Origin of the sequence: Martelella limonii, assembly GCF_013344475.1 — a bacterium.
GTDB lineage: Bacteria > Pseudomonadota > Alphaproteobacteria > Rhizobiales > Rhizobiaceae > Martelella > Martelella limonii.
Genome location: NZ_JABUOU010000004.1, coordinates 428,677 through 473,133, shown reverse-complemented (window position 1 = coordinate 473,133; position 44,457 = coordinate 428,677). Strand labels below are relative to the sequence as shown.

Here is a 44,457-nt window from a genome sequence, read left to right as displayed (position 1 = left end):
CCCATTCCGAACACGGCCGTGAAATACCCCAGCGCCAATGGTACTTTGTCTTAAGACACGGGAGAGTAGGTCGCTGCCAGGTCTGCCAAATGCAACACAATCTTCTCAAATCATGCATCAGCGGCGACTGCCGATCAAAAGCCGCCATCAAGGCGGCTTTCTTCGTTCAGCCATAAAACGTCGCTCAAAGCATAACGCGGGGTGGAGCAGCCCCCGTCGGACCGCAGAAGGCGAAGCCTTCGAGGACCGACAAAATACAAAACACCGGGCGACCCAATGGACAATCCGTCCAACGCAGGTCCCCCCGGTCGCTCAGACATAACGCGGGGTGGAGCAGCCCGGTAGCTCGTCAGGCTCATAACCTGAAGGCCGCAGGTTCAAATCCTGCCCCCGCAACCAAATCTACAAATATAGCCCTCTGACAAAGTCAGGGGGCTTTTTTGCGTCTTGGCCGCATGTTCACATTTGGATAGTCGCCACCGAACACCTTCAATCACACAGGAATTGGCACCCGACAGCCCAGGCGCGGGCGGGCCTGCTGGAGGAAAAGCTCTGACACCTAGGTTCCTCGGGCATAGCTTCAGCATGTCCTGCTGTCTGGCTAGATGGATTGCAGGTGGATCAAAAGAGCGTGGTTCTGGACCTTGTCCAAGTAACGCAGAACCTGCCTAGACACTTTTAGACCGATGGTCTAATTGGAGGCGGTAGGCAACAGGACTTCGGAATGGACAATCGGATTGAAGCGCGCCATCGCCTCGCGAAGCTGCCGCAGGCACAGCGCACGGCCTGGCTCGATATCGCAGAGGAAGAATTTCGGGCCCGTGGGTTTGAAGCTGCCTCCCTGAACCGTATTCTGGTGCGCGCCAAGATCAGCAAGGGGCAAGCCTACTACTATTTCGCCGACAAGGCGGAGCTCTACAGGGCGGTTATCGCGCGTGCATTCGACGCGTTATCAGGACTGTTCGCTTTCGAACCGAGCGAAGCTGGAACTGCGGCTGCCTATTGGCAGCAGATCGCCAGTCTCTTTGAGAATGTGAGCGCCGTTCTCGGCCAGAATGATCGCCTGGCGGACCTAGGTCGCGGAATCTACCGCGAAGCGAAGGCCCAAGCCGCGATTGCCGATCTGATCGATCGCCTCCATGACCGGCTCGCCGGGCTGATTGAAAGGGGTCAGAGGCTCGGCGCAGTTCGCTCCGATTTGCCGCTCGACCTTTTGACCGGCATGGCCTTTGCAGCGCTGCGCGAAGCCGACCGATGGTTTGCCCTCAACGCAGCAGACCTCGATCATCAGGTCAGGCTTGGTCTCAACCAGCGGATCGTTACCCTCTTTGCCGCAATGCTCGCGCCCTGTCCGGCAATGCCTTCCGGCTCATCACAATAGGGAGTTGTCTCATGTCTGGTTCCCGCCAGCTCGTCGCCGTGCTTCTGGTTGCTTCCGCGCTGAACCTGGCGCTGATGGTGCCTGGAGGCTTCGTTGAAACCCGCGACTTCAGCGCATATTCCGCGATCGTTCTGGCGGCATTCAACGTGTTCCTGACCGTTCTTGGTCTCGGAGGCCTGGTGCTTGGCTATATCGTGGCGAAGTCCGGCAAGGGGTTTCGCTGGGCGGGTGTTGCAGGCATCGCCTTCGTTGCCGTTTATCTCCTTGATCTCGGACGCATCTTTCCCGTCACGCCCAATCCCATGTCTTCGCTGCTTGCGACGCTGGAGTGGATCGGTACGGTGCTGGGCGCAGCCCTGACGGTGGCATCGTTTACGCTCGGCAGCACGGCGCAGGCGGCTGGCGGCGACAAGGCAATGCTCTCCAAGCCGGTGGTCTGGGGCCTTTTCATCGTGGCACTGATCATCGTCGCCTTTGCGACCAGATCGGCGATGGGCGTTTAGCGCGTGGCGACGCGCTCGGATGTCGAGTGAGCGGCCGGACATGACATTTTCGCCATGAACTTGCATTTCCGGATGCAGCTTCCCAGCTAAGTCATCTCTCCCGCGGTCAAGGCCGCGATGCCCGGTCGCCCGAAAGGCTGACCGGGCTTTTTTGACGCTGTTTCAAGAATCGCGGCTCGGCTGACAGCAATCGCCGGGTGTAGTCCTGGGCAGGCGTATCAAGAAGCTGGGGTATCCGGCCTTCCTCGACGATCCGGCCCTGCTGCATCACGATCGCCCGGTCGCAGATCTCGTCGACCACGGCGATGTTGTGAGTGATCAGCAGAACCGAGATCCCGTATTCGGCGCGCATCTTCAGGATCAGATCGAGGATCTGTGCCTGGACCGTGACGTCGAGCGCGGAGGTCGGCTCGTCGGCAACGAGCAGTTTCGGCCGCGTGATCAGCGCACGTGCGATGGCGATGCGCTGGCGCTGGCCACCGGAAAACTCGTGCGGATATCGCTGGGCATGGTCGGCAGAAAGGCCCACGTCCTCCAGCATCGCTGCGACCCTTTCGCGCTTGTCCAGGCATCCCGGTTCGAGGTGCAGCGGTTCGGCAACGATCTTTCCGATGGTCTGGCGCGGATCAAGCGAGCCGTAATGGTCCTGAAATACCATCTGGAATTCGCGCCGCATCTTGCGCAGCGCCCGCCCGGCAAGGATATCCTTGCCCTGGAACCGTACGGTTCCCGATGTCGGCCGGTCGAGCGCCATGACCAGGCGGGCAAGGGTGGATTTCCCGGAGCCGCTTTCGCCAACCACGCCCAGAATCTCGCCGGCAGCGATCGTCAGCGAGACATCGGAAAGTGCCGTCCTTTCGCCGTAGTGGCGGGTAAGTGCGATGGTCTCCAGCAGAGGCGTCATTGCCCGGCCTCCAGAAAGGCACGGGTGCGGCGCGGCAGGGCGGCAAGAAGCGTGCGGGTATAGGGATGCTCGGGCGCCCGCAACACGGTTCCGGTCGCGCCTTCTTCCATCTTGCGCCCGTCACGCATCACCATCACGCGGTCCGTCATGCGTGCGATCACGCCGATATCATGGGAAATCAGCAGCAGGCTGATGCCAAGCTCCGCGACCAGTTCATCGAGAATATCGAGGATTTCGGCCTGCACGGTCACGTCGAGCGCGGTGGTCGGTTCATCGGCGATCAAAAGGTCGGGTTTCAGTGCGAGCGCGATCGCGATGCCGACGCGCTGGCGTTCACCGCCGGAGAGTTCATGCGGATAGGCGTCGATCCGCGCCGACGCGTTTCTGATCTTCACCATATCCATCAGCCGAAGCGCTTCGGCCCGGCCCGCCGCGCGCGTGATCTCGTGATGAAGGTGGAGCGCCTCGGCGATCTGGCTTCCTGCCGTCATGGCGGGGTTCAGTGCTGTCATCGGCTCCTGGAAGATCATGCCGATCTCGTCGCCGCGCATGCGGGTGAGCTGTCGCTCCGAGGCTTTCAGCAGGTTCTCACCTTCAAACAGAACCTCACCCCCGGCGCGCGCATTGCGCGGCAGAAGGCCGATGATCGACAGGGCAAGCACCGACTTCCCCGAACCGCTTTCCCCGACAATGCCGCATTTCTCGCCCTTGCCGACGGCCAGATCGATGCCGTGGAGCACCATGCGGTCATCGCGGCGACGGGTCTCGAAGCGGACGGTAAGGTTGCGGATATCGAGCATCAGCCTTCCCTCCGTGGATCGGTGAGCGCTTGCAGCCCGTCGCCCAGAAGGTTGAGGCCGAGAACGGAGGTGGCGATCGCAAGCCCGGGTGCGAGAACGAGATGCGGGGCTGCGGCAAGATAGGTCTGCGCATCCGCGAGCATCCGGCCCCAGCTCGGCGTTGGCGGTGACACGCCAAGCCCCAGGAAGGACAGGCCCGCTTCCGTCAGAATGGCAAGCCCGGTCTGGATCGCGAGCTGCACGATGATCTGGCCGGCGATATTGGGCAGAACATGCTCAATGGTGATCCGGACCCCGCCTTTGCCGGCCATGCGGGCCGCGAGGATATAGTCGCGCGCCCAGATCTGCAGGGCAGCACTACGGGTAATGCGGGCAAAGACCGGCACCATGAACAGCGCAATGGCGACAATCGTTGTTGCCGGACCGCCGCCGAGCACGGCTGCCAAGAGCAGGGCGGACAGAACCGGCGGGAAGGCGAAGACCACGTCGTTGATGCGCATGATCGCCGCTTCCGCAATTCCCCTTCGCGCGGCGGCCGTGGCGCCGAGCAGGGCGCCTGCGGCCGCGCCGATCGCCACGGCGGAAAATGCGATCGAGAGCGATGTCCATGCGCCCGCCATGATCATCGAAAACTCGTCGCGTCCGAGCTGGTCGGCGCCTAACAACCCGCCCGGCCCCGGCGGCTTCAGGCGCGACGGAATGTTGATTGCCGCAGGATCCATCGGCGTCCAGAACCGGCTGATGATGGCAGCGGCGACCAGCGTGAACGTGATCAGCGCACCCAGAACAAGCGGCAACCGTCTCATGGGCGTGCCCGCAGGCGCGGATCGATCACCGCATAAAGCGCGTCGACCGCGAAGTTCAGACCCATGACGATGACGGCGAACAGCAGCGCGACATTCTGGATCACGATCAGGTCGCGCTGCGACAGAGCCTGATAGGCAAGCGTTCCGAGCCCCGGCAGCGCGAACACATTCTCCACGAGCACAGTGCCCGCGATCAGCACCGAGACCTGCATGCCGAGCATGGTGACGACAGGAATCAGCGCATTGGGAACCACATGCCGCCAGAGCGCGCGCCGCCGCGTGGCGCCCTTGGCGCGGGCGGTGCGGACGAAATCTTCAGACGCAATCTCGATCACGGCGGCGCGCGTCACCCTTGTCAGCACGGCCGCCTGAGGAATGGCAAGCGCGATTGCCGGCAGCGTCAGGGCATTGAGGGAGGAAAGGATGCCGGCTGTCCGCCAGCCGGAAAATCCTCCGGCCGGAAACCAGCCGAATTTCAGCGCCACGCAGAGGATCAGCAACAGGCCGATCCAGAAGCCCGGCACGGCGATGCCGACCTGCGAAAATACGGTCGCTGCGATATCGGCTGGCCCGTTGGGGCGCGATCCGGCGATCACGCCGAGCGGCAGCGCGATCGCAAGGGAGAGTGCCACGGCATAGAGGGCAAGCGGCAGCGTCACCGCCAGCCGCTCGCCGATGAGCGTCGAGACAGGGGTCGAATAGGTATAGGAAAGGCCGAGATCGCCGTGGAGAAGGCCGGATAGCCAGCCGGCGTAGCGCTGCAGGAAGGGCTGATCGAGACCGAGCTGATGGCGAAGTGCCTCAAGCGTGTCGGGGGCAGCCGACGTGCCGAGCATGATTTCCGCAGGGTCGCCTGGCACCGCCGCCATCACCGCGAAGATGATGAACGATACCGCGAGCAGGCTTGCCACCATAAAGACGAGGTTGCCGGCAATGCGCCGCATCGCCGGCCGTTTTGCCAACACGGTCTACTTGCTCCAGTGCACGCCGGTCATGTCGTTGGAGGGCACGGGTTCGTTCACCCACAGCCCTTCGACATCGGCATTCCAGATCCCGATCTTCGGCCAGGCGTAGAGGAACAGGGCCGGAACGTCTTCAGCGAGAATTTCCTGGGCCTTGCGATAGCCGGCGATCCGGTCCTCTTCGCTCGTCGCATCGGCGATCGCGGTCATGGCCGCATCGAAATCCGGATTGTCATAATTGAAGTAGTAGGGATGGCGGGCATAGATGCCGATATCGAGCGGCTCGGCATGGCCGATAATGGTCATGTCGTAATTGGTGTCCTTGAACACATCCTGCAGCCATTTCGCCGGGAATTCCGAGGATTCGATGGTCGCTGTCACGCCGATCTGGGCGAAATAGGCCTGCATGATTTCCGCAGCGCGCTCGGCATAGCCGCGGTTGGGCACCTTCATGGTGAAGGCGAGGCCGTCGTTGAAACCTGCTTCCGCCAGCAGGGCCTTTGCCTTTTCGGGGGCATAGGGCAGGACGTCGGTAAGATCCTCATAGCCGGCGTCGGACGGCGAGAAATGACTGCCGATCGGCGTGCCGAGGCCGGAATTGGTGGCATCGATGATCGCCTGCCGGTCGATCGCCATCATCAGCGCCTGTCGCACGCGGCGATCGTCAAACGGGGCGCGGGCATTGTTCATGCCGGCGACCACTTCCATGCCCGTGGTGCCTGGCACAACCGCGAATTTGTCATTGGCCTCGAAGCTTGCCACGAGTTCGGGCGCCGCAAATTCCGGAATGGCATCGACGCCCCCGGAGGAAAGCGCTGCAGCCTGCGCCTGGGCGTCGGCGATGAAACGGAAGGTCACCTTCTCAAGCGCCGGCGCATCACCCCAATAATCCGGGTTGCGATCGAGCGTCACCTGATTGCCTTTCTTCCATTCGGAAAAGACGAAGGGGCCGGTTCCGACCGGATCGGTCGCATTGGTGGGCTCGCTGTCGGGTTCCACCATCACGGCGGCGGGAAAGCCCAGCCAGTAGAGCAGGTCGTAAGAGGGGCGTGAAAGTTTCAGGACCAGCGTCCGGTCGTCGGTCGCTTCCACGGTCTGGATCGCGCTGTAGAGCGCCTTTTGCGGGTTCACGCTGTCGTCGGCTATGATCCGGTCGATCGCAAACTTTGCGGTCCCGGCATTGAAAGGCTTGCCGTTGTGGAACGTCACGCCGTCGCGCAGCTTGAAAGTGTATGTGAGGCCATCTCCTGAAACGTCCCAGGATGTCGCAAGCTGCGGTGCGATATCGCCATTTTCCCCGACCGTGACCAGACCCTCGAACACGTTCTTCCAGACAACCTGGCCGATGGCGACCGGCGCGGCTGCGGTCGGATCGAGACCGGTCGGTTCGATTGCCATGCCGATCACGATATCGTTGCGCTCCTGGGCGAGCGCTGGGGCGAGTGCTGGTGCAAGCGCCGGGGCGGTGACGGCGCCGGCAGCGAGTGCTGCGGCGGCAAGGATGTTGGAAAGTCGGCTCATGCGCTCCTCCGGGCGTTTCAGAGATTGCGGCATGTATAGGGCGTTGGAACCGCTCGTGTAAACAATATACCGGGAATCATATTGAAGCGTAACGAAAATCGTTACGCGCGAGCTTTCGGCATATCTGCCGTTTCAGTCTTGTCCGAAAAGATCGCGGGTAAAGACCTTGTCGGAGACATCTGCGATCTCGGCCGCGGGTCTGTTGGCGACGATGACGTCTGGCAAACGCTTGAACGTCTCGATATCCTTGATCACCCGCGCGGCGAAGAAGGTGTCGTCGGCCAGTGCGGGCTCATAAACGATCACCTCTATGCCCTTCGCCCTGATCCGCTTCATGATCCCCTGGATCGACGACTGCCGGAAATTGTCAGAGCCTTCCTTCATCACCAGCCTGTATATGCCGACGGTCTTCGGCCCGAGGGCCAGAATGCGTTCGGCGATGAAATCCTTGCGGGTGGTGTTGGCGTCGACGATGGCGTTGATCAGATTCTGGGGCACGTTGGAGTAATTGGCGAGCAACTGCTTGGTGTCTTTCGGCAGGCAATATCCGCCATAGCCGAAAGAAGGGTTGTTATAGTGATTGCCGATCCGGGGATCGAGACCGACCCCCTCGATGATCTGGCGGGTGTCCATGCCGTGCGCCATCGCATAGGAATCGAGTTCGTTGAAATAGGCGACCCGCATGGCGAGATAGGTGTTGGCAAACAGCTTGATCGCCTCCGCCTCCGAGGGGTCGGTGAAAAGGATCGGAATATCCTTTTTCCTTGCGCCTTCGACGAGCAGGCCGGCGAATGTCTCCGCTCTCTCTGACCGTTCGCCGACAATGATCCGGGATGGGTAGAGGTTGTCGTGAAGCGCCTTGCCCTCGCGCAGGAACTCCGGCGAGAACATCACCTGGTCCGTCTGCAATTCGCGGCGGACACGCTCGATGAAGCCGACCGGAACGGTGGACTTCACCACGATGGTTGCAGCCGGATTGAGCGCCATGACCGAGGTGATGACGGCTTCGACGGAAGAAGTGTCGAAGAAATTGGTTTTCTCGTCGTAATTCGTCGGCGTCGCCACGATCACGAAATCGGCGCCCCGATACGCTTCCTCCGGATTGGTCGTCGCCGAGAGCGCCAGCTTCTCTTCCCGGAGGTAGCGGGCGATATCGGGGTCGATGATCGGGCTAATGCCCGCATTCAACTGGGCCACGCGTTCCGCGCTGATATCGATCGCCTGAACCTCATGGTTCTGGGCGAACAGAACGGCGTTGGACAATCCTACATAGCCGATACCGGCAACGGCGATTTTCATGGTCACACTCAGGGGCTTGGGCGGTGTCGGATGGAGCACCGGGCCTGTCTAGGCCAAAGCGCGGCTTGAGAAATTGCCATCCAGAAAGGCTTGATAGGAGTCGGCAATTCCCTGTTCGAGACTGATCTTAGGCTGCCATCCCATGGCGCGCAGCTTGTCCGCGCTCATCAGCTTGCGCGGCGTGCCGTCAGGCTTGGAAAGATCGTGCACGATATCGCCCTCGAAGCCAACGGTCTTGCAGACGAGCTTGGTGAGGTCGAGGATCGAGATATCGGAGCCCGAGCCGACATTGACGTGCTCGTCGCCCGAATAGGTCTTCAGCAGGAAAACCAGCGCGTCGGCACAGTCATCGGCGTGGAGGAATTCGCGCATCGGCGTCCCCGTGCCCCAGACCACGACCTCGCCTGCACCGCTCATCTTTGCCTCATGGGCCTTGCGGATCAGTGCGGGCATGACATGGCTGGAGTTCAGGTCGTAATTGTCGCCCGGCCCATAAAGATTGGTCGGCATGGCAGAGATGTAATCGCGGCCATGCTGCCTGCGATAGGCCTGGGCAAGCTTGATGCCGGCAATCTTGGCGATCGCATACCATTCATTGGTCGGCTCCAACGGCCCGGTCAGAAGCGCGTCTTCCCGGATCGGCTGGTCGGCGAATTTCGGATAGATGCAGGATGAGCCGAGAAACAGGAAGCGGTTGACATCATTGCGGTGCGCGGCCTCGAAGATATTGGCCTCGATCATCAGGTTGTCATAGAGGAAGTCGGCCGGATAGGTATCGTTGGCAAGGATGCCGCCAACCTTTGCCGCCGCCATCACAATGGCATCGGGCTTTTCCGCGCTCAGGAAGTCCTCGACTTCCGCCTGCCGCTTCAGATCGACGCGATCGCGGCCGGCGGTGATGACGTCGCAGTCTTCATTGGCAAGTCTGCGAACGACTGCGGCGCCGACCATGCCGCGATGGCCGGCAACCCAGATTTTCTTTCCAGCGATATCGAACGACATCTGTTCTCTTTCTTGCAAGGCTGCTCAGCCTTCGAGGCTGACAGGCAGGTCGAGACCATGGGCTTTCAGAAGCGCGTGACGCCGTGCGGACTTGTGGTCTTCGACCACCATTTCGCGGCACATCTCGCGCGCCGTGATCTCCGGCACCCATCCGAGCTTGTCCTTTGCCTTGGATGGATCGCCGAGCAGCGTGTCGACTTCTGCGGGACGGAAATAGCGCGGATCGATCCGGACGATGACGTCGCCCGGCTTGACGTGCGGCGCAAGATCGCCGTGAACGGCCTCGACTGTGCCGACCTCATCGACGCCGGAGCCGGAAAACGCGATCTTGATGCCGAGATCTTCCGCCGCCCAGGTGATGAATTCGCGCACCGAATACTGCTTGCCGGTCGCGATCACGTAATCTTCGGCGCTGTCCTGCTGCAGCATCATCCATTGCATGCGGACATAGTCCTTGGCGTGGCCCCAGTCGCGCAGTGAATCGATATTGCCCATATAGATGCAGCGTTCGAGGCCGAGCGCGATATTGGCAAGGCCGCGCGTCACCTTGCGGGTCACGAAGGTCTCGCCGCGCCGCGGGCTCTCATGGTTGAACAGGATGCCGTTGCAGGCATACATGCCATAGGCTTCGCGGTAGTTGACCGTGATCCAGTAGGCGTAAAGCTTGGCTGCGGCATAGGGCGAGCGCGGATAGAATGGCGTTGTTTCGCGCTGCGGCGTTTCCTGAACCAGACCATAGAGCTCGGATGTCGATGCCTGATAGAAACGGGTCTTTTCCTCAAGGCCCAGGAACCGGATCGCCTCGAGCAGGCGCAGCGTGCCGATGGCGTCGACATCGGCGGTGTATTCGGGCGCTTCGAAGGACACAGCAACATGGGACTGCGCGCCGAGATTATAAACCTCGTCCGGCTCGATATCGCGAATGATGCGGGTCAGGTTCGACGTATCGGACAGGTCGCCGTAATGCAGCTTCAACTGCGCGTTCGAAACATGCGGATCCTCGTAGAGGTGGTCGATCCGCTGGGTGTTGAAAAGCGAGGCGCGGCGCTTGATGCCATGCACCTCATAGCCCTGTTCCAGGAGAAATTCCGTAAGGTAAGAGCCGTCCTGACCGGTAATGCCGGTAATCAAAGCCTTTTTGGTCAAACTATCTCTCTTTAACGCAGTGTCCGTAAGGACATGAACGGTATTGGTGTAATGCAATGCGCCGGCCGGATGGCTTTGGCGTAATCTCATCTCGATTTTAAAAAAGAATTGCAACAATTGATATGGTGATGCCGCAAGATAACGGTCGGCGTTCGCGGAAGCAACGATTTCATCGATTTTTGCCGCCGATCTTGCGGCTGTTTTCGTTTTCCGGAGTCAGTCAGTGCGGTATTTGGAAGCTGCACCAGATGGGAGACCGCAATATGGACTACACGACCAGACTCGACCCAGACATTCTTGCCTTCGTGGACGCGACCAACGCGTTCTATCCGGCTGATCTGAGGCCCGATGACTGGGGCCGTCAGCGCCAGATCTATGACAGGATGTGCGCAGAGTATCATGCCGGGCGGCCGCCTGGGCTGAAGGTGGAAGACCGGACCATTGCCGGCGTCAGAGTGCGCCTTTACGGCGCGGAAAGCGATGTCGTCGTTCTTTATGCCCATGGTGGTGGCTTCGTGCTCGGCGGGCTTGAAAGTCATGATGACGTCTGTGCCGAGCTTGCGGTGGCAGCCGGCGTGCAGCTTGTGGCTGTCGACTATCGGCTGGTGCCCGAGCACGCCCATCCGGCGGCCTACGACGACGTTATGGCTGTGGCGCGCGCGCTTTCGGAAGATCACGCGCTGGTGCTGAGCGGCGACAGCGCGGGCGGATCGCTGTGTGCCTCGGTTGCCGGAACCTGGCAGGGTGCCCGGCCGCTCGCCGGCCAGGTTCTGATCTACCCCTCGCTCGGCTATTTTCCGGAAGGCGGGAGCTATGAAACCCATGCCAATGCACCGCTTCTCACCCGTGACGAGGTCAAGACCTACGGTCTGCTGAGAGGCGGCGCGATGGATGATCCAAGGGCAATGCCAAGTGCGGGCGATCTCACCCGGCTGCCACCGACAGTGCTGTTTGCGGCCGAGTGCGATCCGATGCACGACGACTGCCTTCGGTATCAGGCAGCTGCAGAGGGTGCCGATGTCACGGTTCACACGCATGAAGGGCTCGTCCATGGCTGGCTGCGCGCGCGCCACCGCAGCAAGCGAGCAGGAGCGGCCTTCGCGGAGATTGCCGATGCCCTCTCAGATCTCTGCCGGCAGGCGCGATGAGATTTTGACCGGACGCCGGCGTTTGCATCACGGTTTCGAGCGGTGCAGCTCAGCGGAAGTCAAAGGCCGATAGGCCGGAAACCATTTCGTCAAGGCCGAGGGGTCTGGTCACCGGCGGTTCGGCGCGGGCGAGACAGCCTGTCCTTTCGCAAAGCCGGCAGACGGGCCCGATCAGCGTCGTCGGCGCCTCCGGCTTTGCATAGACGGTGGCTGCCGCTTCGGCAAAAGGCAGGCCGAGAAGGAGCGCGGTGCGGTGCGGGCGTTCTCCATAAAGCGGCTCTGGTCCCTCGATCGTGCGCGCGATCGCCAGGTATTGTGCGCCGTCCGGCATCTCCACGCGCTGGGTGAGGAGCCGTCCGGCCTGAGCGAAGGCATCATAGACATCAAGGCGCGGGCACTCGCCGCGAAACCCGCCGGTGCGCCTGAGGATATTGCCCGCGACATCGATTTCGATGGCAAAGAAGGACGGGCCGGCCTGATCCGGCCGGCGCAGGCTGACGAGCCGGGCTGCGGCCTGTGCGAACGAAACGCCGAACCGTCCCGCAATCAGCGAGACGTCGTATTTCTCCCGCCGCGCCGCCTCGAAAAATGCGCCGTAAGGCATCATCAACGCATGGGCGGCATAGCGGGCGAGCTCGAAACGGGCGATCCGCCTGGCCTCGTCTCCGGTCAGCGAGAGCGCATCGATCGCCTCTGCGATCTCCGTCTGGAAAGCCAGCAGGGCAACCTCGATCGCGATCTCGCGCTGGCGGTCATGCGGTGAAAACCGGGCAGAGATGAAAAGCCGCATGGTGTGGCGGTCGAACCGCCTGCCGAGATTGACCATGACATGCGGCGGCAGCACCCGCACGGCGATGCCGTGACGGTCGCGAAGCCAATCGCGCAAAGACGCATAAAGCGCGTCCCCGGGGGCAAGCTCGCCATGAAGCGCTTCGGCGGCGCGGTCGAGCGCATCGAAATACCAGGGTCGGCGCAAAAGCGCCTCGCGCACCTCGTCATGCGGAAGCCGCCGTCCGGACAGATGCGTCTGGCGACCTTCCTCGGCCAGAAGGGCGGTGAGGTCGGAAAGGCGAGCGGCCTGTTCCTGATAGGCGCGGTAGAGCTTGGTAACGGCGAGCGCCGCATTGGGAGCCGCCTCGGCCACCTCCAGAAGTTCCTGGTCCCCCGGAAGTTCGCCGGAAAGCAGCGGATCGGCGAAGACCGCCTTCAGCTGAGCGACCGTGTCGCCGCTCGAGCCCTGCAGCGAGGCAATGTCGATGTCGTAGACGGCGGCGAGCTTCATCAGCAGTTGCACCGTGAGCGGGCGCTGGTTGCGTTCGATCAGGTTCAGATAGGAGGGCGAGATCGAAAGCGCCTCGGCCATGCCTGTCTGGGTCAGTTCAAGCTCGCGGCGCAGCCGGCGCAAACGCGGTCCCGCAAAGATCTTTGAATCGGCCATGGCTTTCCATTTCGTGTTTTACAAAATTTACAAATTTACATGGGTTCTTTGTAAAGAGTGCGACAGTATAACTCGTTTCTGAGGCGTTTGTACATGTTTTAATTGGATAAAGGAGAGGGAGTTCAGTAAATATTTGACAGACGCAACGCGATAATCCGTTGGAAATTACATATGCGTCGGGAGTGAGGAGAAAGCTATGTCGGAATTTTACAATCTCGTTCAGGGCGCACCCGAAGGCCGGTTCGATGGCATCGAACGGCCCTACAGCGCTGCCGATGTCACCCGCCTGCGCGGCTCGATGCAGATCCGCGCGACGCTGGCGGAAGAGGGGGCGAAGAGGCTCTGGACCCTGATCCACAGCGAGGACTTCGTGAACGCGCTCGGCGCCCAGTCCGGCAATCAGGCGATGCAGATGGTGCGCGCCGGGCTGAAGGCGATCTATCTGTCCGGCTGGCAGGTGGCCGCCGACGCCAATACCGCATCCGCGATGTATCCCGACCAGTCGCTCTATCCCGCCAATGCCGGGCCGGAGCTCGTCAAGCGCATCAACAAGACGCTGCAGCGCGCCGACCAGATCGAGGTTTCGGAAGGCGAGGGGCTTTCGGTCGAGACCTGGTTTGCCCCGATCGTCGCCGATGCAGAGGCAGGCTTCGGCGGCCCGCTCAACGCCTTCGAGATCATGAAGGCCTATATCGAGGCGGGTGCCGCGGGCGTCCACTTCGAAGATCAGCTCGCCTCCGAAAAGAAATGCGGCCATCTCGGCGGCAAGGTCCTGATCCCGACGGCGGCCCATATCCGCAACCTGACCGCAGCGCGTCTCGCCGCAGACGTCATGGGCACGCCGACGCTGGTGATCGCCCGCACCGATGCCGAGGCCGCCAAGCTTCTGACATCCGATATCGACGAGCGCGACCAGCCCTTCGTCGATTACGATGCCGGGCGTACGCCGGAGGGTTTTTATCATGTCCGCAACGGGCTGGAGGCCTGCATTGCCCGCGCGGTCGCCTATGCGCCCTATTGCGATCTTATCTGGTGCGAGACGTCCAAGCCGGATCTGGAACAGGCGCGCCGGTTTGCGGAAGGCGTGCACAAGGAGCACCCCGGCAAGCTGCTGGCCTATAACTGCTCGCCGTCCTTCAACTGGAAGAAAAACCTGGACGATGCCGATATCGCCCGCTTCCAGCGCGAACTCGGGGCCATGGGCTACAAGTTCCAGTTCATCACGCTCGCGGGCTTCCATCAGCTCAATTACGGCATGTTCGAACTCGCCCGCGGCTACAAGGAGCGCCAGATGGCGGCCTATAGCGAATTGCAGCAGGCCGAATTTGCAGCCGAGCGCAATGGCTACACGGCGACCCGCCACCAGCGCGAAGTGGGCACCGGCTATTTCGATGCCGTGTCGATGGCGATCACCGGCGGAACCGGCTCGACGACCGCGATGGGCGGCTCGACCGAAACCGCGCAATTTGAAGCAGCCGAATAGAAAGGGAGGAAATGCGATGACACCGAAGCTCAATGTCAAGGAACGCGCAGAAGCGCAGACCGGCGAAATGACGGCCGATCAGCAGGCGGCGATCCGCATGGTCGCCAATGATCTTCACCGGCTGAACCAGGCCGTGATGCGGGCGGTCGATGCCGGCGTCTCGGTCGAGATCATCCGCTCCGCCCGCCATCATGGCGGCGGCCGCTGGGGCGATCTTCTGGTCCCGATCATCATCGCCGGCGCGCCGGCAATGGCGGAGGCCGGCGAACGCGCGCTCTGACCAGCGCGCCCGGCATTGCCGGAACCGCTCACATTTTTTTTAAAGCCCGCCCGCCTTATTTCGCGCGTGCGGGCTTTTTTCTGACTCAGTTCTGCGCCAAGGAAGCCTTATGAAACTGATCAGAACCATCAGCGCATCAGCCCTTATCGGCATGGGCGCGGCCACAGGGGCTGCGGCCCATCCGCATGTCTTCGTCGATGCCCGCCTGGAAGTGGTCGCGGATGATGACGGCAATGTCACCGCGCTGCAGAATGTCTGGCGCTTCGACGAGTTCTTCTCGTCCTCGGTGATCATGGATTACGACACCAACATGGACAACCAGCTTGCCGGTGACGAACTGACGGAAATCGGCGAGACCGTGCGCCAGTCGCTTGCCGAATATGGCTATTATACCCAGATCACCGACAATGGCGAAGACGTGCCGCTGGCCGAGCCCGATGTCATTCATGCCGATATGGTGGATGGCCAGCTGCTGCTGATTTTCTCGGCAAAGCCCTCAAAGCCCGTCAAGCTCGACGGGCATCTGACCTTCGGCATCTACGACGCCAGCATGTACACCGCGATCGACTTTCAGCGCGACGAGGATCTGGTGATGATCGGCTCCGCCTTCGATCGTTGCAAGCATACGGTCGTCCGTCCTGATCCGGACCAGATCATCTCCGAGAACAACGACGCTCTGACGGCTGCCTTCTTCAATGATCCGACCGATATGAGCAAGCTTTTTGCAACCCGCCTGGACCTCACATGCACCGAATGATCCGGCCGCTTGCGCTGCTTCTGCTGCTGGCGCTTCTGGCTTTCCTGGCCTTTGGCCTGAACGATAAATCCTTCTCCGCCTCTCCCCTCGGCATCGGCTCTTCCGAGCCGTCCTTTTCCTCATCCTTCGGTCCGCTGCAATCGCTGCTGATGACGATCAATCAGTACCAGCAGGAATTCTACCGCGCGCTGACGGCCGCGCTGAAGGCGATGAAGGACGATCCGGTGAAGGTGCTGGGCCTTGTGGGCCTCTCCTTCGCCTACGGCGTGTTTCATGCCGCAGGCCCCGGCCACGGCAAGGCGGTGATCTCCTCCTACATGATCGCGAACGAAACCGAGCTGAAGCGCGGCATCGCGATCTCGTTCGTGGCCTCGCTGGCGCAGGGCGTGACGGCGGTGGTGCTGGTGGGGGCTGCCTATCTGTTCCTGCGCGGCACGTCCGTCTCGATGCGGGATGCGACGCTGTTCATGGAGCGGGCGAGTTTCCTGCTGATTGCCGGCTTCGGCTTATGGCTGCTCTACACCAAGACCCGCGCGATCTTCCGTGGCAACGGCCATCATCATGTTCACGGGCACGGCGATGCCCATGATCTTGGTCACGCTCATGGGCACGGCCATAGCCATGAGCATGGTCACGATCACGGACATCATCATCACGCCGCGCATGACCACGCGCATGACCACCGGCATGAACATCAACACCATGACGACCACCATGTGCACGGTCCCGATTGCGGTTGCGGTCATGTGCATATGCCGGAGCCGAAGGATCTGGGCGGCAAGGAGTTCGACTGGAAGGGCGCGGGTTCGGCCGTGCTGGCAATCGGCATGCGGCCCTGCTCCGGCGCGCTGATCGTGCTCACCTTCGCGCTTTTGAACGGCCTGATCCTCGGCGGCATCGCCTCGGTCTTCGCTATGGCGATCGGAACGGCGATCACCGTCTCGGTGCTTGCCATCATCGCGGTTTCGGCCAAAGGGCTTGCCGTCAGGCTCGCCGGGCGCGGCTCCAAGCGGGCGACACGGATCGGCTATGGGATCGAGATCGGCGGCGCGCTTCTGGTCACGCTTCTGGGGCTCACCCTGTTTGCGGCTTCGATGACGGGCTGATCCGATCAGATGCCGGCGCCCTGGTTCTGGTAATGCGCCATGCCTTCCAGGAATTCCGCAACGAAGGGCGTTGCGGGCGTGCGCAGCAATTCTTCCGCCGTGCCGAACTGTTCGATATGGCCCTCCGACATCACCGCGATCCGGTCGGCGATCTCGAAGGCTTCCTCCTGATCATGCGTCACCAGAATGGCGGAAATGCCGACGCGCTTCTGCAGGTCGCGGAGCGCACCCCGCAGCCCCTTGCGGATCTTGGTGTCGAGCGCGCTGAAGGGCTCGTCGAGCAGCAGAAGCCGCGGCTCGATTGCCAGTGCCCGGGCAAGCGCCACGCGCTGGCGCTGGCCGCCTGAGAGCTGCGACGGGTAGCGCTCGGAAAGATGGCCGATCTCCGCCATTTCCAAAAGGTCCCGCACCCGCTTGCCGATCTCCTCGCGTGACGGCCGCGTGGCGCGCGGGCGCACCTTCAGCCCGAAGGCGGTGTTTTCGGCAACCGTCTTGTGCTCGAACAGTGCGTAGCTCTGGAACACCATGCCGAAGCGGCGAAGCCGCGCCTCAAGCCCGGTAATGTCCTCGCCCTCCATCAGGAGCCGGCCTTCCTCGGCAAATTGCAGGCCCGCGATGATCCGCAGAAGCGTGGTCTTGCCGGAGCCGGAGGGGCCGAGAAGGGCCACGAACTCGCCCGGACGGATATCGAGATTGACGCCGTCGAGCACGCGGGTCCGGTCATAGGATTTGGAGATGTTTTCGACTGTGAGGGCCATGTCCGGTCTTTCTCAGTGCGCGTTCGGGTGGCGCGATTCAATCACCGACCTCAGGATCAGCGTGATCACGGCAATCACCGTCAAAATGGTGGCGGCAGCAAAGGCGCCGGCGACGTTGTAATCATCATAGAGCAGTTGCACCTGCAGCGGCAGCGTCATGGTCTCGCCGCGAATATTGCCGGAGACGACACTGACCGCGCCGAATTCGCCGATCACCCGCGCATTCGCCAGGATCGCGCCATAGAGCAGCGCCCAGCGGATATTGGGCAGGGTGACGTGGAAAAAGGTCTGCCAGCCATTGGCGCCGAGCGTCAGCGCGGCCTCTTCCTGGTCGCGGCCTGCAACCTCCATCAGCGGGATCACCTCGCGGGCGACGAAGGGGCAGGTGACGAACAGCGACACCAGCACGATGCCGGTGAGGTTGAACATCAGCTGGATGCCGTATTGATCGGCGTAGCTGCCGACGAGCCCGGTGGAGCCGTAGACCAGCAGATAGCAGAGACCTGCGACGATCGGCGAGATCGAGAACGGCAGCTCGATGATGGTGATCAGCACCCGGCGGCCGGGAAAGCGGAACCGCGTGACCGCCCAGGCGGCGCAAATCCCGAAGGCGATGTTGACCGGCAGCGCGATCAGCGCCGTGATCACGGTGAGCTTGATCGCATGCAGCGTTTCCGGCTCGATGATGGCGGAGGTGTATACGCCGACGCCTTCGGCAAAGGCGCGCACGAAGATCGCAAGGCTTGGAAGCCCCATGATGAGGGCGGCGAAGGCGACGGCGACGAGCACCAGCGCGGCGCGTTTCATCCGGCGCTTTCGCATCAGGGCGGCGACTTGCGGATGGGCCATGTTACGCACCCCTCCTCATATATTTCGCCGCGCGGTTCTGGGCGATGTTGGCGAGGATCAGCACGGCAAGCGCCAGCGCCAGCACCGTGCCGGCGATCGCGCTTGCGGCAGGGAAATCATATTCATCAAGTCGGATCATGATCAGCAGCGAGGCGATCTCGGTCTTGAAGGGCATGTTGCCGGCAATGAAAATGACCGCGCCGAACTCGCCGAGCGAGCGGGCAAAGGCGAGTGAGGCGCCCATGATGAAGCTCGGAAACAGCTGCGGAAACACGATATGGCGGAACACCTGGAAATCGGTGGCGCCGAGCGTCTGCGCGGCCTCCTCCAGATCGTGGCTCAGGCTTTCCATCACCGGCTGGACGGTGCGCACGCCGAAGGGCACGGAGGTAAACGTCATCGCCAGTGCTATGCCCCACCAGGTATAGGCAACCTTGATGCCGAATTCTGACAGCAGCATGCCCATCCAGCCATTGCGGTCGTAAAGCGCCACCAGCGCGATGCCGGCAACGGCGGTCGGCAGCGCGAAGGGCAGATCGATCAGCGCATCGAGCAGGCGCTTGCCGGGGAAGGTGTAGCGCACGATCACCCAGGCGAGCAGCAGGCCGAAACAGGCGTTGAACACGGTGGCAAGCGCCGCGGCCGAGATCGTCACTCGAAAGGCCGCCAGCGTGCGCGGATTGGTGATGATCTGCCAGTATTCCGCAAAGCCGAGCTGGCCAAGCTGCCAGAACAACGCCGACAGCGGCAGCAGGATGATCAGGGCGACGAAAAGCAGCGTGGTCCCGAGCGTCAGCCCGAACCTAGGCATGACGCTGCGATTGGCGCGTCGTGAAGCTGTCGACATGATGAACGTCATGATGGCCCTATGCGGTGATGCCGGTGGCTATAGCAATTCTCTTCGCGCGGAGCACGGGTTTTGTTTGGTGCCGGGCGCGCGGTGCGTTCCGTGGAGGCTTCACCGAAGCGAAATGCGCCGCAGACGGTTCAGTTGTCCGAAAACCTCACCCCTCGAAGTGTCATGCTCGGGCTTGACCCGAGCATCCAGGCCACTCGGAAAGCCTTGCCTGGACCCTCGGGTCAAGCCCGAGGGTGACGCTGAGAGTGAGGCGCGCCTTGTGCCAAACCCAACGGAACGGGAAAGCCGCCCGCCCTTCCTCAGGGCAGGCGGCACTTGCTCGATTGTCGCGATTACCGCTTCGACTGGATCTGGTCCAGAACGCCGCCATCGGCGAAGTGGGTCTCGTTGGCCGCTTCCCAGCCGCCGAACACGTCTTCGACGGTGATCAGCTTCACTTCGGGGAACTTGTCGGCATATTCGGCCTTCACTTCCTCGTTGTGGACGCGGTTGTTGAACGAGGCGACGATCTCCTGGCCTTCCTTGGTATAGAGGAATTCGAGATAGGCCTTGGATACCTCTTCCGTGCCGCGTTCCTTGGCGACCTTGTCGACGACGGCGACCGGGAATTCGGCGAGCAGCGACATGGAGGGCACAACGCGCTCATAGTCGTCTTCGCCATATTCGGCGCGGATGTTCTCGACTTCCGCCTCGAAGGTGATCAGCACATCGCCGATGCCGCGTTCGATGAAGGTGGTGGTGGCGCCACGGCCGCCGGTGTCGAACACGGCAACATTGCCGAGGAAATCGCCGACGAATTCACGGGCCTTCTCTTCATCGCCGCCAAACTGTTCAAGGGCGTAGCCATAGGCGGCCAGATAGGTGTAGCGGCCATTGCCGGAAGTCTTCGGGTTCGGGAAGACGAGTTCCACGCCTTCGGCGGCGAGATCGTTCCAGTCCTTGATGCCCTTCGGATTGCCCTTGCGTACCAGGAAGGCCGGCAGCGAATAATAGGGCGAGGCATTGTTCGGCAGCGCCTGCTGCCAGTCGGCCGCGACAAAACCCTTGTCGGCGAGGATCTGGACGTCGAGCACCTGGTTGAAGGTGACGAGGTCGGCCTTCAGCCCCTGCAGGATGGCGCGCGCCTGCTTGGAGGAGCCGGCATGCGACTGCTTGATCTCGACATCGTCGCCAGTTTCGGCCTTCCAGTATTCGGCAAAGGCCGGGTTGATCGCCGCGTAGAGTTCGCGGGCGATATCATAGGAAACGTTGAGGATTTCCACCTGCTCGGCCTTGGCCGGTGCGGTGAAAATCAGGGCTGCGCCGATTGCGGCGAGGATGGTCTTCTTCATGAGCTGAGCCAATCTGCTGAGTGGAAATGTCTGGGCGGAGATTAGAAAATGCGGCGATATTGCGCCAAGAAAACTGTTCGCCCTATCGTGCTCTGGTTAGAAAATTATGTTCGAACTTCCGCCATAACGCCCGGTTTGTTTGCGCGTTCCGCTTCGAGGCTTCCCCACGGCCAAAAAATCGCCACCCTTGTGGCCGGCATGGTATAGAGCCAGCAGCACCGTGCCAGACTGATGTGAAGGAGCCATTTCATGAAAATCGGATTTATCGGACTTGGACTGATGGGACGGCCGATGGCGGCCAACCTGATCGACGCCGGCCATGAACTTTTCATCAACCGCGTCAAGCCGGTGTCGGAATTCCTGATCGAGAAAGGCGCCACCGCCTGCGATAGCCCGAAGGCGGTGGCAGAAGCCGCCGAGATCGTGATCACCATCGTTTCCGACACGCCGGATGTCGAAGAAGTGCTGTTCGGCGAACAGGGCGCGGTTCATGGCCTGTCAAAGGGCAAAATGGTGATCGACATGAGCACGATCTCGCCAATGGCGACGCGGGATTTCGCCGAAAGGCTCGCCGCGATCGGCTGCGGCTATCTCGACGCGCCGGTTTCCGGCGGCGATATCGGCGCAAAGAACGCGACGCTGACGATCATGGTCGGCGGATCGGACGACGATTTTGCCCGCGGCAAGCCGCTGTTCGAGGCCATGGGCAAGACCATCACCCATATCGGCCCGGTTGGCGACGGCCAGACCGCCAAGCTTGCCAACCAGATCGTCGTGGGCCTCACGGTCGAGGCCGTTTCCGAGGCGCTGCTGTTTGCCAAGAAGGCGGGCGCGGACCCTGCCAAGGTGCGCGAGGCGCTGATGGGCGGCTTTGCCGGTTCGCCGATCCTGAAGATCCACGGCGAGCGGATGCTCAACCGCACCTTCGAGCCCGGCTTCAGCATGCGGCTTCAGAGGAAGGACATGTCGCTCGTCGTCAACGCCGCCCGCGAGATCGGCCTGTCGCTGCCGAACGCCGCCTCCACCGAGCAGTTGATGAATGCGGCGATCGCCCGCGGTGACGGCGAACTCGACAATTCGGCGCTGATCCGCACGCTGGAGGCGCTGGCCGGGGATTGAGGCTTTCGCCTACGCTCTGTTCCATCGGGCGCGCTGAATTCGGAGGCTGCAGCGGTGTCACCGCGCCGCATAGCTCCCAATACTCTCTCCCGCTGGCGGGAGAGATGCCCCGAAAGGGGCAGTGAGGGTGGCGCAGCGTTTCAAATCGCGTGTGCGTTCGAGGGGAGATACTCCCCCCTCACTGTCGCTGTCGCGACATCTCTCCCCTCCGGGGCGAGAAGATTGGGGGGCTGTGCGGCGCGTTCAGCAGCAAGGTGCCCGCTTCCGCTGCGGTTTTACCGGAGCGATGATATGCCGGGAGATACCACGGGGAAGCCAGGAATTTATTCCTCTTCGAACTCGATCAGCGCTCCCTGAAAATCCTTGGGATGGGCGAAGAGGACCGGTTTGCCGTGGGCGCCGGTCTTTGGCTTGCCGTCGCCGAGAACGCGGATGCCGCTTTCGCCGAGTTTTTCCGCAGCGTCCGCAATATCGTCAACCTCCAAGCAGAGATGGTGAATGCCGCCGCTCGGGTTCCTGTCGAGAAAGCTTGCGATCGGAGAGGCCTCGCCAAGGGGGTGCAACAGCTCGATCTTGGTGTTGTCGAGGGTGATGAAGACCACGGTGACGCCATGCTCCGGCAGGTCCTGAGGGGCGGACACTGTCGCGCCGAGCGCCTGATAGCGTGCGGCGGCTTCGGCAAGATCCGTCACGGCGATGGCGACGTGGTTGAGGCCCTTGATCATGCTAGCGGTTCCTTCTCTTGCCCTCGAGCAGGTCGATCAGCGAATTGGCGGAGTCGAGCACATTGGTGCCGGGGCCGTAGACGGCGGCAACGCCGTTTTCGAGCAGGTAATCATAATCCTTGCGCGGAATGACGCCGCCGACGACCACGATCACTTCGTCCGCGCCGCGCGCCTTCAGCGCCTTGACGAGCTGCGGGGCGAGCGTCCTGTGGCCGGCGGCAAGCGATGACATGCCGACAATATCGACCTTTTCGGAGACCGCCAGGGCGGCGGCCTCGTCGGGCGTCTGGAACAGCGGGCCCGCGACCACGTCGAAGCCGATATCGCCGTATGCAGAGGCGATCACCTTGGCGCCGCGGTCATGCCCGTCCTGGCCGAGCTTGGCGACGAGAATACGGGGCGTCCTGCCCTTCGCGTCCGAATAGGTTTTCAGCCGGTCGGTGAGCATGGCGAATTCCGGGTCGTCCTTGTAGGCCTCGCCGTAGATATTGCGCACCACCTTGGGGGTTGCAACGTAGCTTCCGAAGGCGTCGCGCATCGCATCCGAAATCTCGCCGACGGTGGCGCGGGCACGTGCCGCATCCACCGCTGCGGCCAGGAGATTGCCTTCACCGGTCCTTGCGATCTCGGCAAGGCGGGACAGTGCGCTTTCGCAGGCATTCCTGTCGCGGCTTCGGCGGATCTGTTCGATCCGGCGGATCTGGGAGGCCTTGACGGCGGAATTGTCGATGTCGAGCGTCTCGATCGGTTCCTCGTTTTCGAGCCTGAACCTGTTGACGCCGACGATCACCTCCTCCCCCTTGTCAACGGCCGCCTGACGGCGGGTCGCGGCCTCCTCGATCATCTTCTTCGGCAGGCCGGCATCAACGGCGGCGGTCATGCCGCCCATGGCCTCGATCTCGGTGATCAGCGCCCAGGCCTTGTCGGCGAGCTCCTTGGTGAGGCTCTCGACATAGTAGGAGCCGGCCAGCGGATCGACCACCTTGGTAATCCCTGTCTCGTTCTGCAGGATCAGCTGGGTGTTGCGGGCGATGCGGGCGGAGAATTCGGTCGGCAGCGCCATCGCCTCGTCAAGCGCATTGGTGTGCAGCGACTGCGTGCCGCCAAGGGCGGCCGACATTGCCTCATAGGCTGTGCGGATGACGTTGTTGTAGGGGTCCTGTTCCTGAAGCGACACGCCGGACGTCTGGCAATGGGTGCGCAGCATCAGGGAGGAAGCCTTCTTCGGCTCGAACTCCTCCATGATCCGCGTCCACAGCAGGCGCGCGGCGCGCAGCTTGGCGGCCTCCATGAAGAAGTTCATGCCGATCGCGAAGAAGAAGGACAGCCGCCCGGCAAAGGCATCGACATCGAGCCCCTTCTTCAGCGCCGCGCGGACATATTCGCGCCCGTCGGCAAGGGTAAAGGCAAGTTCCTGCACCAGCGTCGATCCGGCCTCCTGGATGTGGTAGCCGGAAATGGAAATCGAATTGAATTTCGGCATTTCCGTCGCGGTATATTCGATGATGTCCGCAATGATCCGCATCGAGGGTTCGGGCGGATAGATATAGGTGTTGCGGACCATGAACTCCTTCAGGATATCGTTCTGGATGGTGCCGCTGAGCTTGTCGCGCGAAACGCCCTGTTCTTCGCCGGCGACGATGAAGCTCGCCAGGATCGGGATCACCGCGCCGTTCATGGTCATCGACACCGAGATGGTCTCGAGCGGGATGCCGTCGAACAGGATCTTCATGTCCTCGACCGAGTCGATCGCCACCCCCGCCTTGCCGACATCGCCTTCCACGCGCGGATGGTCGCTGTCATAGCCGCGATGGGTGGCGAGGTCGAAGGCGACGGAAACGCCCTGCTGGCCTGCGGCGAGATTGCGGCGGTAGAAGGCGTTGCTCTCCTCGGCGGTCGAGAAGCCGGCATATTGGCGGATGGTCCAGGGCCGTCCGGCATACATCGTCGCGCGCGGGCCGCGCACGAAGGGGGCAAAGCCCGGAAGGCTGCCGAGATGATCGATGCCGGCAAGATCGTCGGCGGTATAAAGCGGCTTGACCGCGATCCCCTCCGGCGTGTTCCAGGTCAGCTCCTCGGCGGGCTTTTTCGCCTCTTTTTCCGCGAGCGCCTTCCAGTCGCTGATCGTCTTGTTCGGCATGCCCGTCTCTCCCCGTCGCGGTTATTCGAATTCCATGATCATCTCGTCGACGGCAAGGCTTGCCCCCGTCTCGACAGCGATCGTCTTGACCACGCCGCGCTTTTCGGCGCGCAGGATGTTTTCCATCTTCATCGCCTCGACGGTGGCAAGCGCCTGGCCGGCCTCCACCGTGTCGCCCTCTTGGACGGACAGCGCGGTGATCACCCCCGGCATCGGGCAGAGCAGCATCCTGGAGGTGTCGGGCGGCAGCTTTTCCGGCATCAGTTCCGCAAGGGCTGCGATGCGGGGCGAGCGGACCCTCGCGGTCACATCCATGCCGCGCCAGCGCAGCCGGATCGCCGCACCTTTCAGGTCGACCTTGACGCCGGCGGTGCGACCATCGACCGCAAAACCCGCGTGGCGCATGCCGGGCAGCCAGTCGCTTGCAATCTCGACCGTTCTGCCGTCTGCGAAAGAGACGGTGCCGCCATCCTTCCCGGCTTTGATTTTCAAGGGGAACGCCTTGCCCGCGAGCGTGGCCACCCAGTCCGTGCCGATGCTGCGGCGATGGTTGTCGATCGTGCCGGAGATATGGGCCGCACGGTCCTGTACCCGGTGGTTGATCAGCGCGGCAACGGCCGCAAGCAGCCGGGCATCGGCATCGTCGGGTTCGACACCGGTGAACCCGTCGGGAAATTCCTCCGCGATATAGGCGGTCGTCAGCCGCCCGTCGCGAAAGCGCTGCTGGCGCATCACGGCCGACAGGAAGGGCAGGTTGTGGCCGATGCCCTCGACCTCGAAATTGTCGAGCGCGTCGCTCATCGCATCAATCGCGCTGGCGCGGTCTGGGGCGTGGGTGCAGAGCTTGGCGATCATCGGGTCGTAATACATCGAGATTTCGCCGCCCTCGGTGACGCCGGTGTCGTTGCGCACCACCGTGCCATCCGCGCGTTCGCCTTCTTCCGGCGGCCGGTAGCGCGTCAGCCTGCCGATCGAGGGCAGGAAATTGCGGTAGGGGTCTTCGGCATAAAGGCGGCTCTCGATCGCCCAGCCGGTAAGCTTCACATCGTCCTGCGTCAGCGCCAACTTTTCGCCAGCGGCAACGCGGATCATCTGCTCGACCAGATCGAGGCCGGTCACGAGCTCGGTCACCGGGTGCTCCACCTGCAGGCGGGTGTTCATTTCGAGGAAGTAGAATTTACTCTCCTTGCCATCGACGATGAACTCGACCGTGCCGGCGGAGTGATAGCCGACGGCCTTTGCCAGCGCCACGGCCTGCTCGCCCATCGCCTTTCGGGTTTCTTCATCAAGGAAAGGCGAGGGCGCTTCCTCGATCACCTTCTGGTTTCGCCGCTGGATCGAACATTCCCGCTCGCCGAGATAGAGGCAATTGCCGAACCTGTCGCCCAGCACCTGGATTTCGATGTGGCGCGGTTCGGTAACGAATTTCTCGATGAAGATGCGGTCGTCGCCAAAGGCGTTCTTCGCTTCGTTCTTCGAGGACTGAAACCCTTCGCGTGCCTCCTTGGCATTCCAGGCAATGCGCATGCCCTTGCCGCCGCCGCCGGCGGACGCCTTGATCATTACCGGATAGCCGATTGCGTCGGAAATCGTCACCGCCTCGTCGGCATCCGCAATCAGCCCCATATGGCCGGGCACGGTCGAAACGCCGGCTTCCGCCGCCAGCTTCTTCGAGGTGATCTTGTCGCCCATCGCCTCGATCGCGCCAACCGGAGGGCCGATGAAGGTGACGCCTTCCTTTTCGAGCGCTGCGGCAAAGACCGGATTTTCGGAGAGGAAGCCATAGCCCGGATGCACCGCGTCCGCGCCCGTCTTGCGGATCGCGTCCAGTATCTTTTCGATGACGATATAGGACTGGTTCGAAGGCGCGGGGCCAATATGGACGGCCTCGTCGGCCATCTTCACATGCAGCGCGTCGCGGTCGGCGTCGGAATAGACCGCGACCGTTGCGATGCCCATGCGCTTTGCCGTCCTGATCACCCGGCAGGCGATTTCGCCGCGATTGGCGATGAGGATTTTGGTGATCGCCACGGTCAGACCTCCAGATGGTCTTCGAAGGATTCCGGGAAACTCGCCCGCGCCACCGGTTCGTTGATCACCAGCATCGCCTCATAGGATTGGGGGTCGAAATCCTGTTCGGCCGAAACGACCTCGCGGCCGAACAGCAGCGACAGGCGGGCGGCGTCCAGATTGCCGCGCTCGAACGGCTGGTCGCCGAAATGATGCCAGAGCGCGTGCAGGAAGGCGGCATCGACCAGATGTTCCTTCGATCCCTGCCGCGCGCGTCGCGGCAGGGCCTTGATCGGCGTGACCCGTTTCGGATTGGCGCGGCGGATCACGAACTGGATGCCGGTGCCCGGCATGCCGGACGGAAATCCGCGATGCTTCGTCATGTCAGGCAGTTTGACCATGTCCGTCTCCTTCCAAAGTGCAGATGCGCATTACAACAGTCCGTCGAAATCCGAGGCGGCGTGACGTTCCTGAAGTGCCGGTTCGCCCGACGGCTTGTTGACGATCGCGCCGCGCTTGACCGCAGGGCGTTCCGCCAACTGCCGGGTCCAGCGCTGGACATGTTCATATTCATCGACCGAGAGGAATTCGCCAGCGTCATTATAGGCGCCGTGCTGGGCAAGGCGTCCATACCAGGGCCAGATCGCCATGTCGGCGATGGAATAGTCGCTGCCCGCGATGAACTCGTTATCCGCAAGCTGACGGTTCAGCACGTCCATCTGGCGCTTCACCTCCATGGCGTAGCGGTCGATCGCATACTGGATCTTGATCGGCGCATAGGCGTAGAAATGCCCGAACCCGCCGCCGAGGAAGGGCGCCGAGCCCATCTGCCAGAACAGCCAGTTGAAGGTTTCGGCCCGCGCGCGTGGATCCGCCGGCAGGAAGGCGCCGAATTTTTCCGCGAGATAGGTCATGATCGAGGCGCTCTCGAACAGGCGAATGGGATCGCCGCCATCCTTCGGCGCATGGTCCATCATCGCCGGGATCTTGGAATTCGGATTGACGCCGACAAAGCCGGAGCCGAACTGGTCGCCATCGCCGATCTTGATCATCCAGGCATCGTACTCGGCCCCGCTGTAGCCTGCGGCAAGCAGTTCCTCCAGCATGATCGTGACCTTCTGGCCATTGGGCGTGCCGAGCGAATAGAGCTGCAGCGGGTGCTTGCCGACCGGCAGTTCCTTGTCATGGGTCGGGCCGGCGGTCGGCCGGTTGATGCTGGCGAATGCGCCGCCATTCCCCGGTTCCCACGTCCATACTTTCGGCGGCTCGTAGCCTGCGGGAAGGTTGTTTTCGGGCGGAAATTTGTTCTCGGTCATGAAAGTCAGTCCTCTCGGTGGGGTCGCACGAAACGCTGCGGCGCAAAGGCCCTGCATGCGCTGTTCTTACCTTATAAAGGCATCGTGTCGTGTTTCTTCCAGTGCGTATCCGCCCGCTTGTTGCGCAGCGACGCGAAGGCGCGGGCGATGCGGCGGCGGGAGGAATGCGGCATGATCACCTCGTCGATGAAGCCGCGTTCGGCGGCGACGAAGGGGTTGGCGAAGCGCTCCTCGTATTCGGCGACCTTTTCGGCGATCTTCTCCGGATCGCCGAGGTCGGCGCGGTGGAGAATTTCTGTCGCGCCCTTGGCGCCCATCACCGCGATTTCCGCCGTTGGCCAGGCATAGTTGATGTCGGCGCCGATGTGCTTCGAGGCCATCACGTCATAGGCGCCGCCATAGGCCTTGCGGGTAATCAGCGTCACCATCGGCACGGTCGCCTGCGAATAGGCAAACAGCAGCTTCGCGCCATGCTTGATCACGCCGCCATATTCCTGCGCGGTGCCGGGCAGAAAGCCGGGCACGTCGACGAGCGTTAGAAGCGGAATGTTGAAGGCATCGCAGAAGCGTACGAACCGGGCAGCCTTGCGCGAGGAATCGATATCGAGACAGCCGGCCAGCACCATGGGCTGGTTGGCGACGACGCCGACGGTCTGGCCCTCGATGCGCATGAAGCCGGTAACGATGTTTCTCGCATAGGCTTCCTGCAGCTCGAAGAAATCGCCCTCGTCGGCGAGCGCCAGGATCAGCTCCTTCATGTCGTAGGGCTTGTTGGAACTGTCGGGTATCAGCGTGTCGAGGCGCTTTTCGATCCGGGCCGGGTCGTCGTGGAACGGGCGCACCGGCGGCTTTTCGCGGTTGTTGAGCGGCAGGAAATCGAACAGCAGCCGGACTTGCTCCAGCGTCTCGATGTCGTTGTCATAGGCGCAGTCGGCAACGGACGATTTCTTCGTGTGGGTATCGGCGCCACCGAGTTCTTCCGCCGTGATCACCTCGTTGGTCACGGTCTTGACCACATCCGGGCCGGTGACGAACATGAAGGAGCTGTCGCGCACCATGAAGATGAAATCGGTCATCGCCGGTGAATAGACAGCACCACCGGCGCAGGGGCCCATGATCACCGAAATCTGCGGGATCACGCCCGAGACTTCCGCATTGCGGCGGAACACTTCGGCATAGCCCGCAAGCGAGGCGACGCCTTCCTGGATACGCGCGCCACCCGAATCATTGAGCCCGATCACCGGTGCACCGTTCTTCACCGCCATATCCATGATCTTGCAGATCTTCTGGGCATGGGTTTCCGACAGCGAGCCGCCGAGGACCGTAAAATCCTGCGAGAACACATAGACCTGACGGCCATTGATCGTGCCCCAGCCGGTGACGACGCCATCGCCCGGCACCTTCTGGCCTGCCATGCCGAAATCGACGCAGCGATGGGTGACATACATGTCGTATTCTTCGAAGGAGCCCTCGTCGAACAGCACCTCGATGCGCTCGCGCGCCGTCAGCTTGCCCTTGGCGTGCTGGACGTCGATCCGCCGCTGTCCGCCGCCAAGACGCGCCTCTTCACGGCGCGCTTCGAGTTGCTCCATTACCTTGCGCATGCTTCTCCTCCGCCGAATGTCTGCAGACATCCCGGAGGAATATGCGTCAAAGCACGTTGTAATCAAATCGTAAAATGGTGGAAGTCGGTAGGCCTTCACGCACGCAAGCTCGGACCAAGCGCCCGCGCGACGCTGTTGCCGTGCGTCATGGCGCGCGTCAGCCCTTGTCCGGTCCGACCTCGGTGCAGTTGGCGGGAAACCATTTCGTCAGGAAGTCCACGAAGGTGCGCACCTTCTGTGGCAGGTAGCGCCGGTGGGGATAGATCGCATAGATCGCCGCGGTCGTCGGCAGATGGGCCTCGAACAGGGAGACCAGCTTGCCGGAGGCGAGCGCTTCGCGGGCGATGAAATCCGGCACCATGGCAATGCCCAGACCCGCGATCGCGCCGCGCATGGTCGCAATCGGCGAGTTGACCGACAGCGTGCCATGGATCGTGACCGTATAGACGGTGCCGTCTTCCGGCGCCTGAAACCGCAGCGATCCGTAGGACTTGCTGTTGGTGTCGATCAGAAACGGGACCTGGGCAAGGTCGGCCGGCTTTTCGAGCGGTTTCCCGAACTTCTCGATGAAGGCGGGCGAAGCGCAGACCAGCATCCTGAAATCCGAAAGCTTGCGTGCGATCAGCGCCGAATCCTCAAGACTGGTAATGCGGATGGCGACATCGTAGCCCTCTTCAACGAGATCCACGAATCGGTCCTCCGCGACGATGTCGAGCGACAGGTCGGGATGGGTCGCGGTGAAATCGAGCAGCGAATGGCCGACCGGTGCGTCGACGAAGGTCCGGGGAACCGAGACCTTCAGTTTCCCCCTGAGATCGGCGTTGTTGGCGCGCACCGTATCCGAGAGATTGTCGATCTCCTGAACGATGTCGACGGCGCGGCTGCGGTAGATCTGGCCCGCTTCGGTCAGCGAGAACTGCCGCGTCGTGCGGTTGAGAAGGAGAACGCCGAGATCGTCCTCGAGCTCGCGCACATATTTGGAAAGCAATGCCTTGGAGCGGCCGGTTTTGCGGGCTGCAGCGGAAAATCCTTCGGCCTCGACCACATCTATAAAGGCCCGCATTCTCGTCAAAGTATCCATTGCCGCTCCTTTGAAGGGCTTGCGAAAGAATTGTTTGAGTTTTGTCAATCAGATAGCATCTTCAACGGGATGCGGGGGAATTTTTTGGGGTTAGCCCACTTGATTTTCAGGGGCGTTTTTCATATCTCTCCGCTTGCCCAAAGTCGCGCGTGCCTGTGGGTGTCCGCCGAACCCTCGAATGGTGAGGGTCACGGTAAGGTACCTGGAACTAACCCCTCCAGTCGCTTCCCGGCCAACCGGTCAAGCGAGGACATCTTGAAGCAACGACGGTGCGGGCCTTTCTGGTGTCTCCCGGTTTTCCAACCCCGGGGTACTAAAGAGGCACATACCTTCATTGCCGGAAGTGCGGCGGGTCAATCCCCCAATCCAAGGCAGACAAAGCCGGATCAACCTTGTTTTCAAGGCTGGTTCAACCTTGAGCGTTCGCCGCAACCGTGTCCCGGGGTCTCCACCGGCCGGGTTCGTGCGCGGGTCGATACGCCCTTTGTCATCCGGAAACACGCCGGATCAAAATGCTTCAGAAGGGGTTAGACCAATGACCACCGAACGTATCGCCGAATTCTTCCGCACCCGCCGTCCCGATGGCCCTTGCCTCGTTGTCGACCGCGAAGTCGTTCGTGACAACTACACCGCATTCCGCCGCGCTCTGCCGAACAGCGACATCTTCTACGCCGTCAAGGCAAACCCGGCGCCGCAGATCCTCGAGCTCCTCGCGGGCCTCGGCTCCAACTTCGATTGCGCGTCCGTCGCAGAAATCGAAATGGCGCTTGAAGCCGGTGCCACTGCCGATCGCATCTCCTTCGGCAACACCATCAAGAAGGAGCGCGACATCGCCCGTGCCTTCGCGCTCGGCGTGAACCTGTTTGCCGTCGACAGCCATGAGGAAGTCGAAAAGATTTCCCGCGCTGCCCCCGGCGCCCGCGTGTTCTGCCGCGTGCTGACGGATGGCGAAGGCGCCGAATGGCCGCTGTCGCGCAAGTTCGGCTGCGTTCCGGCCATGGCCGTCGACGTGCTGGTCTATGCCCATCAGCTGGGCCTGACGAGCTACGGCGTTTCGTTCCATGTCGGCTCGCAGATGACCAAGGTTGATGCCTGGGACGCAGCGCTCGGCGATGCCAAGCGGGTTTTCGCGCAGCTTGCCAAGCAGGGCATTCACCTGCAGATGGTCAACATGGGCGGCGGTTTCCCGACCAAGTACCTGCGCGACGTGCCGACGGCGGAAGCCTATGGCCAGGCGATCTTCGCGGCGCTGTCCCGCCACTTCGGCAACCAGCTCCCGCGCACGATCATCGAGCCGGGTCGCGGCATGGTCGGCAATGCCGGCGTGATCAAGTCGGAAGTCGTCCTGATCTCGAAGAAGTCCGACGATGACAAGCATCGCTGGGTGTTCCTCGACATCGGCAAGTTCGGCGGTCTCGCCGAAACCATGGACGAAGCCATCCGCTACCCGATCCGCACCGAGCGCGACGGCGACGAAATGGAACCCTGCGTGCTCGCCGGCCCGACCTGCGACAGCGCCGACGTGATGTACGAGAAGAACATGTATCCGCTGCCGATCACGCTCACGATCGGTGACGAGGTTCTGATCGAAGGCACGGGTGCCTACACCACGACCTACGCATCGGTCGCCTTCAACGGCTTCGAGCCGCTGAAGTCCTACGTCATCTGACGTTCCCTGCACATCGGTGCGGCTTGAGGAGAGCCGCACCGGGATAGCCGACCGGGCCCGTGCGCCCGGCCATCCTGCTGCACCGTAAATTGGGGGGATAGTCCGATGACCCCGGTTCTCGCTGAAATCTCTGCACCTTCCTTCGTGATCTGCGAAGAAGCATCGTTCGACATTGCCGCCCGCGAGGCGCTGCTCGATCGGGCCATGGGCCCGATGCGCAAGAAGAAATCGTCGGAAAAGATCCGCCGCAACCGCCTGCCGGCCGAGGGCCTGGCGCTGGTTGCGCGGGACGCTGCCGGCGCGCTGATCGGCACGGTTCGCCTGTGGCATGTCGATGCCGGCATTGCGACCGATGGCCGTGGCCTGCCTGCGCTGCTGCTCGGCCCGCTTGCAGTCGAGCCCGGCCGTGGCGGCAAGGGCGTGGGCGGCGCGCTGATGCGTGCGGCGATTGCCGAAGCCGCTGCCCGCGGCCACGGTGCGATCCTGCTCGTCGGCGATCCGGAATATTATGAGCGCTTCGGCTTTTCTGCCGAAAAGGCCGAACATCTGGTGATGCCGGGTCCGTTCGAGCGCCGCCGTTTTCTCGGGCTCGAGCTGAAGCCGGGCCATCTCGAGGGCGCCGCCGGTCTTCTCGTTGCAACCGGCCGCAAGCTTGCAGCCGGCCGCGTCAAGCCGCTGCGCCGCGCGGCCTGATGCTCAATACGCCGGGGTGAGGTCATCCCGGCGTTTTCGCGTGCCCTCCGGCAGCGGCCGCGAATAGGTGTCGCCGACGGTCGGCAGCATCAGCGCATAGACCATCTTTTCCCAGACCATGTCCCACATCGGCGCGCGGATGCCCGCCTGATATTCGCCCGCTGGCGCAAAGCCCTTGTTCAACCATTTCTCCGCGACCTCAGGCGCCAACAACGCGAAGAACATCGTGTCGCCAGAAGTCGGATCAACCGAGACGAGGGTCTTGCCGCTGTTGTCCTCGATCGCCTGTTCGATTTGCAGCGTCGCGGCGGCGTAATGGTCTTCGAGATAGGCGAGGTAGTCGACGAGTTGAGGGTTCTTGTCGGACCCGTCATCATAGACGGTCTCGGCGAAGTCCGGCTCGAAGAAGGGGCGGAAGACGCCTTTCGCCTCGGCCGGCAGGGCTTCGGGATCGATCAGTCCCTCATCCGCCCATATGGCCAGGAGATCGCCCATATACTTGTCTTCGAACGAATAGAGATGGCCCTCGATGTCCAGAAGATTGACGGTCGCGAGAAAAACGCGCGACTGCGCGCTCATCTCCTCTCCGCCGTAAAAGCCGATGTCCTCGATCTCGGTAGGGGGCGCGGCGATATAGCCGTCGACCTTCGCCAAAACGGCAGGGTCGCCGTTCGAGAGGTCAGACGCGAAATCGTGGATCACCTGCGCTCCAGCTCCGCCCGCGCCGGCGTTGGCCGGGGCGGCGGCGAATGCGATCAGGGAGGAGAAGGCGAGACGCTGGAGAAGTGTGTGCATGGTCGTGTTCCAAAGGCAGGCGCTGCTTGAGTGAAGATAACGCGCGGGCCCGGATTGAAAAGCCCGGTATATGAAGATGTCACGCAAAACTAATATGAAGCGGCTGCAACGAAAGCATTTGACAAGGCGGTTTCGTTTCCCGTTCAACTTGAACTTCGGTTCTCGACCGAGATTCAGAAAATGAAAAGCCGCGAGGCCAAGGCGGGCGGACGGCGGCGGGAGGAGGTCCCATGTTAATTGCGATCGTCATCGTGGCAGCACTGTTCGGCATGCTGTTCGGGTTCGACCAGGGCGTGATTTCGGGCGCATTGCCCTTCATCAAGCAGGACTTCACGATCTCGCCCTTCATGGAAGGGGTGATTACCTCCGCGGTACCGCTCGGCGCTGTGGCAGGCACGATCCTTGCCATGGTCACCACCGACCGTTACGGCCGCAAGCCGATGCTGATCCTCGGCGCCATCATCTTTCTGGTGGGATCGGTGGTCTCCGCGCTTGCCTTCAATCAATATATCCTGACGCTCGCCCGTCTGGTCATCGGCGTCGGGATCGGCGCTTCTGCCATGACTGCTCCGATGTTTCTGGCCGAGGTCGCGCCGGCACGCATTCGCGGAACCATTGTTTCGGCCTTCCAGCTGATGATCACCATCGGCATCATGGTGTCCTACATGTCGGATGCGGCCTTTGGTGGCTCGGGCGACTGGCGCTGGATGATCGGCGTCGGGGTGTTCCCGTCGATCGTGGCGCTGGTCGGCATCCTGATGTCGCCGGAAACGCCACGCTGGCTGACGCTGAATGCCCATGCCGACAAGGCCCGCGAGATCATCGCAAAGCTCCAGCCGGAATCCTCCCCCGCAGATGTCGACCAGATCATCACCGAAATCAGGGAAAGCGCAAAGGATGAAGTCACGCCCTCGTGGAGCGCTTTCTTGAAGCCACGCATTCTGCCGATCACGAGCTTTGCCATGATCGTATTCGTGCTGCAGCAGCTTTCCGGCATCAACGCGATCATCTACTACGCGCCGGAAATCTTCAAGAATGCCGGCTTTTCGGGCACGACCACGGAACTTCTGGCGACTGTCGGCATCGGTGTCATCAATGTCGCGCTCACCGTGGTCGCCATGTATCTGGTGGAAAGCATGGGCCGGCGCAAGCTTCTGATCCTCGGCTTCATCGGAACTTCGGCCTCGATGGCGCTGGTGACGGTCGCGACCATGATGAATGTCGCCGCAACGCCCTATCTGGCGATGATCGGCATCTTCACCTTCATCGCCTTCTTTGCCGTCAGCCTCGGTCCGTTGCCATGGCTTTACATGGCGGAACTGTTTCCGCTTCGGCTGCGCCCGCGCGGCATGGCGCTTGCCTCGGTCGCCAACTGGTTCTTCAACTTCCTGGTGGCGCTACTGTTCCCGGACCTGCTGAGCGCCATCGGCATCGTCGGTACCTTTGCGATCTTCACCTTCTTCTGCGTTGTCGGGATTGTCTACGCGATCGCCGCAGCGCCCGAGACCAAGGGTGTCACGCTGGAGGAAATCGAGCACCGTACCTATGGGGTGTGAGGGAAGGGCGGATTATCGCCAGTCGGAATAGGCATGCTTTCCGCCACGATAATCCGTCACCCGGTACTCGCCATCGCCCGTTTCTTCGAGATAGGACGGGCCGATCGGGGCCTTGCCCTCGCCGCCCGGTATGTCGAGCACATAGGTCGGCAGGCAAAGGCCGGAGATCGAGCCTTGCAGCGTTCTCATCAGCGCCTGGCCGCGCGCAATCGGCACGGCGAAATGGGAAACGCCCCGCGCCTTGTCCAGATGGTGGAGGTAATAGGGTTTGACCCGGTTTGCGACGAGGGTCCGAAACAGCGACTTCAGCGTTTCGGCATCGTCATTGATCGCCTTCAGGAGCACGGTCTGGGCAAAGAGGGGAATGCCGCCATCGGCAAGGCGGGCGAGCCCCAAGCGCACCTCGGCGCTCAGTTCACGCGGGTGATTGACGTGGAGCACGATGTTGACCGTCTTTCCGGCCGCCTTCAGGCTTGAAACCAGATCTTCGGTGATCCGCTCGGGTGTCACAAGCGGCGCGCGGGTGTGGATGCGGATCACGGCGACATGCTCGATCGCGCCGAGCGCCTGCATCAGATCCCTGAGCCTCCGGTCTGACAACACCAGCGGATCGCCGCCCGAGAGGATCACCTCCCAGATTTCGCTGTCGCCCCGTATATAGTCAAGCGCTTCGGCAAGCTCCGCACGGTCGAGGGCAGCCTCCGGCTCGCCCACGGTTTCCCGGCGGAAACAGAAGCGGCAATAGACCTGGCAGGCATGGGTGGGCTTCAGCAGAACGCGATCGGGATAACGGTGGGTCACGCCCTTTGCCCGCTCATAGGTGCCGTCGCCGATCGGATCGCCCATCTCGCCGTCATAGGCGGCAAGCTCGCGCGTGTCGGGCACGTATTGGCGGGCGATCGGATCGTCGGCCGCCACGCTGTCGATCGCATGAAGGATATGGGAGGGGATGCGGACGCGAAAATTCTCGACAACGGACGCGATATCGCCGGCCGCATCGCGCGCCACCAGGCCGCGGTCGACCAGCGCCTCGGTATCGGTGATTGCCGTTCTTGCTCTGCGTTCGCTCATCGCCGTTCCATCGCTGCGGTCATGGGCGGCTTTTACGTGTTTTCTGACTGAAGGCAAAGCCATGGCGCAGATCAGGCGCGGCGCTTTTTCAGAAAGGCTGCCAGTCTTCTCGCGCGCTGGACTGGAGCGGTGGCGTTCTTCACGGCGTAAACCCTTGCGATTGCTGCAGCCAGCGCGCTGCGCCCGCTTGTCTTTGAAACGGATTTGGACCACGATCAGGCCATGACCAGATGGCGCCCGAATCCCCGGCTGATCAAGCGGCCGGCCTATCTTTCCATTGCAGAGCAGATTGCGGCCGCCGTGCGCAACGGCCTGCTGATCGATGGCATGCGCCTGCCGCCGCAGCGGGAAATGGCAGCCGATCTGAAGGTTTCGGTCCAGACCGTCAGCCGCGCTTACGAGGAGCTTGCGCGGCGTGGCATGGTGGTCGGCGAGGTCGGGCGCGGATCCTACATCAAGGCCGAGCGGATGGCGCCGGAGCGCCCCTATCTGACGGAAGGCGGCAGCGGCATCATCGACCTGTCGATCCTGAAACCGGTCTGCGAGAGCAGGAGCCTTGCCAAATTCCGTACCGCCTTCGCCGAACTCGGCGCGACCATGCCGCCGGAACTTGCCTTCTCGATGATGCCGAACGCGCTGTTCAAGCGCTATCGCATGGCTGGTGTCAACTGGCTTGCGGCCTGCGGCGTCAAGGCGATGCCGCATGGGATCACCGTTACCAACGGCTCCAGCGATGCGATGACGGCGGCCTTCATGAGCGTGGTGCCCGCCGGCGGCGCGCTTGCGGTCGAAGCGCTGACCCATCCGATGGTGCGTCCGCTTGCCGGCTATCTCGGCATCGCGCTGGAAGGCGTCGAGCTTGACGATGAGGGCATTTTGCCTGCGTCGCTTGAAGCGGCCGCTGCCCGCAAGCGGCTGAGGGCGATTTTCCTGCAGCCTTCGGGTGCCGGGCCGCAGGCTCTGGTGATGAGCGCGCCGCGCCGGCGGGCGATCGCAGCGATTGCCAGACGGCTCGATCTTGCGATCATCGAAAACGATGTTCTGGGACCCCTCGTCGAAAACCGGCCGCCGCCGGTGGCCGCCTTCGCCCCCGAGCGCACGCTTTACATGACGGACCTCTCCAAGAACACGATCCCGGGCCTGCGCTGCGGGTTTCTGGCCGCACCCGATCGCTTCGCCGGCGCGGTGGCGAACCGCTATCTCGCCGCCAACTGGGTGGCGACGCCGGTCATGGCGGAAATCGCCAGCCGCTGGATCGTCGATGGGACCGCGATCGAACTCGTGAACTGGCAGCGCCAGGCGCTGAAGCGCCGCCGGGCGATTGCGGAAAAGGCGCTTGCCGGGCTGACGCTCAAGATGACGCCCGGCGCGCTTCACGTGTGGATCCCGCTCCCGGAGGGCATGAGCGAGACGATGGTGGTGGAGCGCGCGCGCAGCCGCGGCGTTTCCGTCGCCGCAGGCACCACCTTCCATATCGGCCGCCAGGCGGCGGCGCCTGCCATTCGCGTGGCGCTTGCGGCCTCGAGCGAGCTGGAGCTTGCATCCTCCCTCGCGCTTGTAGCAGCGCTTCTGCAGGGCGAGCGCCCGATGCCGAAGTCGATCATGGTCTGAGGCGATGACGGACGGGGCCCCGCAACCGATCCTGTCCTTCGGCAGCCGTGCGCGCGCCGAAGCGCGCGCGCTTGCGGGGGAGGTGGCGGTCGCCATCAGCTATGGCGGCTCCACCCATGCGGTGATGATGGCGACGCCGGAAGACCTGATCGACTTCGCCTACGGATTCAGCCTGACGGAGGGCATCGTCCGGCAGGCAGGCGAGATCGAGGCGGTCGAGGTCGTGGCCTTTGAGCGCGGCATCGACGTGCAGATCGACCTCCGTGCCGACCGTTCGCAGGCGCTTGTCTCCCGCCGCCGTTCGATGGCGGGCCCCGTCGGATGCGGGCTTTGCGGGCTTGAAAGCCTCGATGCGGCGATGCGTGCGGTGCCATCCGTGCCCGAAGGCGGGCTTGTTCTCGATGAGGCGGCCGTCAACGCTGCCGCCGCCGCGCTTTCGCGATCGCAGCCGCTGTTTGCATCGACGCGGGCCGTTCATGGCGCAGGCTTCTTTCGCGGCGGGACGATGGCCGCCGTGCGGGAAGATGTCGGGCGTCACAATGCGCTCGACAAGCTGATCGGCGCGCTTGCCCGAACCGGCGAGGATGCGGCAGGCGGCGCCATCGTCGTCAGCAGCCGGCTTTCCGTCGAAATGGTGCAGAAGGCCGCGATTGCCCGTGCTCCGGTGCTGATCGCGATTTCCGCGCCGACTTCCCTTGCCGTTGCAACCGCCGCCGCCGCAGGCATCACGCTGATTGCCTCCGCGCGCGGCGATGGCTTCAGCGTCTACACTCACGCCGACAGGATCACGCATGGATGATGACTTGGCCACGTTGATGCAGGCTGTCTCGGAAAGCCCGTTGCTCTCGCCGTTTCTGGAGAACTGGGCTGTGATCGACCTTCCGGATTGCTGGCTGGTTGCCGGCGCGCTGGCGCAGACCTACTGGAACAGCCGTTTCGGACGCGCGCCGACGCACGGCATTGCCGATATCGATATCGTCTATTTCGATGCGAACGATCTCTCCGAGTGGGCCGAGTCCCGCAACGCTGCGCGCATCAGGGCTGCCTTCTCCGATGTTCCTGCCTGGATCGACGTCAAGAACCAGGCGCGGGTGCATCTCTGGTACGGCGATCGCTTCGGCTTCGATATCGAACCTTATGAGAGCGTGTCGGAGGCGATCACGACCTTTCCGACCACTGCGACGTCGATCGGCATCTGCAGGCAGAACGATCGCATTGCACTCGATGCGCCCTTCGGTCTGACCGACCTTGTTGATGCCGTGGTCAGGCCCAACAAGACGCAGGTGTCGCGCGAGGTCTACGAGAACAAGGCAGAGCGTTGGCAGGCTCTGTGGCCGGAGCTGACGGTGATCGGCTGGGACGGCTGACGAGCGCGCGATTGCCGTGGCCCCATCCTTGTCGCCTGCAGCGGGCAGAATGCATGAATGCCGGGAGGCGCCAGAAAAGATAAAAGCCGGCGAGGGCGCCGGCTTCGTCAGGGTTTTCTGCATCGTCTTCAGCTGCCGGTTTTCCCCGGAAGCCTGCCTCAGCTTGCGCGGCGACGTTCGCTTGCCGGCTGGTAGGCAAGCTTTGCATGGTAGGTGCAGTACGGCGTGTTTTCGGGCGCGTCGCAGCCGCAGAAATAGAAGTCGTCCTGTGTCGGATCGCCGACCGGCCATTTGCAGGTCATCTCGGTCAGCTCGGTGAGCGCGACCTTCTTCATGATCGGCACGACATTGTCGGGTGACGACTGCGGGCGCGGCGCGGGAGCGGCTTCCGCCACCATTTCCTGCTTCAGCGCCGTGGCACCTGCAGTGCGCGGTGCCGACTGCGGCTGGGGCGCGGCAGGGCGGCGGCCGGCGCCGGTTGCGCGGGCGGCAAAGTTCGGCGCCCGCGGCGGCGCGGTGTTGCGGGCGGTTGCCCTTGTCGCAGCCGGCGCCGGCGTGCTTGTGCTCTTCGCCCGGCCCGGAAGGGAAAGGCGGTGCACCTTGCCGATCACGGCATTGCGGCTCACGCCACCGAGCTGGTTGGCGATCTGGCTCGCGCTCAGGCCTTCCGACCAGAGTTGTTTGAGTTTTTCAACGCGCTCATCTGTCCAGCTCATTCATCGTCTCCGGCTGTTGCAGGCGGAATCCGGCGTCATGCTCCGAAACATGTCCGAAACACGAAAATGTCGCCAATCCGGGTAATCAGATCCGCCGCTTGCAGTACTCTGTTGGCTCGTAAGGTAGGACGATGGTCGGGACGTGGCAAGGTGAGGGGGAATCGCGCGATTCGTTTTTCGGGGTTTTCCCCAACTTGCTTATATTTCGCTTCGGTGTCGAAAATCGTGCTCGTGATTCTGCCGAAAGCCCGGTGTCTCGGGCTTTATTGACATTGGGGGCGGAGATGACAATATAGGGCCTGCCGCCGCCTTGAGGCGGCATTTTTAATTTCTGCGGCTGTCAAGCCATCATCCTGTCGGGAGTCCTGCCGTCATGTCCGGAGCATCGCCTCTTTATAATACGTTTGCCAGAATTCCGCTCACCTTCGAGCGCGGCGAAGGCGTATGGCTGATCACGGACAAGGGCGAGCGATATCTGGATTTTGCAGCCGGCGTTGCGGTGAATTCGCTGGGCCATGCCCATCCGCATCTGGTCGAGGCACTGAAGGGGCAGGCCGAGAAGCTTTGGCATGTCTCCAACCTCTATCAGGTTGCAGGCCAGGAAAGGCTTGCCCAGCGGCTGACGGAAGTGACCTTCGCTGACAAGGCGTTCTTCTCCAATTCCGGCGCCGAGGCGCTGGAAACGGCGATCAAGACCGCGCGGCGCTATCACTATGCCAAGGGGCATCCGGAAAAGATCGACATCATCACCTTCGAGGGCGCTTTCCACGGCCGCACGATCGCGACGATCGCCGCAGGCGGCCAGGCCAAGTACATGGAAGGCTTCGGTCCGAAGGCGCCCGGTTTCGTGCAGATTCCGGCAGGCGACATCGACCTTCTGAAGGAGACGGTTTCGGACACCACTGCAGCGCTGATGATCGAACCGATTCAGGGCGAAGGCGGCGTGCGCACCGTCGACAAGGCTTTCCTGCAGGCGATGCGGACGCTTTGTGACGAGCTTGGCCTGCTTTTGATCTTCGACGAGGTCCAGACCGGCGTCGGCCGTACGGGAACGCTGTTTGCCTATGAGCAGACGGGCGTGGCGCCCGATATCATGGCGATCGCCAAGGGTATCGGCGGCGGGTTTCCCGTGGCTGCCTGCCTTGCGACTGAAGAGGCGGCTTCCGGCATGGTGCCGGGCGTTCACGGCACGACCTTTGGAGGCAATCCGCTTGCCATGGCTGTCGGCAATGCCGTGCTCGATGTCGTGCTTGCCGACGACTTCCTGGATCACATCCGCGAGGTGGGCCTCGTCTTCAAGCAGGGCCTCGCAGAGCTCAAGGATCGTTATCCGGGCGTGATCGGCGAGATCCGCGGCGAGGGCCTGATGCTTGGCATCAAGGCCAACATTCCGGCTGCCGAGCTTGCGGTTGCCATGCGCGAGGAAAAGCTGCTGTCGGTGCCTGCCGGCGACAATGTCATCCGTCTGCTTCCGCCGCTGACCGTGACGGCCGAAGAGGCCCGCGAAGGCCTCGCCCGCATCGGCCGCGCCGCCGAAAAGCTCTCAGCGGCCTGAGGCGCGCGGGGGAGCCGGCTTCCGGTTCTCTCGTGCCAAATCGAAGTCCTATCTGTGAAAGAATGATCCCATGTCCAATCCGAGGCACTTTCTCGATCTCTCCGCCGTTTCGAAAACCGCCCTGCGCGGCATCCTCGATGACGCGGCGAGCCGAAAGACCGCCCAGAAGGCGGGCACGGCCGACAAGCCGCTCGCCGGCAAGGTCCTGGCGATGATCTTCGAAAAGCCGTCGACGCGCACGCGCGTGTCCTTCGATATCGGCATGCGCCAGCTGGGCGGCGATACGCTGGTCCTGTCGGGCGCCGACATGCAGCTTGGCCGCGCCGAGACGATTGGCGACACCGCCAAGGTGCTGTCGCGCTATGTCGATGCGATCATGATCCGCACCACCGATCATGACAGGCTCCTGGAGCTTGCCGAATATGCCACCGTGCCGGTGATCAACGGGCTGACGGATGCAACCCATCCCTGCCAGATCATGGCCGACCTCCAGACCTTCGAGGAGCATAACGGCCCCGTTGCAGGAAAGACGATCGCCTGGACCGGTGACGGCAACAACGTGCTGCATTCCTTCCTGGAAGGCGCGGGGCGGTTTTCCTACCGCATGAACGTCGCCGTTCCGAAGGGCTCGGAGCCGGATATGCGGTTCGTGGACTGGGCGCGCGGCGAAGGGGCCGAGGTGACCTTCTTCGAAACTGCCGCAGAAGCGGTCGAGGGGGCCGATTGCGTGGTGACAGACACCTGGGTTTCGATGAACCAGGAGCACAAGGCGCGCGGCCATAACGTATTCCAGCCCTATCAGGTGAATGCCGACCTGATGAAAAAGGCCAATGACAACGCCATATTCATGCATTGCCTGCCCGCCCACCGCGGCGAGGAGGTGACAGACGAGGTAATGGACGGCCCGCAATCGGTCGTCTTTGACGAAGCCGAGAACCGGCTTCATGCCCAGAAATCCGTTCTGGCCTGGTGTCTCGGCGCGTTTGACTGACGCGCCGCCTTGCCGGGCAAGGAGTTGAAGAATGCAAAATCTAGAAACCCAACTCGGCGAACTTGGCTTCGCCGGTGATGACATGGTTGTGCCGTTTCAGGTGGACGCGCTTGATGTGCGCGGTCGCACCGTCCAGCTCGGCCCGCTGCTCGATACCATGCTGTCGCGCCACGCCTATCCCGAGCCCGTGGCCCGGCTTCTGGCCGAGGCCGTGGTGCTGACGGCGCTGATCGGGACATCGCTGAAATTCGAGGGCAAGTTCACGGTCCAGACCAAGGGCGACGGCCCGGTCGATCTGCTGGTCGCCGATTTCTCGACGCCCGATGCCCTGCGCGGCTATGCCCGCTTCGATCAGGAAGCGCTCGATGCGGCGATCGCCGAAGGGCGCACCGAACCGGAAGCGCTGCTCGGAAAGGGCGTGCTTGCCTTCACCATTGACCAGGGCGGCTTCATGCAACCCTATCAGGGCATCGTCGAGCTTGACGGGCGCTCGCTCGAGCAGATCGCGATGGCGTATTTCCGGCAATCGGAGCAGATCCCGACGGCAGTGCGCCTCGGCGTCGCTAAACTGTTTTCGCGCGATGACAACGGCAACCCGCGCGAAAGCTGGCGTGCCGGCGGCCTCGTCGCGCAGTTCCTGCCTGAGGAGCCGGAGCGTATGCGCCAGCCGGATCTGCATGGCGGCGACGGCGATGACGGCTTGCTCTCCCACGATCCGGACGATTCCTGGTCGGAGGCGCGGGCGATGGTCGAAACCATCGATCTCGACGAGATGACGGATCCCGCTGTGGGTGCCGAGCGACTGCTGTACAGGCTGTTCCATGAACGCGGCGTCACGGTCTATCCCGCCCATGGCGTGTTCGACCGCTGCTCGTGCTCGCGCGATCGCATCCGTGACGTCCTTGGCGGCTTTACCGCGGAGGAAATCGCAGACAGCACCGAGGACGGCAAGATCACGGTGACCTGCGAATTCTGTTCGACGGCGTATGAATATACGCCCGAGGAACTTCAGCGGACGTGAACCCGTCGAACCGTCCGGTTCAATAAGACATTGAACTGAACGGCGCCGCGTCGTATGCGTAGTTTTGTTCTGCGATCACAAAAACATCGCCGGTTCTTTCCGGCACGCAGCAACGCATGAGGCTGACGGCGTGCAGGGCGCGCCGGTGAGTGAGGCGAAATTGGGATTTGGTAAGGGCAAGGGCGGCTTCGGCCGCCCGGATGATCGATCCGACTGTTGCGGCTTCCGCCGCATGGGCCGCCACGCCGCCGGCGAAGATCCGGTCAAGCGCGAGCAGATCCTCGAGGGCGCGCGCCAGGTCTTCATGACTGTCGGCTTCGACGCTGCCAGCATGAACGACATCACCCGCGCGGCGGGCGTGTCCAAGGGTACGATCTACGTCTATTTCGAAAACAAGAGCGAACTGTTCCAGACGATCATCCTGGAGGCCAAGCAGCGCATCTTCAATGATCTGCGCCAGACGCTGTCGGAAGACGACCCGGTCGAGCGCTTGCTTCATCGCTTCGCCGTGGCGCTGATCTCCGGTCTCAGCTGCGAGGAAACCATCCGTTCGATGCGGATTGCAATCGGTGTTGCCGAACGCTTTCCGGAGCTGGTGCGCACGTTCTTCGGCGGCCACCCGGACAATCTTCTGGATACATTGACCGCCTTCATGTCCGCGCGCAGCGAAGCCGGCGAACTTGAGGTCGCGGATCCGCGCGTGGCGGCCCAGCAGCTGATGGATCTTTGCAGCGGTCATCTGTGGAAGCTCAGGCTGTTCGGCCTGATGGACACTTCGCCGGATGACGCGGAAGTTGACATCATCGCGCGCAACGCCGTCGACACCTTCATGCGCGCATACGGTCCCCGGTCAGGTCTCGCACGCGCTGCGGAGTAAGGCGGGCTCAGGCCTCGCTGTTTTGCGCTGTCCCATCGGCGACATTGCCGCCCGACTGCGGAACGAGCGCGAAGACCTCGGAGAAGTCGGCCATTGGTACTGGCCGCCCAAACAGGAAGCCCTGGCCGAAACGGCATCCCATTTCGCTGAGGGCGTCGCGCTGTTCTTCGGTTTCGATGCCTTCCGCAACGCAATCCATGCCGAGCA

The 44,457-nt window shown here is 62.5% G+C and carries 41 protein-coding genes, 1 tRNA gene, 1 rRNA gene and 1 pseudogene (1 of these 44 only partly in view); 20 read left to right on the top strand and 24 right to left on the bottom strand.

Annotated features, from left to right (window positions below; genetic code table 11):
- The 4 genes from rrf to HPQ62_RS12000 form a co-directional block, all read left to right on the top strand.
- Nucleotides 1-82: ribosomal RNA gene (rrf, locus tag HPQ62_RS21295) — 5S ribosomal RNA — on the top strand; the annotation flags it as partial.
- Between the two features lie 240 nt (nt 83-322).
- Nucleotides 323-399, top strand: a tRNA-Met gene (locus tag HPQ62_RS12010).
- Between the two features lie 325 nt (nt 400-724).
- On the top strand, nt 725-1,381 hold the full coding sequence (locus HPQ62_RS12005) for a TetR/AcrR family transcriptional regulator (protein WP_174802773.1): 657 nt from the start codon (nt 725-727) through the stop codon (nt 1,379-1,381).
- An 11-nt stretch (nt 1,382-1,392) separates the two neighbouring features.
- On the top strand, nt 1,393-1,884 hold the full coding sequence (locus HPQ62_RS12000; protein ID WP_174802772.1) for a DUF8051 family protein: 492 nt from the start codon (nt 1,393-1,395) through the stop codon (nt 1,882-1,884).
- A 106-nt stretch (nt 1,885-1,990) separates the two neighbouring features.
- Here the strand turns inward: HPQ62_RS12000 and HPQ62_RS11995 are convergent, their stop codons facing one another.
- From HPQ62_RS11995 to gmd, 8 genes are all read right to left on the bottom strand, one after another.
- A complete protein-coding gene (locus tag HPQ62_RS11995; protein WP_174802771.1) occupies nt 1,991-2,788 on the bottom strand; it encodes an ABC transporter ATP-binding protein in 798 nt (265 codons plus the stop codon).
- Complete coding sequence (locus tag HPQ62_RS11990; RefSeq protein ID WP_174802770.1) at nt 2,785-3,588, bottom strand: ATP-binding cassette domain-containing protein; 804 nt, start codon at nt 3,586-3,588, stop codon at nt 2,785-2,787. The genes HPQ62_RS11995 and HPQ62_RS11990 overlap by 4 nt, the downstream gene beginning before the upstream one ends.
- Complete coding sequence (locus HPQ62_RS11985; protein WP_174802769.1) at nt 3,588-4,394, bottom strand: ABC transporter permease; 807 nt, start codon at nt 4,392-4,394, stop codon at nt 3,588-3,590. Before HPQ62_RS11985 ends, HPQ62_RS11990 begins: the two co-directional genes overlap by 1 nt.
- Complete coding sequence (locus HPQ62_RS11980; protein ID WP_174802806.1) at nt 4,391-5,338, bottom strand: ABC transporter permease; 948 nt, start codon at nt 5,336-5,338, stop codon at nt 4,391-4,393. The genes HPQ62_RS11985 and HPQ62_RS11980 overlap by 4 nt, the downstream gene beginning before the upstream one ends.
- 24 nt (nt 5,339-5,362) lie before the next feature.
- A complete protein-coding gene (locus tag HPQ62_RS11975; protein ID WP_174802768.1) occupies nt 5,363-6,877 on the bottom strand; it encodes an ABC transporter substrate-binding protein in 1,515 nt (504 codons plus the stop codon).
- Between the two features lie 132 nt (nt 6,878-7,009).
- Entirely contained in the window at nt 7,010-8,176 is a 1,167-nt protein-coding gene (locus HPQ62_RS11970; protein ID WP_174802767.1) for a nucleotide sugar dehydrogenase, read from the bottom strand.
- A 48-nt stretch (nt 8,177-8,224) separates the two neighbouring features.
- Nucleotides 8,225-9,178, bottom strand: a complete 954-nt coding sequence (fcl, locus tag HPQ62_RS11965) for a GDP-L-fucose synthase (protein ID WP_194246321.1) — start codon at nt 9,176-9,178, stop codon at nt 8,225-8,227.
- 24 nt (nt 9,179-9,202) lie between these two features.
- Nucleotides 9,203-10,324, bottom strand: a complete 1,122-nt coding sequence (gene gmd / locus HPQ62_RS11960) for a GDP-mannose 4,6-dehydratase (protein WP_174802766.1) — start codon at nt 10,322-10,324, stop codon at nt 9,203-9,205.
- 263 nt (nt 10,325-10,587) lie between these two features.
- On the opposite strand from gmd, the gene HPQ62_RS11955 reads away from it, so the two are divergent.
- A complete protein-coding gene (locus HPQ62_RS11955) occupies nt 10,588-11,472 on the top strand; it encodes an alpha/beta hydrolase (protein ID WP_174802765.1) in 885 nt (294 codons plus the stop codon).
- Nucleotides 11,473-11,521: 49 nt separating this feature from the next.
- Here HPQ62_RS11955 and HPQ62_RS11950 read toward each other — a convergent pair whose 3' ends face one another.
- Complete coding sequence (locus HPQ62_RS11950; protein WP_174802764.1) at nt 11,522-12,910, bottom strand: helix-turn-helix domain-containing protein; 1,389 nt, start codon at nt 12,908-12,910, stop codon at nt 11,522-11,524.
- Between the two features lie 196 nt (nt 12,911-13,106).
- Between HPQ62_RS11950 and aceA the strand changes: the two genes are divergently transcribed.
- The 4 genes from aceA to HPQ62_RS11930 all read left to right on the top strand — a co-directional run bounded on the left by aceA (nt 13,107) and on the right by HPQ62_RS11930 (nt 16,536).
- Nucleotides 13,107-14,393: an isocitrate lyase gene (gene aceA, locus HPQ62_RS11945; RefSeq protein ID WP_174802763.1), complete on the top strand. Its 1,287-nt coding sequence runs from the start codon at nt 13,107-13,109 to the stop codon at nt 14,391-14,393.
- A 16-nt stretch (nt 14,394-14,409) separates the two neighbouring features.
- Nucleotides 14,410-14,673 (top strand): SMc00767 family acetate metabolism repressor, encoded by a 264-nt coding sequence (locus HPQ62_RS11940; RefSeq protein ID WP_174802762.1) that lies wholly within the window; start codon nt 14,410-14,412, stop codon nt 14,671-14,673.
- Between the two features lie 109 nt (nt 14,674-14,782).
- Nucleotides 14,783-15,430: a DUF1007 family protein gene (locus HPQ62_RS11935; protein ID WP_174802761.1), complete on the top strand. Its 648-nt coding sequence runs from the start codon at nt 14,783-14,785 to the stop codon at nt 15,428-15,430.
- Nucleotides 15,418-16,536, top strand: a complete 1,119-nt coding sequence (locus HPQ62_RS11930; RefSeq protein ID WP_174802760.1) for a nickel/cobalt transporter — start codon at nt 15,418-15,420, stop codon at nt 16,534-16,536. The genes HPQ62_RS11935 and HPQ62_RS11930 overlap by 13 nt, the downstream gene beginning before the upstream one ends.
- Nucleotides 16,537-16,541: 5 nt before the next feature.
- Here HPQ62_RS11930 and HPQ62_RS11925 read toward each other — a convergent pair whose 3' ends face one another.
- The 4 genes from HPQ62_RS11925 to cysP all read right to left on the bottom strand — a co-directional run bounded on the left by HPQ62_RS11925 (nt 16,542) and on the right by cysP (nt 20,333).
- A complete protein-coding gene (locus HPQ62_RS11925) occupies nt 16,542-17,294 on the bottom strand; it encodes an ATP-binding cassette domain-containing protein (RefSeq protein ID WP_174802759.1) in 753 nt (250 codons plus the stop codon).
- A gap of 12 nt (nt 17,295-17,306) precedes the next feature.
- A complete protein-coding gene (gene cysW, locus HPQ62_RS11920) occupies nt 17,307-18,143 on the bottom strand; it encodes a sulfate ABC transporter permease subunit CysW (protein WP_174802758.1) in 837 nt (278 codons plus the stop codon).
- A gap of 1 nt (nt 18,144) precedes the next feature.
- Nucleotides 18,145-18,990, bottom strand: a complete 846-nt coding sequence (gene cysT / locus HPQ62_RS11915; RefSeq protein WP_174802757.1) for a sulfate ABC transporter permease subunit CysT — start codon at nt 18,988-18,990, stop codon at nt 18,145-18,147.
- A 344-nt stretch (nt 18,991-19,334) separates the two neighbouring features.
- Complete coding sequence (gene cysP / locus HPQ62_RS11910) at nt 19,335-20,333, bottom strand: thiosulfate ABC transporter substrate-binding protein CysP (RefSeq protein ID WP_174802756.1); 999 nt, start codon at nt 20,331-20,333, stop codon at nt 19,335-19,337.
- A 249-nt stretch (nt 20,334-20,582) separates the two neighbouring features.
- On the opposite strand from cysP, the gene HPQ62_RS11905 reads away from it, so the two are divergent.
- On the top strand, nt 20,583-21,452 hold the full coding sequence (locus tag HPQ62_RS11905; RefSeq protein WP_174802755.1) for a 2-hydroxy-3-oxopropionate reductase: 870 nt from the start codon (nt 20,583-20,585) through the stop codon (nt 21,450-21,452).
- A gap of 323 nt (nt 21,453-21,775) precedes the next feature.
- Here HPQ62_RS11905 and mce read toward each other — a convergent pair whose 3' ends face one another.
- From mce to HPQ62_RS11870, 7 genes are all read right to left on the bottom strand, one after another.
- Entirely contained in the window at nt 21,776-22,177 is a 402-nt protein-coding gene (mce, locus tag HPQ62_RS11900; RefSeq protein WP_174802754.1) for a methylmalonyl-CoA epimerase, read from the bottom strand.
- Between the two features lies 1 nt (nt 22,178).
- Complete coding sequence (gene scpA / locus HPQ62_RS11895) at nt 22,179-24,317, bottom strand: methylmalonyl-CoA mutase (RefSeq protein ID WP_174802753.1); 2,139 nt, start codon at nt 24,315-24,317, stop codon at nt 22,179-22,181.
- A gap of 21 nt (nt 24,318-24,338) precedes the next feature.
- Nucleotides 24,339-26,354, bottom strand: a complete 2,016-nt coding sequence (locus HPQ62_RS11890) for an acetyl-CoA carboxylase biotin carboxylase subunit (RefSeq protein ID WP_174802804.1) — start codon at nt 26,352-26,354, stop codon at nt 24,339-24,341.
- A complete protein-coding gene (locus HPQ62_RS11885) occupies nt 26,351-26,728 on the bottom strand; it encodes a hypothetical protein (RefSeq protein WP_174802752.1) in 378 nt (125 codons plus the stop codon). The genes HPQ62_RS11890 and HPQ62_RS11885 overlap by 4 nt, the downstream gene beginning before the upstream one ends.
- Nucleotides 26,729-26,758: 30 nt before the next feature.
- The gene (gene yghU, locus HPQ62_RS11880) at nt 26,759-27,643 is read right to left on the bottom strand and encodes a glutathione-dependent disulfide-bond oxidoreductase (RefSeq protein ID WP_174802751.1); all 885 of its coding nucleotides are present in this window, start codon (nt 27,641-27,643) and stop codon (nt 26,759-26,761) included.
- 71 nt (nt 27,644-27,714) lie between these two features.
- Nucleotides 27,715-29,247 (bottom strand): acyl-CoA carboxylase subunit beta, encoded by a 1,533-nt coding sequence (locus tag HPQ62_RS11875; RefSeq protein WP_174802750.1) that lies wholly within the window; start codon nt 29,245-29,247, stop codon nt 27,715-27,717.
- A gap of 157 nt (nt 29,248-29,404) precedes the next feature.
- Complete coding sequence (locus tag HPQ62_RS11870; RefSeq protein WP_174802749.1) at nt 29,405-30,328, bottom strand: LysR family transcriptional regulator; 924 nt, start codon at nt 30,326-30,328, stop codon at nt 29,405-29,407.
- Nucleotides 30,329-30,863: 535 nt separating this feature from the next.
- Between HPQ62_RS11870 and odc2 the strand changes: the two genes are divergently transcribed.
- Nucleotides 30,864-31,997 (top strand): ornithine/lysine decarboxylase, encoded by a 1,134-nt coding sequence (odc2, locus tag HPQ62_RS11865; RefSeq protein ID WP_174802748.1) that lies wholly within the window; start codon nt 30,864-30,866, stop codon nt 31,995-31,997.
- A gap of 105 nt (nt 31,998-32,102) precedes the next feature.
- A complete protein-coding gene (locus tag HPQ62_RS11860; RefSeq protein WP_174802747.1) occupies nt 32,103-32,690 on the top strand; it encodes a GNAT family N-acetyltransferase in 588 nt (195 codons plus the stop codon).
- Nucleotides 32,691-32,693: 3 nt separating this feature from the next.
- On the opposite strand, the gene HPQ62_RS11855 is transcribed toward HPQ62_RS11860, so the two are convergent.
- Complete coding sequence (locus tag HPQ62_RS11855) at nt 32,694-33,485, bottom strand: hypothetical protein (protein ID WP_174802746.1); 792 nt, start codon at nt 33,483-33,485, stop codon at nt 32,694-32,696.
- Nucleotides 33,486-33,679: 194 nt separating this feature from the next.
- On the opposite strand from HPQ62_RS11855, the pseudogene HPQ62_RS11850 reads away from it, so the two are divergent.
- Nucleotides 33,680-35,041, top strand: a pseudogene (locus HPQ62_RS11850) (sugar porter family MFS transporter); the annotation flags it as partial.
- Between the two features lie 12 nt (nt 35,042-35,053).
- Here HPQ62_RS11850 and HPQ62_RS11845 read toward each other — a convergent pair.
- Nucleotides 35,054-36,112 (bottom strand): lysine-2,3-aminomutase-like protein, encoded by a 1,059-nt coding sequence (locus HPQ62_RS11845; RefSeq protein ID WP_174802745.1) that lies wholly within the window; start codon nt 36,110-36,112, stop codon nt 35,054-35,056.
- 222 nt (nt 36,113-36,334) lie between these two features.
- Here HPQ62_RS11845 and ehuR point away from each other — a divergent pair, with 222 nt between their 5' ends.
- Genes ehuR through HPQ62_RS11830 form a run of 3 tightly spaced genes read left to right on the top strand, consistent with a single transcriptional unit; the run spans nt 36,335 to nt 39,090 of the window.
- Nucleotides 36,335-37,723 carry a MocR-like ectoine utilization transcription factor EhuR gene (gene ehuR, locus HPQ62_RS11840; RefSeq protein ID WP_174802744.1) on the top strand — a complete coding sequence of 463 codons (1,389 nt, stop codon included), beginning with the start codon at nt 36,335-36,337 and terminating at the stop codon, nt 37,721-37,723.
- A gap of 4 nt (nt 37,724-37,727) precedes the next feature.
- Nucleotides 37,728-38,522, top strand: a complete 795-nt coding sequence (fdhD, locus tag HPQ62_RS11835) for a formate dehydrogenase accessory sulfurtransferase FdhD (protein ID WP_174802743.1) — start codon at nt 37,728-37,730, stop codon at nt 38,520-38,522.
- Nucleotides 38,515-39,090 (top strand): nucleotidyltransferase family protein, encoded by a 576-nt coding sequence (locus HPQ62_RS11830; RefSeq protein WP_174802742.1) that lies wholly within the window; start codon nt 38,515-38,517, stop codon nt 39,088-39,090. The genes fdhD and HPQ62_RS11830 overlap by 8 nt, the downstream gene beginning before the upstream one ends.
- Before the next feature lie 158 nt (nt 39,091-39,248).
- On the opposite strand, the gene HPQ62_RS11825 is transcribed toward HPQ62_RS11830, so the two are convergent.
- Nucleotides 39,249-39,806 (bottom strand): GcrA family cell cycle regulator, encoded by a 558-nt coding sequence (locus HPQ62_RS11825; RefSeq protein WP_174802741.1) that lies wholly within the window; start codon nt 39,804-39,806, stop codon nt 39,249-39,251.
- Between the two features lie 373 nt (nt 39,807-40,179).
- On the opposite strand from HPQ62_RS11825, the gene HPQ62_RS11820 reads away from it, so the two are divergent.
- The 4 genes from HPQ62_RS11820 to HPQ62_RS11805 all read left to right on the top strand — a co-directional run bounded on the left by HPQ62_RS11820 (nt 40,180) and on the right by HPQ62_RS11805 (nt 44,250).
- A complete protein-coding gene (locus HPQ62_RS11820) occupies nt 40,180-41,361 on the top strand; it encodes an aspartate aminotransferase family protein (RefSeq protein ID WP_174802740.1) in 1,182 nt (393 codons plus the stop codon).
- A gap of 70 nt (nt 41,362-41,431) precedes the next feature.
- A complete protein-coding gene (gene argF / locus HPQ62_RS11815) occupies nt 41,432-42,352 on the top strand; it encodes an ornithine carbamoyltransferase (RefSeq protein ID WP_174802739.1) in 921 nt (306 codons plus the stop codon).
- 31 nt (nt 42,353-42,383) lie between these two features.
- Nucleotides 42,384-43,373, top strand: coding sequence for an Hsp33 family molecular chaperone (locus HPQ62_RS11810; protein ID WP_174802738.1), 990 nt, complete (start codon nt 42,384-42,386; stop codon nt 43,371-43,373).
- A 160-nt stretch (nt 43,374-43,533) separates the two neighbouring features.
- Nucleotides 43,534-44,250 (top strand): TetR/AcrR family transcriptional regulator C-terminal domain-containing protein, encoded by a 717-nt coding sequence (locus HPQ62_RS11805; protein WP_174802737.1) that lies wholly within the window; start codon nt 43,534-43,536, stop codon nt 44,248-44,250.
- Nucleotides 44,251-44,257: 7 nt separating this feature from the next.
- Here the strand turns inward: HPQ62_RS11805 and HPQ62_RS11800 are convergent, their stop codons facing one another.
- Nucleotides 44,258-44,457 carry the 3' end of a two-component system response regulator gene (locus HPQ62_RS11800; protein ID WP_174802736.1) on the bottom strand. 2,035 nt of this gene lie beyond the right edge of the window, so 200 of the gene's 2,235 nt are visible here — the last part of the coding sequence; its start codon lies off the right edge, out of view — the gene reads right to left on this strand; it ends in the stop codon at nt 44,258-44,260.

Coding starts and splice junctions, on each gene's coding strand:
- HPQ62_RS11810 (WP_174802738.1), top strand. CDS start 42,384: ATGCAAAATCTAGAAACCCAACTCGGCGAACTTGGCTTCGCCGGTGAT.
- cysP (WP_174802756.1), bottom strand. CDS start 20,333: ATGAAGAAGACCATCCTCGCCGCAATCGGCGCAGCCCTGATTTTCACC.
- HPQ62_RS11825 (WP_174802741.1), bottom strand. CDS start 39,806: ATGAGCTGGACAGATGAGCGCGTTGAAAAACTCAAACAACTCTGGTCG.
- aceA (WP_174802763.1), top strand. CDS start 13,107: ATGTCGGAATTTTACAATCTCGTTCAGGGCGCACCCGAAGGCCGGTTC.
- HPQ62_RS11955 (WP_174802765.1), top strand. CDS start 10,588: ATGGACTACACGACCAGACTCGACCCAGACATTCTTGCCTTCGTGGAC.
- HPQ62_RS11990 (WP_174802770.1), bottom strand. CDS start 3,588: ATGCTCGATATCCGCAACCTTACCGTCCGCTTCGAGACCCGTCGCCGC.
- HPQ62_RS12005 (WP_174802773.1), top strand. CDS start 725: ATGGACAATCGGATTGAAGCGCGCCATCGCCTCGCGAAGCTGCCGCAG.
- HPQ62_RS11995 (WP_174802771.1), bottom strand. CDS start 2,788: ATGACGCCTCTGCTGGAGACCATCGCACTTACCCGCCACTACGGCGAA.
- HPQ62_RS11855 (WP_174802746.1), bottom strand. CDS start 33,485: ATGCACACACTTCTCCAGCGTCTCGCCTTCTCCTCCCTGATCGCATTC.
- fdhD (WP_174802743.1), top strand. CDS start 37,728: ATGACGGACGGGGCCCCGCAACCGATCCTGTCCTTCGGCAGCCGTGCG.
- HPQ62_RS11975 (WP_174802768.1), bottom strand. CDS start 6,877: ATGAGCCGACTTTCCAACATCCTTGCCGCCGCAGCACTCGCTGCCGGC.
- HPQ62_RS11935 (WP_174802761.1), top strand. CDS start 14,783: ATGAAACTGATCAGAACCATCAGCGCATCAGCCCTTATCGGCATGGGC.
- cysW (WP_174802758.1), bottom strand. CDS start 18,143: ATGGCCCATCCGCAAGTCGCCGCCCTGATGCGAAAGCGCCGGATGAAA.
- HPQ62_RS11925 (WP_174802759.1), bottom strand. CDS start 17,294: ATGGCCCTCACAGTCGAAAACATCTCCAAATCCTATGACCGGACCCGC.
- mce (WP_174802754.1), bottom strand. CDS start 22,177: ATGATCAAGGGCCTCAACCACGTCGCCATCGCCGTGACGGATCTTGCC.
- cysT (WP_174802757.1), bottom strand. CDS start 18,990: ATGTCGACAGCTTCACGACGCGCCAATCGCAGCGTCATGCCTAGGTTC.
- HPQ62_RS11875 (WP_174802750.1), bottom strand. CDS start 29,247: ATGCGCAAGGTAATGGAGCAACTCGAAGCGCGCCGTGAAGAGGCGCGT.
- HPQ62_RS11830 (WP_174802742.1), top strand. CDS start 38,515: ATGGATGATGACTTGGCCACGTTGATGCAGGCTGTCTCGGAAAGCCCG.
- HPQ62_RS11940 (WP_174802762.1), top strand. CDS start 14,410: ATGACACCGAAGCTCAATGTCAAGGAACGCGCAGAAGCGCAGACCGGC.
- fcl (WP_194246321.1), bottom strand. CDS start 9,178: ATGTCGTTCGATATCGCTGGAAAGAAAATCTGGGTTGCCGGCCATCGC.
- HPQ62_RS11885 (WP_174802752.1), bottom strand. CDS start 26,728: ATGGTCAAACTGCCTGACATGACGAAGCATCGCGGATTTCCGTCCGGC.
- HPQ62_RS11985 (WP_174802769.1), bottom strand. CDS start 4,394: ATGAGACGGTTGCCGCTTGTTCTGGGTGCGCTGATCACGTTCACGCTG.
- HPQ62_RS11980 (WP_174802806.1), bottom strand. CDS start 5,338: ATGCGGCGCATTGCCGGCAACCTCGTCTTTATGGTGGCAAGCCTGCTC.
- HPQ62_RS11950 (WP_174802764.1), bottom strand. CDS start 12,910: ATGGCCGATTCAAAGATCTTTGCGGGACCGCGTTTGCGCCGGCTGCGC.
- argF (WP_174802739.1), top strand. CDS start 41,432: ATGTCCAATCCGAGGCACTTTCTCGATCTCTCCGCCGTTTCGAAAACC.
- ehuR (WP_174802744.1), top strand. CDS start 36,335: ATGACCAGATGGCGCCCGAATCCCCGGCTGATCAAGCGGCCGGCCTAT.
- HPQ62_RS11860 (WP_174802747.1), top strand. CDS start 32,103: ATGACCCCGGTTCTCGCTGAAATCTCTGCACCTTCCTTCGTGATCTGC.
- HPQ62_RS11905 (WP_174802755.1), top strand. CDS start 20,583: ATGAAAATCGGATTTATCGGACTTGGACTGATGGGACGGCCGATGGCG.
- scpA (WP_174802753.1), bottom strand. CDS start 24,317: ATGCCGAACAAGACGATCAGCGACTGGAAGGCGCTCGCGGAAAAAGAG.
- HPQ62_RS11930 (WP_174802760.1), top strand. CDS start 15,418: ATGCACCGAATGATCCGGCCGCTTGCGCTGCTTCTGCTGCTGGCGCTT.
- HPQ62_RS11845 (WP_174802745.1), bottom strand. CDS start 36,112: ATGAGCGAACGCAGAGCAAGAACGGCAATCACCGATACCGAGGCGCTG.
- yghU (WP_174802751.1), bottom strand. CDS start 27,643: ATGACCGAGAACAAATTTCCGCCCGAAAACAACCTTCCCGCAGGCTAC.
- HPQ62_RS12000 (WP_174802772.1), top strand. CDS start 1,393: ATGTCTGGTTCCCGCCAGCTCGTCGCCGTGCTTCTGGTTGCTTCCGCG.
- HPQ62_RS11820 (WP_174802740.1), top strand. CDS start 40,180: ATGTCCGGAGCATCGCCTCTTTATAATACGTTTGCCAGAATTCCGCTC.
- HPQ62_RS11970 (WP_174802767.1), bottom strand. CDS start 8,176: ATGAAAATCGCCGTTGCCGGTATCGGCTATGTAGGATTGTCCAACGCC.
- odc2 (WP_174802748.1), top strand. CDS start 30,864: ATGACCACCGAACGTATCGCCGAATTCTTCCGCACCCGCCGTCCCGAT.
- HPQ62_RS11870 (WP_174802749.1), bottom strand. CDS start 30,328: ATGGATACTTTGACGAGAATGCGGGCCTTTATAGATGTGGTCGAGGCC.